The sequence below is a fragment of the Streptomyces sp. NPDC085866 genome (genome assembly GCF_044541035.1).
Taxonomy (GTDB): Bacteria; Actinomycetota; Actinomycetes; order Streptomycetales; family Streptomycetaceae; genus Streptomyces.
Window position 1 is genome coordinate 55,879 of record NZ_JBITSQ010000007.1, and the last position, 56,409, is coordinate 112,287.

Below are 56,409 nucleotides of genomic sequence, written 5' to 3' on the forward strand. Positions count from 1 at the left end.
GAGCATGGCGCCAGCGATGAAGGCCAGCAGCACGGGCAGGGCGGACAGGGTGTCCCCGTCGACCGCCGGCACGTACCAGACGTCGCTGAAGAACCACAGCGCGACGATGTGCAGCACATACATGGTCAGCGCAGTCATGCCGACCGCGGCAACGGGTGCGGCCAGGCGTGTGAGGCGCGGCATCCGTTCGGCGACGGTCAGGCACGCGGCGACCACGGCGAGGGCGACTCCGGTGTTGCCGACGATGGAGAAGGTCGTCTGGCTGTGCGGTGCGGCCACCAGCAGCCAGGCGAGCGGGGTGTGCCCCTCGGGCTCGCCGACGGTGTCGGACCACCAGGCGGACGCTGCCGAGCCGCCGTCCGTGGCGGAGGCGACGGCGGACAGGGCACCGGGGACCAGGCGCAGGGCGAGCCAGGAGCCGCCGTAACCCAGCAGAGCCAGTGCCCCGCCCACGAGTGCGAGCCGGCATCTGATGCCCGGGCGAGTGAGGTCCAGCCGGGCTGCTGCCATGCCCGCGACCAGGAACGGGATCCAGGTGAGCGCCGGATACGCGCCCGTGAACAGGAGTTCGATGATGCCGTCCGTGCCGGTGATCCGGGCCAAGGGGTCATGGGCGGTGACAGTGTCCGCCCAGTTCCCGGCCTCGATGGACGTTCTGATCACGTACAGCACCTGGGGAAGGACCAGCGCACTCGCGGCAGCGATGAGGGCGAGCGTCCCTGCCCGCAGTCGGTGCAGCGGGAGCACGGTCAGGAAGAGCAGCCCGTAGACGTTGAGGATCACGTCGACGTCGGTGTCCAGGGCCGCCAGCGCGTAGCCGAGCGCCAGCAGGACGACGGCGCGGATCACGATCCTGGCCACTGCCTGACGGCCCGCATGCCCGGTTCGGGGGTGCGGGCGGCCCGTGATGATGACGAGCGAGAAACCGGCGAGCAGCGCGAAGAGGGCGGAGGAACGGCCACGCGCTGTCTCCAGCAGGAATCCCACCGGGCCGCCGACCGCCACATCGGGCCCGACGTGCACGGAGTACATGCCGAAGACCGCGAGTCCCCGAGCCAGGTCGATACCGATCAGCCGCCCCGTCGAGGGCCTGTCGGCGAGGACTCGGAATCGGTCGAGCCCCAGCGGCGGTGCCACGTCCGCCGGCTCGGCCGAGAGTGCTTTCGGCGCCATGCCTGATGGGTTCCCGGTGAGCCGCCCGAACCACCCCGGCGGCCTTCCGAAGCCACCCCGTCGCCCGGCCGAAACCACCCGGCCGGTCGGCCTGGGCGCCCCCGTCCGACCGGCTGGGACCATGCCGCCAACCGGCGGGTATTCCGTGCCGGTCGCTGGAGGTGGCCACCCGCGGGGGTACGCATCGAACGGGGACATGCGACGAGCGGAGCGCAGGTGATCCGGGTACTGGTGGTCGATGACGAAGCCTTGATCCGTACGGGTTTCACCCACATTCTCAACACCACGAACGACATCGAGGTCGTCGCGGCGGTACCCGGTGGCGAGGCCGTCCGCACGGTGCGGGAGCTGCAGCCCGACGTCGTTCTGCTCGACATCCGGATGCCGGACGTGGACGGGCTCACCATTCTGGCCGAGCTGGGCCGCATGCCGCAGGCTCCGGTGGTCGCCATGCTCACCACGTTCGACGCCGACGAGTACGTGGCGACGGCGCTGCGCTCGGGCGCCGCCGGATTCCTGCTCAAGGACACCGACCCCGAGGAGCTGCCCCGCCTTGTGCGCACGCTGGCGGAGGGCGGGACCGTCCTGTCGTCCCAGGTCACCCGCAGGATCGTGGACGGCTACCTCGACCACGGCGGGCGCGAGCCCGCCGCCGTCCGCCTCGCCGGCCGGCTGACCGAGCGCGAGCGTGCCGTGCTCGTCCTCATGGCCGAAGGACTGGCCAACACCGACATCGGCGAGAGGTTGCATCTGAGCACCGGCACGGTCAAAGGCCATGTCACCAACGTGCTCGGCAAACTGGAGGTCAGCAGCCGCGTCCAGGCGGTCCTGATCGCCGAGCGCGCGGGCCTGCTCACCGCAGAGCGGGACGGGGGCGCTCGGTGAGGCCCCGACGGCCGCCGGATCTGCTGCTCGACATCGCCCTCGTCGGGTTCGCGCTGGCCGACACATGGGTCAACGTCGGTGTCGGGGATCCACCGGCAACTGCCTGCGCGCTGGTCGGCGCTCTCGCCCTCGCTCTGCGTCGCCGCCTGCCCTTGACGACCTTCGTCCTCGCGCTCCCCACCGCCCTGGTCACCGACGCGGTGGTCGCCCCCATGGCCGCGCTGTACTCACTGTCCTCGCTCAGCCGCCGCCGTCTCCTGCTGGCCGGCTGTGCGCTGACGTACGCGGTCATCGACTTCCTGCCCTGGCCGTGGTCGTCCATGGACGCCGCGGAGCTGGGCCAGACGAACAACCTGTTCCACCTCAGCTACACACTGGCCACCGCCGCGGCTCCCGTCTTCCTCGGCCAACTCGTCCAGGCCCGACGCGAACTCTCCCTGCGGCTCACCGACATCTCCGAGGCCCGCGAGCAGGAACGGCTGCTGACCGCCCAGAGCGTTCTGGCGAAAGAACGCGCCCAGCTCGCCAGGGAGATGCACGACGTGGTCTCCCACCAGGTCAGCCTCATCGCCGTACAGGCCGGAGCGCTCCAGGTGGGCAGCCAGGACGCCGAAACGAGAGAGGCCGCTGCCACGATCCGCCGTCTCAGCGTGCAGACCCTGGACGAGCTGCGGCACATGGTCAGTGTCCTGAGGGCCTCCGGCAGCCGTCCCACGGAGCTCACCCCCCAGCCCTCCCTCGCCGATCTGCAGCGCCTGGTCGACGCCAGCGGCATCGAAGCGAAGCTGGAAACCGACCTTCCCGAGGAGCTTCCGCCCCCGGTGCAGCGCGCCGTCTACCGCACCGTCCAGGAAGCATTGACCAACGTCCGCAAACACGCCCCCGGCGCGACGGCAACCGTCCGTGTCCGCCACAGGGACGGCGCCCTCCACACCACCGTCACCAACACCGCCCCCACCCGACGCGCGTTCGCCCTGCCGAGCGCCCACCACGGCCTGGTCGGCCTGGCCCAACGAGCCGAGCTCCTCGGCGGCACCGTCACATCCGGCCCCACGGCCCAAGGCGGCTATGAGCTCTGCCTCGAACTTCCCGTCGAGTGGAACGGGTGAACGCTCCTGCCCACACGGAAGTCCCTGGCGGCGGGGCGTGACGACGACGGCTGTGCTCTTGAGTCACCCGAGAAGGATCCGTCCCCGATGCGTCGGGCCAGCGCGCCGGTGCGACGGGGGGCTGCGCAGCGCGTACAGAAGACGGGGTCCCCGCGCCGGAACATCGTCCGGACGATCTTCGAGACCACGTCGAGCGACATGCCACGGGTGACCGATGCCGGGTTCGGCCGGGTGGCGGGGCCGCGTCAGCCGGTCGGCGGGGTGCTTCCGGACACCTGACGGATGGTGCAGCTGGGGGGCTTTCGCCGACGCTGGAGCACACGAGGCAGGCCGTGGGGTCGGCAGTGTCATCCGCTGCCGGGCCGGCTGCTCCGCCTCGTGCTCGCCTTCGGAAGGGCGGCTGAACGGTGTCGATCTGGCAGCGCTCCGGCAGCCCTGGTCATGCCGAAGGCCCCGTCGGTCCCGAGTCACCGGTGGGTGCCCCTAGGGGCTGGGTGACGGAGGTGGCTCGGGGCCGCTTCACTGCCCTGTTCGCTCTGCCGGCAGGGCTGTCACCCAACTGATCAAGCAACCGTCGCCTGGTCTCACACCATCGGAGTCGTGCCGGGCCAGAAGGAGGTCGGTCATATGACGATCCACCTGACGTTTCTGTGCGTGCCCGGTGGTGACGCCACCCGGGATCCACTCCTCGGCGACACTCCCCTGAGTGAGCGCAGCCTGCGCATGGCAGCCGCAGCGGGACCAGCTCTCCCGCCCCACCGGCTGGCCGTCCGGGCGCCCTCGATCCGTTGCTCGCAGATCGCTGACGCCCTCGGCCTGGTCGCAGTCTCCGAGCCTGCGCTGCGCGATCTCGACCTCGGCAGGTGGTGCGGTCGCACCGTCGACGACATTGCCGCAGCCGAGCCCGACGGGTTCACCTCCTGGCTCACGGACCCGGATGCCGCGCCACACGGTGGGGAGTCCGTACGCCAGCTCTGCCGCCGGACGGCGGACTGGCTGAGCACCGTGGCGCCCGAGACCGGCCACACAGTGGCCATCACCGAAGCAGCCGTGATCCGGGCCGCGCTCATTCATGCTCTGGCCGCACCGGCAAGGGCCTTCTGGCATCTCGCTGTGCCACCCCTGTCCGCGGTCTCTCTCACCCGGCAAGGCGGCTGCTGGGACATCCGGCTCGCCTCCGGCACTCCCCGGGAGGGCCAGCGATGGCTCCTCTCGCGATCCAGCGGCGCAGGCACGTCCGCGGCGGCCCACCTGGGCGGCTGGAAGCGATCGAACTCCTCCCGGGAAACGATCTTCGCAGCGGCGAGAAGGCTCTGACCAGCGCATTCCCATCGACTCCCGTGATCAAGAGCCGGTCGGCCGCTCAGTGAGCCGCCACGCGAGAGGCCCGCGGCCGGTGGGTCGACGCTCACGCCGGAGGCGGGGGCCGTCCGTTCCGGGGCTCAGGGCGTCATGGGAGCGCGGCGCAAGGCGGGCGTCGGTCTCGCCGCCGACGGCGGGCAGGACGGAGCCGATCCGCAGGCACACCGTGTCGATCAGCAGGAGCGGGGCGCTGGGGAGGCGTCGCCGGGACAGGGGTCGGGGAGTTCGGTTCGGGGCTCACGGTCTATGGCCGTCGGGGCGAGACGTCCCCGGCGGCCACGGCCAGGCACGTCGACCGCCGGGCAGTCGCAGTCGTCTACGACAGCGCAGTCACAGTCGTCTACGGCAGCCGCGCCGCCGAGGGCACGACGCAGTTCAGCCAGGCTCGGAGCCCCTTCGACGTGGCCGTCCGGCCTGCGGTAGAGGCGGCAGGACAGAGACGCGGTAGTACCCGGCACGGCGAAGGGGTCCACCCCGTCGACCAGCACAGTCGGTGATCCGGTCATCCCCAGGCGCGAAGCCTGCTCCTGATCGTCGACCTCGATCCGTTCCACCTCCGCGTCGCGGCCGTCGAGCGCCTGGTTGAGCCGTTCGGCGACCAGCGGCGCATGGGGGCAGTCCGGCACGGTCAGCACGGTGATCCGCATGGAATGTCCTCCCAGCTCATGGCCTTCCGGCGGGCAGACGGCCATGACCGTCCGCTGCTACGCGCAGAGCGGACTCCTGCCCGAGCAGCCGCGCGCCCGGTCGGCCAGTTGGTCCACTGTTCGGAATATCCCCGGCCGCGGCGCTCAGCCTCGATGCGTAACGCTGGGGGCGGGAACATCGCGCATGTGGCGGAGCGGGGAGAAGAACACGAACCAGCCGGCCGCCCACGCACCGACGAGGGCCAGCCAGAGTGCGGGCCGTACCCCGATCAACGTGCCAAGTACCCCGCCGAGGATGCCGCCGAGCGGCAGCGTGCCCCACACGACCCAGCGTACGGCCGCGTTCATCCGACCCATCAGCTCCGGTGGCGTCACCGATTGCCGGTAGCTGAGCTGCGCGACGTTGTACACCATCGCGGAGAAGTCCGCGATGCCCCAGCCCAGCGCAAACAGCAGCACCCCCCAGCCTCGCCAGGCAGCCGCCGCGATGACCTGCGGCGCGCTGAACACCAGCATCGACACCCAGATGATCCGCCCCGAGCCGATCTTCTTGGCGAGCCGGCCGGCGAACACTCCCCCGGCGATCCCGCCGACGGCCGAGCCCGCCATGATCAGGCCGGTCAGCGCGGGACGCACATGCAGCACCCGGACGAGGAAGACCATCGCCAGCGCCGAAGTCATGCCGGAGAACAGATTCGCGGTGCCCGTGCACGCCACGACCCTCCGCAATATCTTGTGCCCGACGACGAATCTCAATCCCTCGGCGATCCGGCTCCGCAGCGTCTCGCCCTCGCGCCGCGCGGGCGGCGGCTCCTCGCGCGTCCTGATCGCGGATATCGAGAAGACCGAGACCGCGTAGGAGATCGCGTCGGCCGTCATCGCCCCCGCGGCGCCGAACGCGGCGACCAGTCCGCCGCCCAGGCCGGGCCCCCCGAGCTGCGCGAACGCCTGGGTGGTCCCCAGCTTGCCGTTGGCGTCCAGCTGGAGATCGGCGCGGATCAGCGACGGCACATAGCTCTGGTACGAGACGTCGAAGAACACCGTGCACACGCCGGCTGCGACAGCGACGACGTAGAGCTGCGCCATCGTCACGGTGCCGAGGGCGGCCGCGAGCGGTACCGAGCCGATGATCAGAAGGCGGAGGATGTTGCAGGCGATCATGATGGAACGTTTGGAGCCGCGGTCCACGAGCACGCCCGCGGGCAGCGCGATCAGCGCGAACGCTGCCGTGGTGGCGGCGGTCAGCAGTCCGACCTGGAACGTGCTCGCCTTCAGCGCGACGACCGCGAGCAGCGGCAGAGCGACCTGGGTGACCGCCGAACCCATCTCGCTCACCGACTGGCCGCTCCACAGCAGCATGAAGTCCCGCTGCCGCCACAGACTCGGACCGTCGACCACCGGCTCGACATCCTGCAGATCCTTCGTCACTTCTGTCACAGCGTCAACTTAGAGGCGATCTCGTGACTGCGGCCAGGGGGCTGGGCGAGAGTCGCGGACCGGCGGCCACGAGACAACCTTCAACGCTCTTTCGCGTAAGAACACTCGGTCGGGGAGGCGAGGATTACGCGGAGTGTCCCGGCCCGGTGATCACCGGCCAACAGCTTTGCTCCACTGCGCACGACAGACGCGGCGGCGAGGCGCCCCGCCGCCGTGGCAGCATGGTCTGCTTCAGCCGAGCACCCCGGGAGGCATGTCCCATGTCCGACCTCGACAGCCAGGTTCCCTACTGGGATGCCGCAGCGGCCACGAAGACGTTCACTCACCCTCTGCATCTGCCCTGGCTCGACGGGATCAGCAGAAACGCCGCGATCCTCGACTACGGATGCGGATACGGCCGCATCATGAAGGAGCTCGAACTCGGCGGCTTCGGCAACCTCACGGGCGTCGACGCCTCACCAGGAATGATCGACCGGGCACGCCGCCTGCACCCCGCCCTGCGTTTTGCCGCCCTGGATGCACCACCGGCCTCGCCCTACCCGGACGCAGGCTTCGACGTCGTTCTGCTCTTCGCCGTGCTGACCTGTATCCCCGGCGATGAAGCCCAACACCGGTTGATCGCCGAGTTGAACCGCGTCCTCAAGCCCGGCGGGATCCTCTACGTCAGCGACCTTCTGCTGCAGGACGACGAACGCAACCGCAACCGCTACAGCCGCCACGCTGATCGCTACGCCGGCTACGGCGTGTTCGAGACCGGTGACGGTGCGGTCTGCCGCCACCATCCCCGCGAGTGGTTCTCCACCCTGCTTGCCGGATTCCAGCCCATCGACACCCGGACCATCACGGTGTCCACCATGAACGGTCACGAGTCCACCGGGATCCAGATCCTCGCGCGCAAACCCACGTCGCCATGAGCCAGTCCGTCAGCGCGGGAGTCCACGGGCGGCCCCGTGAGCACACCTGTGCCGTGATCGGTCGAGGTCTGCCGCATCGTCAGAAGTGAACGGTACCGCCCGGTGTCGGCGGACGGACTCAGGCTGCGGCATTCCCGTGCGGGCTGGACGCGAAGGCCAGAATGTGCGGGACTGCCTCGCGGAGACTGACGAAGTGGCGATGCACGCCTTCCACCGCAACATCGGCGTTCACACCCCACACCGTCATCCCTGCGCGCAACCCGGACCGCACTCCGGACGGGGCGTCCTCGATGACCAGGCAGTCTCCCGGCTCGGCGCCGAGCTGTGCTGCGGCCTGCAGATACGGGACAGGAGAGGGCTTGCCCTCCTCGACACCGGCCGCGTCCACGATCAGGCCCGGCACCGGCAAGCCCGTCCGCAGGAAACGGCCGCGCACCCGGTGCTCGTAGTTCGAGGTCACCAGCGCCCAGGACCCCGGTGGCAGGCCGTGCAGCAACTCCGACGCGCCGTCGAAAGCCGTGTAGATGCCGGACCGGACGTCCTCGTCCTCCAGCTCGTGCAGCGTGGCCAGGCACTCGCGCGGATCTCGGTCCGCTGCGACCTGGGCGAACGTCTCCAATGGCCGCGTCCGGAGAGCCACTTGGTAGACCTCGTCCGCATCCAGTCCGTACCGCTCTGCCCAAGTTCCCCAGACCCGGCGCTGGTTGCTCACCGCGTCGATCAACGTGCCGTCGACGTCGAACAGGACGTACTTCGTGCGGGCGGGCTGCACAAGTTCACTGATCACCCGTAGATCATGCCAGGCACCGAAACAGCCGACAGCGGGACCGAACGTGTCCAGGCTGGTGGGCTGCGGCATGCACACAAGGGCGGGGTGCGACACTGCCGCCGTCAGTCGACTCTGTGGCGAGATGGACACCGGAAGTCGCGCCGGCCGGTGGGCCGACGCACTGGCTGCCGATGCGCCGTGGGGCGATGTACGGACTCTGTCGCGCAGGATCCTCGTCGCCCGGCTGGGCGCATGGCGTCAGCCACTGCCACGCCGAGTGTTGTCTCAGCATGTCTCTGACTGAGCAGGTCCATCGATACCTCACCGAGCACGACCAAGCGCGGATCCGAGGGATTGTCACCTGATCGGTCACCTCGCCAAAACGCGAGTGCCCGGGGCGCAGCTCTCCCTCAGCTCGTCGAGTGCGGCGGCCGACAGCTTTCGGGCGGAGCCGCGTCGGCTGTGGTCGAGTAGCGCGGATGCGGTGAGCAGCCACTGCGGGAGGGGGGCGACACCGACGAACTCGGCAATGCGGGTCAGCTCCGCGGCGGGGTCGTCGAGGAGGTCCTCGTAGGCAAGGGTGGTGCGCTGGTCGGCGGGAAGGCGGCTGAGGAACTCCGTTCCTTCGGTGACGAGTTCGGACCACAGGGTGCCGAACGTCCGCAGGGGGATGTCCCGGTCGCTTACGAGAGCTGGATCGAAGCGCTCGCCGAGCAGCGGCGACAGGTCTGCCGGAAGCGAGCGCACGTGCTCGTCCTTCAGATCGGCGAGACTTTCGACGCCTGCTCGTGTCTTGATCTCACGGAGCAGGGAGATCGTGCGGAATCCGGGATGACGGCTCATGGACAGGGCGCAGTCCGGTCCGTCTCTGAACATGTGCACGAACCTCGCGTCCGGGAACGTGGCCCGTAGCCCTGCTGCCCAGCCCGTCGAGTAACCGGAGCGCTCCACGACGGCGGTTCGTCCGAACCGTGCGCAGAGCAGTCCGAACAGAGCCCGATGGTGCTCGGCTGCGGTGCCCTCGGGCCACTGGACCACCGCTGCGTCGAGTTCGTCGAGGAGCCCGTCCGGGTCGTCGGTGAGGTGAGGCAGCACCATCAGGGAGATCGCAGGAATACCTGTGGTCTCTGCCGCGTACTTCCCTGGGCGGCGTGTGTAGAGGAATTCCGGGAGCGGCAGCCCGCTGCGGATCATCCGGTCGAAGTGCGGGGCGGGCCGGAAGAGCGACTGCCAGAACTCCTCACCGGTCAGCCTCCCTTCGGGGAAGGCGGCATCGCCGACAGAGGCCATGAACTCGTTGAGGCTCAGTACGTCCGGGTGGCTGTTGAGGATGCGTGACAGTGCGGTCGAGCCGCTGCGCCCCGTACCGATGACGAAGGTCAAGGAATGCATAGTCAGCCTCCGCGGCCTCGCGACACTCAGGACCAAGCCCCAGCTACCGCACGACTATCCCATGGGGCGAGGCGCAGGCCCTGTACGGTCCTGCACATCGGCCGCGTTCCAGTAAGCAGGGCGCACAAAAGATCTGGCATCTTCGACCACGACGACCGGCCGGCCCTCGTACACCCCAACGCCAGGGGCCACCGCGACGCCGCGGACCACGTCGTATCGGCGATCCTGAACGCCGTGACCTCGCACTGACCCGCGCGGTCGCCAGGAAACCCGAGAATCCGAGCTGAGCGCGCGAGTCCGATTCTCGCCACCTGCATGGCCGTCGCCAAAGCCGGTTGAGATGCTGCCCTGGGTTGGGCAAGGGTCTGTGGTCATGGAGTTCTTCTGCTACCACCGTGACCGGGCCGGTTCCGTGACGTTGCGCGACGAGTTGCTGGAAGAGCACTGGTCCTACATGGACCGGTACGCGGAAGGGATGATCGCTCGCGGCCCGACCTTCGCCGACGACGACACGCCCACCGGTAGCGTGCACATCGTCGACCTGCCCGACCCCGCCGCTGCCCGTGCGTTCGCCTTCGACGAGCCCAACTACCAGGCGGGCGTGTACCGGGACGTGCTCCTGCGTCGGTGGCGCAACATGCTGGGGCGCACCATGTGGGATTTCCCCGGCGGCCGGACCGGTGACCATCGGTACCTGGTGCTCGGTCTCGGCACGGGGCAGACCGTTGACCTCGCCGTGCCGCCCAACCGGGACGAGCTGATCGCGTTCGGGCCGCTGCTGTCCGACGACGCCACCACCTGGCTGGGTACGGCGGCGCTGGTCCGGTCCCCAGACCCCGAAACGGCACGTGCCGTCCTGGCTGCGGACCGGTACGCGGACATAGAGGTCCACGACTGGGAGTTCGGCGGACGACGGTGACGAAGCAGCACGCCTGCCGTTGCCGCGAGGCTTCCCCGTCGGCAGCACGTCGTGCAGCTGGTATCGACCTGTCGACTCACTGTGAGGCGACCGCTCTGGCTGGGGGGGGGGGCAGGCCGCGCCGAGTGGTGCGGGAATTCCGGGCGCGGCCTGTCAGTGTCACCGGTGGGAGTTGAGCCGGGCCGCCTGGCGCGTCAGGTGGTCGCGTTCGGCGAGGTTGGGTGCCTTCTGGGCCGCCTCGGCGTACAGGCGTGCCGCCGTCGCCAGGTCGCCGTCGCGCTCGTGGAGGTAGGCCGCCACCGCCGCGTAGCGGGGCAGTGAGGCGTCCAGCGCCGCGAGCGCTGCCAGGCCGGCTCGCGGTCCGTCGGCCTCGCCGACGGCGACGGCGCGGTTGAGCCGGACGACCGGGCTGTCGGTCAGGCGGGTGAGTTCGTCGTACCACTCGACGATCTGCACCCAGTCCGTCTCCCCGGCGGTGGGCGCGTCGGCGTGGAGGGCGGCGATGGCGGCCTGGGCCTGGTACTCGCCCAGCCGGTCGCGGGCGAGGGCCGCCTGCAGGATCTCGATGCCTTCGGCGATCGTGGCGGTGTCCCAGCGGGTGCGGTCCTGCTCGGCCAGCGGTACCAGGCTGCCGTCGGGCGCGGTCCGGGCGGCGCGTCGGGCGTGGTGAAGCAACATGAGGGCCAGCAGCCCGGCCACCTCGGGGTGGTCGATCGCGGCTGCGAGCTGCCGGGTGAGCCGGATGGCCTCGGCGGCGAGGTCGACGTCGCCGGAGTAGCCCTCGTTGAAGACCAGGTAGAGGACGCGCAGCACGGTGGCGACGTCGCCGGGCTGGTCGAACCGTACGCCGGAGACGGTGCGTTTGGCCCGGCTGATGCGCTGCGCCATGGTCGCCTCGGGCACCAGGTAGGCCTGGGCGATCTGGCGGGTGGTGAGCCCGCCGACGGCGCGCAGCGTGAGCGCGACCGCGGACGCCGGAGTCAGCGACGGGTGTGCGCACAGGAAGTAGAGCCGGAGCGTGTCGTCCACCGCGGGCCCGGGCTCGGGTGCCGGCTCCTCGTCGACGAGGTCCTCACGCCGGCGACGGGCGGCGTCCGACCGGGTCGCGTCGAGAAACTTGCGCCAGGCAACGGTGACCAGCCAGCCCTTCGGGTCCCTCGGCGGGGCGGCCGGCCAGACGCGGAGCGCCTCGACCAGCGCGTCCTGTACGGCGTCCTCGGCCGCCGCGAAGTCGGCTCCGCGGCGGACGAGGATTCCGAGCACGCTCGGCGTGAGGCTCCTCAGCAGGGCCTCGTTCATCGATGAGGTCACTCCGTGATGGTGGGCGGCGCGGCCAGGAACGGGCGCACCTCGAGCCACTCGTGGATCGGCTTCCCGCCCGCCCCGGGGGCGGCCGACAGCTCCCCGGCCAGCTCGACGGCGCGCTCGTAGCTGTCGACGTCGATCACCATCCAGCCGGCGATCAGGTCCTTGGTCTCGGCGAACGGGCCGTCGGTGACCGGCGGGCGCCCCTCACCGTCGTACCGGACCCATGTGCCCTCAGGGGCGAGCGCCTGACCGTCGACGAACTCGCCGGTCTTCTCGAGCCGGGCCGCGAAGTCCTGCATGTACTGCACGTGCGCCGAGATCTCCTCCGGCGTCCACCGGTCCATGGGTACGTCGTTGACCGCAGTCGGGGCGCCTCGGTAGTGCTTGAGCAGCAAGTACTTGGCCATCGTGTTTCTCCTCGGTGCGCGTGCGACCCATTGTGGTCGCGTTCACCACGGGGACGGAGCCGGTCACGGGTTCTCGACATCGCCGTCCGGATTCTTTTTGGGATCTCGTGGATGAGCCTCGGTGAGCCGTCTCGCGTTGTCCGTCCGGGTCGGCTTCGTCCGCTTTCAGGGGCAGCGTCTGCCTGCCGGTTCGAGCAGCAGTTGCGGATCTCGAGGTCCGTGAGTGTTCACGAGAAACAGCAGCGCGGGCGGGGCTCAGCATGCCGCAGGGTTGCCCTGGTGGGTGAAGGCGGCCCACAGGTGGATCTCCTGCAGGTCGACGCGGGCGGCCTCGCGGTGCAGTGGGTCGCCCAGGCCGGGCGGGGGCCGGCGGTCCGGGTCGAGCATCCACAGCTGGGCGGCGCGCAGCGCGTCGACGGGAGCGAGGTCCTGGCCGGTCAGGAAGTGGTGGAAGGCTGCCATCATCAGGGCGGTCGCGCTGTCGTCGACGGCCCAGCGGGAGCCGACCACGTCGGCCGCACCCTGGGCGACCAGGGCGGTGGAGAGGGTCAGTGCCTCGTCGTGGTCTCCCGTGCTCAGGTCGGTCTCGCAGGCGCTGAGCACGACCAGCGGGCCGTCCGGGCCGGGCGCCGCAGCCGCGGCGTGGTCCAGGATCCGGGCGACGGTCAGCTCGCCGTCGGCCAGCGACAGCGCCGATCGCGTAGGACTCGGACCGGCCACGCCGTGGCAGGACACGTGCACGACCGCAGCCGGCTGACCGCCGCCCGGCAGCACGGCCAGCAGGTCCTCGCAGCTCCCCGGCGCATCCGGCACGCCCTCGGCCGCCACGAACTCGCCGTAGCGCCGGGCGTCCGGGTAGCAGGCCGAGCGCAGCGCCTCCGTCTCGATCTCGGCCCACACCAGGCTGAGCCGCGGGTCGGTGACCAGCACCCGGCGCCCGGTGGCGGGCAGCCGGTCGCGGGCGGCGGCCCGCAGGAACTGCGCCCCGGACGGGGCGTAGCTGAACACCGCGTCCTGGCAGGCGTACCGGTAACCCCCCAGCGGTACGTGCTTGCGCGCCGCATGCCAGGGGACGACGCCGAGGGGGCCGCAGGCGATCAGCACGATCCGCGGCGGCCGGCCGAGGGGTTCCAGGGAATCGAGGACCGGCCCTACGGCAGCGGGCCAGGCCCAGTCGCACAGCTCGCTCAGCGCCGCCTGCCATTCCGTCTCGGCGGCATCCCGCGACCCACGCGACGCGTCCGGGTCGGCCGCCTTGCGGGATCGGTCGGCGGCTGCGGCGAGGTAGCGCTCCAGCTGGTGGCTGCCGGGTGAGAGCAGCAGCGGCAGGTCGAGCACGGCGGGCTCGGCGCCGCCGGGGCGCAGGATCAACGCGTGTCCCGGGATGTGGGGGCGGAAACCCTCGCCGGGGACCAGGTAGACCAGCGCGTCGGCTCCTGAGGCGGCCAGCGCGGCGGTCAGTGCGGCGGCGTCCGGAGTGCCGAGCAACTCCCGCGCGCCGGTGCCGTTTCCCGCCCCCAGTGCGGCGAGCGCCTTGCGCCGCAGGCTGCTCGGCAGCTCAGCGCCGGCGGCCGGAGCCGCCACCGCGGCCGCTCTCCTCGGCCGGAGCGGATCCCCTTCAGCCGGACGCCCCTCGCCCGCGTCCCCCTCCACCCGATCCCCCTCGCGCGGACCCGGCTGGAGTGGATGCCGCGGTGCCTGCGCCCGCCACCGCTCGGCCAGGTCGGAGTGGCCCCGGTCCGCCAGCAGCCGGGGCACGCCGTGTGCGGCCGCGGCCGTCTGGAGCACGAGGGCCCGACCCAGCTCCAACGCCTCGACGGCCTCGGCGGGGCGGCGGTCCTCGGCGCACCGCAGGGCCAGCCACAGCACGTGGCCGGTCGCGGCCCGGGCCACCGACAGGGCGTGCTCGGCCCCGAGTTGAAGGAGGACATCGGCGGCCATCAGCTCCAGCGCCTCGCGGCGGGTGTCCAGGCTCGCCTTCCGGTCCTCGCTCGCGCGCGGGCCGCCGGTCACCGCGCTCATCCAGTGAGCCCTGGAAAGCTCCGTCAGAACCTCTACGTTCAGCGGCGGGCCGTGGCCTTCGGCGGCCAGGGCACGGACCCGGCTCAGCTCGGCGATGCACGGGTCGAGCAGGCTGAGGTCACTGCGGTGGGTGGTCGCGCGGAGCATGGCCTGGCCGAGGGCGAGCCGCATCTGGGCCTCGTCCCAGGGCGAGGTCCGCGATTCCTCGATCACCCGGTGGACCTCCGCGATGGCGCGGTCGATGACCTCGGGGCGGGGTTCGACCCTGGCCAGCTCGGTCATCAGCTGGGCCCGCGTAGTGGGGAAGTACGGTGCGAACAGCGGTGGGACCGTGGCCGGATCGGTCTCCACCGCCTCCCGCAGATACCGGGCGGCGGCGCGGAGGTCGGCCTGGTCTCCGGTGCGGGCGGCACGTTCGCCGTGGGCCAGGCCCAGCGTGCCGGTGATGACGAAGCGTGTGCCCGCGTCGGGCGCAGGGGATGCGTACCGGTCGCTCAGCGTATGGATCAGGTCCTCTGTCGCACGGGCCAGCGCTGCCTGGTCCCGGCTGCGGCGGGCCAGTTGGAAGCCGGCGAGGAGGCTGAACAGGGCCTGGACCTCGTCGTGTTCATCGGTGGCGGACAGCCCCCTGGACATCGACAGGGCGGCGGCGCCGTCCTGGAGGCTGCCTCCGAGCCTGGCGGCGGTGGCGACGCGATGGGCCAGGAGGGCGGACAGGTACCGCCGGGCGGCCGCGGCGTTCGCCCCGTCCGCCGCAAGGGCGTCGATCCACTCCCGTAGCCATGCCACGCTCCGCTCCACGCGCGCGATCTCGCCGTTCGACACCCACAGGTTGTCGATCGAGGTGGACAGGATCATTTCCAGGCTCAGCTCTCGCCGCCAGGCCGAACGCGCCGCGGGGTCGGGGTCCGGCCGCATCGCGGCCGCGTCCACCTCGCCGAAGTCCAGCGCCTCGGGCTTCCGGAGGTTTCCCGCCACCAGCAGGGCCGCGTGGAACTTGGCAACGCGGATCCGCTCGGGTGCGTCCGCCGGCAAGGCGAGCAACACCTCCCTGGCCGCCTGCGCGGCGCCGTGGACGCGTTCGACGAGCGACCGGGGATCCTGCCCGCCCGATCTGAGCGCGACGAGCAGCTCGCGCAGCGGCGTGAACTCGGGCTGGTCGAGGCCCAGATCCGCCAGTTCCCGGCCGGCGTCCGCCATGGAGACCCGGGGATTGTTCACGGTGACGCACAGCCACTCCAGCAGGTGCGCGAAACGCACCGCGTCCCGGCGGGCCCAGTCCACCACCCCCTGGAGAGCGTCGGCCAGCGCCTCCTCCACGGGCTCCCCGCGGTGCACCGCACCGGTCGGCTCCGCCGCTGCCTCATCATCGTTGCCCTCCTGGGGCGGGGACGGCGCACTCCCCCCGGGCGGGCCGGGGAGCAAGGACAGCATCGTCGCGACGCTCTCCATGACGGCCAGCATGCTCTCCCGCGTCGTCAGGTCCCCGGCGACGATGCGGGCGAGAACGTTCAGGGCCTCGGTCAACTGCTCTCGCAGGGATTCGGCCAGGGCGGGCGGCCCCGAGCCGTCGCGCGCCTCCGGCGGAATGCCCGGCGGGATGAGCAGCTCAGCCAGGTTGCCCCGGGCCATCATGGCGAGCCGGTCGTTCAGCGGCCTGGCACGGTCGGTCCACCGGAGATGACTCAGGGCGGCCGCCCGCTCCCGCGGATCGACGTGCGGCCGGCCCTTGAGCCGCGCCTTCATCAGCAGTCCGAGCCAGGGCACAACGCCCGCACGGGCCGGGTCCTCCGTCGGTAACAGCCTCTCGACGGTGGCCAGATGCTCGGTGACGAGCCGCAACACGGCCAGCTGCGGATTCTTCCGCGCGTGGGGCCACACCTCGTGCGCCTGGCGAACGGCGACGGCGGCCCAGGCCCGGAGCCCCGCGACGTCTCCCTCACCGTGGTCCCGCTGCTTCTCGTCGGCCATGCATCCCCCCGGTGACCGATGGTCCCAGCCCACTCCCCCGCGACGGTCCGCGGCCGGCAGGGTGGTAGCTGATCGAGGACAGGTTAGTGCCCCGGTGGCCTGCCTGGTGTCGGGAAACGGTCACGCGCCGTACGGGAAGGTGGGCGGGCCTGGCAGGGTGTCCTTCATGAACTCCCGGCCCGTGCGTCCCGAACAGGTCCGCCACCACGACAACGGCACGTGGCTGGTCCAGTTCACCAGCCGGGTGCTCGTGGTCTGCCCGAGGTGCGGTGGCCGGGCGCTCGTCGTGCCCCTGCCCGGTCTCGCATCGCCGAAGTACTTCAGTGAACTGCTCTTCCAGCCCCGCCGTCTGAGCTGCGCCGGCTGCGGCGCGGTGGCGGAATGGACTGCCGAGCAGCGGGGTGCCGGCCTGGTCGGCGCAGTGGTCGGCGGCACCGAGGACCCTTTCTTCCGGCGGCCGCTCTGGCTTCAGACCCACTGCGCGGGACGGATCCTGTGGGCCTACGACGTGGAGCACGTCGACGCCCTCGCCGCCTATGTGGGTGCCCTGCTGCGCGAGCGTCGCGCCTCCCCCACCATGGCGATGTTCGCCCGGCTGCCTGTCTGGATGAAGTCCGCTCGCCACCGTGACCAGGTGCTGGCCGGCCTGTCGGCTCTCCGGGCCCTCGCCGAGCGCTCGGCCCCGGCCGACCGCTCCGACGCGGCCCACGAACACGGCGACCGCCCGCGCCACCACGGCAGCATCCTCTTCCGCGGCGGCGCCTACTAGGAACGTAGCGTCGATCATGCGTCGACTCGGATGAGTGTCGCTGCGGGCGCGAGATCAAGGGGAGCAGCGGCCGAGCCCGTCCACGGCAGGAGGCGTGTGTGAAGGTGAGCCGGTCAGCGCGGTGAGCACGTGGCGGTCCGGCCTCTTGGAACCGGGGCCGCCACCCGATCGGGCGGTCTTCACCAGGCTGGGTCGTGGGTGATCGGGTCGATGACGCAGCCCTCGTCGGACGGTTTCATCGGTGAGGAGCGGGAGCGGCTCCTCTGGATTTCCTGGATCGCTCGTCCGAGCCGGGCCGCGTGCGGATCGTCACTGTGCAGCAGATGGGTGACCATTTCCGCGCGCACGTTGCGTGCGGAGGACACCAGCTCGGCGACTACGGGATCGGTTTCGTCCATGGCACCTCCGGGGCTGTTCGGCTGGGCGGTTTCGGCGCGTCGATGTGCCGGAGGGGCAACCTCGTCTCGTCCGGCCCTCAGGCGGGGCGTTTACCCGACGGGCGGTTTCCGACAGAAGGTAACACTATGTGTTGTTGATCACACACCCTGCGTCACCATCCAGGAGGAGTGATGGGCAACACCCCGTACGCCACGCATCGCCGGACCGACCGCCCTGCCGGCCCGCACCCGGCACCCAGCGGCGGCCGTGTGCTGGTCACCGACCTCGACGGAACCCTCTTGGGAGGTGATGACGGCGCGCGCCGAAGACTGCGTCACCTCCTGTGCCTGCACCCGTGCATCACCGTGGTCTTCGCCACCGGCCGCTCGCTCCACTCCGTACGCTCGAAGCTGGAGAGCGATCCGCTCATCCCGGCGCCACGATGGATCGTCGCCGATGTCGGGGCCAGCGTCATCGACGCCGCCGACCTGAGCCACGTACACGCTCTGGAGGCTCGGCTGCGTGCCGGATGGCCCGGCGCCGACCGTGTGCTGTCTGCCTTGGGGAGATTCGACGGACTGGTCCACCAGGACGGAGTCGTCCAGGAGGGACGATGCTCCTTCTACCTGGCGCCCGAGCACCTGACCGCAGACCTCGAGGCGGCGGTGGCAGAGCTGGGCTGTTCGTGGACGTACTCCGCAGGGCGCTACTTCGATGTCCTGCCCGCCAACGCGAGCAAAGGAGCAGCCGTACGGGAACTCGCCCGCATGCTCGGCCGGCCCGTCTCCACGCTGCTGGTCGCGGGCGACTCGCTGAACGACCTCTCGCTGTTCGGCCTCGGTGCCCACGGCGTGATCACGGGGAACGCCGAACCCGGGCTGGGCACCCGCGTGCCACTCGACGCACGCGTGCAGCGCCCGGCACTCGACGGTGCGGCGGCCATCCTGTCGGCCATGGAACGCCTCGGCTGGATCGACCGGCCCGCGCGGGTGGTGGTCGGCTACCACCGGCCGCCCATGCAATGGTGCGACGGCAGATGGCAGGCCCCGGCCAGCCCCAACGGCATCCTTCCCACGCTCACCTCCGCCCTGGACCCCCGCTGCTGCGGCCAGGACGCCGTGTGGGCGGCCGCCCTCGTCACGGACCAGGACACCGCCCCGGCCCCCAGCCCGAACACCCGCTACACACACTGCGCGTGTCCGGCACCGCCGACCCCGCTCCCACTGGCTCTGCTTCCCGTGAGGTCCGACACCTGGGCGGGCTACTTCCACGGCGCATGCAAGGAGACGCTGTGGCCGGCCCTGGTTTCCGAACCCCAGCTGATCCGTCACGACGCACGTCACTGGGCTGACTTCGAGGAGGTCAACGCCGCCTTCACCGAGCACATCGACGCCCACGCCGCGCACGGGGCAACCGTCTGGCTGCACGACTACAACCTGTGGCTCGTCCCCGGCCTGCTCAAACCGCGCCGCCCCGACGTGAACATCGGCATCTTCCACCACACCCCGTTCCCCGCCCCGGACATCTTCGGCCGACTGCCCACGGCCGATCAATTGCGCGCCTCGCTGGCGCATCTGGACTGGGCCGGCTTCCACACCGCCGCCTGTGCCGACAACTTCGAACGGCTGCTTGAGGACTCCCCGTGCCCGCCACGTACCGGGGTGCATCCGCTCGGCATCGACCGCCAGGCTGTGGAAGCCCACGCCCGCACACGATCGGCGCGGTGTCCTCCGCGAAGCGGTGGGCAACTGGTGCTCTCCGTCGAGCGACTGGACTACGCCAAGGCGCCCGTGCTCAAGATTCGCGCCTTGGCGGCTCTGCTGGATCAGGTGCCGGCGCTTCACGGTCACGTGCGCTTCCGGCTGATCTGTCCACCTCCCGAGCCGGGCATCCAGGCCTACGAGAGGACCCGGATCGAACTGGAGGAGGCGATCAGCGGTCTCAACTCCCGTTGGGGCTCTCCTGCCTGGCAACCAGTCGAATACGTGCCCCGGTCACTGCCCTTTCCGCAGATCGTGGACAACTATCTTGCGGCGGACGTGTTCTGGGTGACGTCCCTGGCCGACGGAATGAACCTCACGGCGCAGGAATACGTCGCATGCCAGGCAGCGGCCGGGCGCAACGGCGTCCTCGTGCTGTCCCGACGGGCCGGCGCCGCCGAACATCTGGGCAGGGCCGCCCTTCTCACCGACCCGGGCACACTGCAGAACCTGGTCGACACCCTGCGCCAGGCCCTCACGATGAGCCCCGCGCAGCGTCGCCTCCATACCGACCGCCTCGCCGCCTGCCTGACCACCCCGACCCCTGCCGACTGGACACGCACCATCCTGAGAGCAATCCCCGGAAACGGATGAGTACTGCACGTGAACTCGTGCGACGCCGCTGATGTGCTTCGAGCGGTCCGAAGTGTCCGGCGGGGTCCGCGTGGATCGCGGCCGGTGCCCGTTCTAGCCTTGCCCGATGATGTACGCGGGGGACTTCCGGGTCGGTGACGTGCTGTCGGTCGCCTGTCCCTTCACGCCGGCCAGAGTCGAGCAAGGCGTCACGTGGGATCACGTCTCGGTGCGGTGGCCATGGTGGTGCATCGACACCGACAGCGATTTCCTTCACTGGAACGGGCTCGTCGCCCTGGGCGTGGACAAGGGCGGGCGCGTCGCGCCTGAGGTGGAGGCGGAGCTGTTTCGGACCGACCCGCCACCCGAGCGCCTGAAGGCGGGAGACGTCTGCCGCGTCGGAGTGCCGCCGACCGTTGTGCACGTGACGGCCGTCGACCACCACGACCCCCCACTGGAGACAGGCCGGCTGCCACGCCCCCGACTGACCGTCACTGTGCTGCGCCGCGGCCTGTCCTATCGGGAGTTTCCGGACGAGAGCCATCTCAACGGCTCGGGTTACACCCTTCACCCGGGGGACGGGATCCCGTTCTCCTTCGAGCTGTTGATGCGGCCGTACGCATTTCTCCGGCCGGGCGACGAGGTCGCCGACGCCGCAGGACGGGCATGGCGATTCGACGGGCCCTGGGACTGGACCGCCTTCGACGGAGCCGGGACCGGCACGGGTCCCGAGTGGCCGCTCATCCTGCTGACCCGCGCGGGGGCGCCGTGCTCCGTCCCGGACGCGGAGGCAGTGGCCGCAGGCACGACGACCGGTTCCCACCAGGAGACCGTCCGGCACTGGATGTCTCTCACCGAGGCTTCGCCCACGCCCTAGCCGGACGGCCTGGACCGGACGGGCCCAGGCTCGGTACGGCGAATCTTGTGACCGGTCGCATGATCGGTCCGCCGTTCTCGTCGGGGACGGGGTGATCCGACGAATCACGAGTGGGCTCGGCTGAGGCCGCACCCGCGGATCAGGGTCCCACGGCCGGCGGACGGCCGTCCGAGCCCGCAGCCGACGGCGGTACCTCGACGACGAAGAACAGGAAGGTGGTCTTGGTCGACAGGTCACGGAAGCCGTCGGGGAACAGCTCACGGGCGGCCGGGTCGGGCTGCGGCTCGCTGATGGCGGCGATGCGGAAACCGGCGGTGGTGAAGGCATCGGTCATCGCGTGCAACGGCTTGCGCCAGAACCTCATCGGGAAGGACTGCCCGTTGAAGCTCCAGTCGAAGGTATAGCTGGTGGTCGCAAAGTAGTCGGGCCGAGGTTCCTGGATCGTGTAGGCCACGAAAGGGTGGTCCACCGAAGCGATGAGTCGACCGCCGGGCCTGAGCACGCGCCGCAACTCGGCCAGCGTCGGCCCCCAGTCCTCCAGGTAGTGCAGCACCAGCGACGCGACCACGTCGTCGAACGCACCGTCGGCAAACGGCAGCGGGTCGCTCAGGTCGACCATGTGCAGGTCCGCGTCGTCACCGAGCCGCTGCCTCGCCAACGCCAGCATCCCGGCGCTGGCGTCGATGCCGGTGACGACCGCACCGCGGTCGCGCAGTGCGGCGGACAGGGGGCCTGAGCCGCAGCCCGCGTCCAGGATCCGACGGCCGGCCACGTCTCCGGCGAGGGCCAACATCGCGGGCCGCGCGTAGTACGCGTTCACGAGGTTGTTCTCGGTGCCCGCCGCGTACGCCTCGGCGAAGCTGTCGTAGTCGTTCGCCTGGGCCGGATCTGCGGGCTGGGTGAGACTTTCGGGCACGTCGGTCATCCGTTCCATCGTCCGAGCCTAGTGGGCACATGGATCCGCCGGTCATCCCTCCCACCACGGATCCATGCCGTCCTCGGCGACGAACTCATGGAAGTCCATGTTGCCGATCTCCAGGTTGCATGCCATCGATCCGACCATGCTGCATGGCAGCACGGCGGTCTGCCCCGGGGTGTCGTACAGGTCGACGACGGTCAGCGGTCGGCCGGGCTCGGCGAAGGTCCTGGCGTCGGCGAGCGCGACCAGTGTTGTGTGCTCCTCGGGTGGGATCAGCGCCGGGACCTGTGCCGGCAGAAGGTCCTCGAAGACCCGGTCGTCGACGACCAGCGCCTCGAACGGGTAGTTCTCCACGTCGATCTCGTCCGGGTCCAGATCCGCGCCGACCCAGCCGTCCTCGTCGGCCCCGCCCAACTCGTCGAGCAGGGCGCGCCAGCCGTCCTCGTCGTCGAAGGAGGTTCGGACCAACAGCGCTGCGGCGGTGGAGGGCAGCGCCGGGAAGGAGCGGCGCGGCGGTGCCGTCGGCGCGGGGAAGGCCGGCCGGCCACCGTCACCTTGGTACATGCCGTACTTGTCCACGTCGCGCACCAGGTCGTCGAACGCGAGCGTGCCGCCCAGCAGAGCGGCCAGGATCTCGCCGAGCCGGGCCGACGGGGCCCGGACACCGCGCCCGGGTATCGCTGCCAGGTCCACCAGCAACGGCCCATCCCCGCCGTACACCACCGGGACGTCCGCCAGGACGACGACCGGCGGCACGAGGCCGCCGCTCGGGACGAGCGCCGGTACGTTGCCGCCGTGCAGGTGGTCCCATCCGCGGTCTTCGACCAGCCGGAGCCGCACCCCACCGCCCCCGAGGGCGAGCACGCCGCCTTCTCGGTGGCCCCCTGTCTCGTTGAGCAATCCGCCCCACAGGGCCCTGTCATCCTCGTAGCACGTGCAGACCAACAGCGCTTCACCAGGCGCGGGCTCGGGAAGCCCGGGAAAGGACATGACTCTCCTTCGGAGGACCGGCGGGGACCAGGACACTAGCCCACAAGTCCCGGGCTGGAGGGCTTCATTCGACGGACAGTGCCGACTCAGGCCAGTGCTTCTGCCCGGCCGGTCGAGTGTTGCAAATGGCCCGTGGAGGGACCCTGTCTCCGAGCGTTGATCACTCCGCTGACACGCATGGTGGCATGCGGCAGGATACGGACGCATGAGTCTCTCCTCGCGGATCACCGCGCCGGGCCAGGTCTGGTCCGTGGCCGCGTCCGATCCGTCCGGTCCGCTGTACGTGACCAGCTACGGATCGAGTCCTCTGGAGACGGTCGTGACCATGCTCGACATGTCGGGCGTGGTGGCGTGGCGACGGACGTACGCCGGGGCGGGTAGTCCGCAATCGCGTATGTCCGCGGACGGCGTGCTCTGGGTCGCGTACCCGGAGCAGGAGGGCTGGCTCCTGGAGGGCGTCCTGCCGGACGGATCCGCTGGTCCGACCGTCCGCCCGGACTGCGGCCCCGATGAGGCGGTCGGCGCGTTCGTCCTGCTCGATGACGGGTTCTGTGTCGCCTGGGCCGGCGCCTCCCCTCTGCTTCGGGGGGCACGAAGCCGGCAGGCCTCGGTACCGCAGCCTCGGGTGGCCCGGTACACGCGGGACGGAACGTGCCTGTGGTCGACGCCGATGCTGCTCGGCGCGGTGTCGCATCCGGGCGTGGTGGAGGCGGGTCGGGACACCGGGTGGACGATACGTCCGCATCGCCCCTGGGCACCGAAGGAAGTCGGTGTCGATCACTGCGAGCCGCTGCTTGTGGCGGGCGACCGGGTCGCGGCCGGCTTCAACGACACACGGAGTGGGATCGGAAGGACGTTCTTCCTCGACCTGGACAGCGGCCGGATCGTCTCGGCCACGTCTCCCGCTCCCACGGGCCGCAAGGCGATCGCGGGTCCGGGAGAGTTCTTGATCGGGTCCCAGGGGTACGGGGCGTTCACGACGGGCCGCTACGACCGAGATGGTGGCGAAACAGCTCGGTGGGCGAGCCATGGGGCGATGCTCGTCAACGCGCAGGGCACCGTCTGTGGCCCCGAGCTGGAGAACGTCCTGCCGTCGAGATCACGGTTCCGGCGGCTCGCACCGGACAACACCCTCGTGGACGGGCCTCCGCTGACGGGCTGCTACACGTCGTATCCCGCGATGGACAGCGAGGGCACCACGGTGTTCTGGCGGGATGGCAAGCTCCTCGCCGTGGACGTGGACCTGACCGCGCACGAACTGTTCGCGATGGGTGACGACAACAAAGTCATCGGCCGCGCACTGCTGGTGGGCGAAGGCCGCGTCGTCGTGTCCCTGGGCAGTGAGGTGCTCACCTTCCACACCCCGCTGGGCCCCCCGGACAAGGGTCCCTGGCCATGCGGGGACGCGAATCCTCGGGGCAACCCTGTTCTGGTCTGACACCGACGGGTGTTGTGTCCGGGACGGTTCACCGGGTGGGTGGCGATCGAACCCCCACTCAGGTCCTCCCCCAGCGGGTGGGCCCTCCGCCGCACGGGGGAGACGGTCTGCCACAGCGGACGAAGCGCGGCTGCCATGTCCGCGGCCAGCATGTGCGTCATGACGACGAAATCCGCCCCTCTCCCCGCCCCCGCACCCGTCTGGGCCCGTCGTGCCGCGCATGCCATCGCCCTGTGCGCCGTCCCGTCAGGCCTGTGGCGCATCGCCATGGCATCCGGCATCCATGTCGGCTACAGCGACCAAGTCCTGCGGGACGTCTTCGACATCCCGGGTTGGGGTATCGCCTACGTCGTCGGCCTCTCCGTGCTCACCGAGCTGGCCGCCCTGTTTCCGCTGCTCCTCGTGAGCGACCGGTGGCGGCGGCTGCGGCCCCGGGTCCTCGCCACGCTGGCCTGGACCGCCTCGGTCGTCCTGGTCCTGGTGGCACTGTGGCAACTCGTCGTCGCCTTCACGGTCGAGAGCCGGACGTACATGTCGAGCGGTGCGGCACAGACCGTCTGGGGCTTCGGCTACGCCCCGCTGTTCGCCGTCCCGGCCCTCATGACCGCGGTGACCTGGTCATACACGCGTCGACACCGGGGACTTCGGCACGTCACGCGCGCCTGATCCGCGCAGAGTTGACCATGTGTCACCTCGGCGGTGGGTGCGGACCGGACGGGGCCCGACGGGAGGATCTGCCAGTCGGTTGCCGCGCTCCCCGCATCCAGGTCTGTGACCCTTGTCATGTACTGGCACGGAACGCCGTACCGCATCGGCCGCGTCTCCTCGCATGCATTTACTGAACACTTATTCAGGAAGGATCTCCATGCGAGTTCGTACCGCGATCGCCGCCGCCGGCATGCTCGTCGCCGGGCTGGCCCTCACGGCCTGTCAGGGAGACGACAGCAAGGCCGCCGACAGCCCGTCCAACGCCAGCACCACCACGGCCAAGAGCACGCCGGGCAAGTCCCAGGGCGACACCGCCAACTCCAGCACCGGCGGCAAGGACACGTCCGGCAGCGCGGGCGGCTCCGGCACCTCGGGCGGCAAGGGCACGTCGGGCAGCACGGGCGGCAAGGGCGGCACGATCGTCGCCTGCACCGCGAAGACGACCAGCGTGACCTTCGTGGCGGCCGCCAAGCACGCGACCGAGTCCGAGCCCGCGGCAGCCACGGTGAAGATCACCAACACGTCGGGCAAGGCGTGCACGATCGTCGGCGCCACGAGCCTGGTCGCCAAGGACGACCAGGGCAAGAGCGACCCGATCGAGACCGACAACTCCGCGGCCGGAACCGACGCCGTCGACCTGGCGCCGGGTGCCACGGCCACCGCCGACGTGCTCTACGCAGACCTGAACTTCGAGGGCAGCCAGTCGGCCCGCGAGGTGTGCGGGGTCCAGGCCTCGAAGGTGGAGATCGCTCTGCCCAAGGACGTCGGCCGCACGGTCAAGGTCGTCAGCGGCAGCGGCTCGGCAGCCACGTTCAACGTCTGCGGTCCCGACGTGAAGTTCGAGGCGTTCCACTCCTGATCGGGCAGGCCACGCGGGGGGGGCTCGGAAAGCCGAGCGGTCAAGGGAGTCGATCAGGCCATGGCTCAAGGACCGTACCGCGTCCCTTGACCGACTCCGCCGCCCATACCGCGATCGAACTGCTCACCACCCGCCACCAGGCCGACGGACCGACCGTGTCAACGGGGCGGGCCCGCGCCCGAGCCGCCGGACACTCTCGCCCCTCTCGGCACGGCCGTGGCGCCTACCCGACCGACGCGCGAGGAGCGGCTCCGGATCCCGGGCGCACAAGACCGCTTTCCGAGCCGTGAGCGCGAGAGCGTCGCTGCCGCGGAGGACAGCTGTCCGGCCGGAGGCCGGTGTTCTCTGCGATGGCGAGCCGTGACGGCGCCGTCTCCGGAAGGCGCCAGAGGGCCGGCGAGGCGAAGAGGGCGACGACGGCGGCCATGACGCCAGGAACGAGACGGCGTCCGGTGCTTTCGGACAGGGTCTGGGCGGGGTACGGGGCGAGACCGCCGAAGATCGTTGTGGCCACCGTTCCCACGGCCAGGTCGCCGAGTCGGCCGGCGACCGGGAACTGCTCCGGTGCGGTGGACGCACCCACGGCGCTGACGCCGCCCGCCACCAGGGCCAGGACCACCGCTCCGGTGAGAGCGAAGCCCGTGTCGGCGTGCATCATGAACGCGAACATCGTCACCGGCAGAACCGCCCGCGCCACCAGCCGCGCCGAACGGGCCCGGCTGCGCGAAGTCCTCGGCGCGGACGCACCCGAGACCCCCTGAACAACCCTGGAGGCACCCCTTTGCTCGCGTCCTGGTACGACCGCCAAGGCCCGGCGGGCGAAGTGCTGCACGTCGGCGAACTGCCCGATCCCGAGCCCGGCCCCGGCGAGGTCCGCGTCCGCGTGACCGTCTCCGGCGTCAATCCCGGCGACACGAAGAAGCGGCGCGGCTGGCTCGGCTCGACCATGCCGTACCCGCGCGTGATCCCGCACAGCGACGCCGCCGGGATCGTGGACGCCGTCGGCGAGGGTGTCGACGCCCGCCGGATCGGGCAGCGGGTGTGGGTGTACGGCGCCCAGTCCTACCGTCCGTTCGGAACCGCCGCCCAGTACACCGCCGTACCCGACCAGCAGGCCGTCCCCCTGCCCGACCACCTGAGCGACGAGCTCGGCGCGAGCCTCGGCATCCCAGGCATCACCGCGCACCGCGCCGTCTTCGCCGACGGCCCGGTCGACGGCCGTCTCGTCCTCGTCCACGGCGTGCTCGGTGGCGTCGGATCGCTCGCCGCGCAACTCGCCCGCTGGGGCGGCGCCACCGTCATCGGCACCGTACGCCGCGGCGGCGACCTGGGCCGCGTCGACCCGGCCGTCGTCTCCCACGCCGTCGCCCTGGACACGGGCGACCCGGCGACGGCGATCCGCTCGTACGCACCCGACGGAGTGCAGCGCATCATCGAGGTGTCGCTGTCCGCCAACGCCGACCTCGACAACGCCGTGGCCGCACTCGACGCCGCCATCGCCGCCTACGGCACGGGAGCCGATCGCACCGAGATCCCCTTCTGGCCGCTGCTGTTCAACAACGTCACCCTGCGCCTGCTGGGCAGCGACGACTTCCCCGCCACAGCCAAGCGACAGGCCTCCCGCGACCTCACGGCTGCGGCCGCCGTCGGCGCCCTCACCGTCGAGGTCGCCGACCGCTACCCGCTGAAGGACATCGGTGAGGCTCACGAGCGGGTCGACGCCGGTGCGCGTGGCCGCGTGCTCGTCGGCATCCCTGACTGATGACGGCGACGGGTGGACACTTCGAGGTCGGCCGACCGTGCGACCACGGATGGCCCTCGCGCGGTGCCCGTCGCTCGGGAACCTTCCTCGACCAAGGATCGTCTACAGTTACGTAGACCGTCTACTCTCCTGTAGTCATCCGCCGTCATCAAGGGGCTCACGCCGGCTGGGCTGCTCGGAAAGGGCTCGTCCTGCATGATCTCTTCGTTGCACCCGGCCGCGCATCGCCGCCGGCGGGCAGGCCACCGGTGCGTCCGGGGGCTACGGACGGGTGGCTGCCCGAGTCCTTCCTTCATCGCAAGTACGAGTTCGGCCGGAGGGCCGACGGAGGATCATGCGACCCAAGATCCTGGTTGTCGAGGACGATCACGCCCTGCGGGACGTGTTGCGGCGAGGCCTGCAGGAAGAGGATTTCGAGCCGGTCCTCGCCGCTGACGGCGCCACCGCCCTGCGACTGGCGACGGCCGACATCGCGGCGGCCGTACTCGATGTCGGCCTGCCCGACTCGGACGGGCGGGACGTGTGCCAGGCGATGCGCGCCAACGGCTTCCTCGCTCCCGTGATCTTCCTGACCGCCCGGCACCAGCTCACCGACCGCCTGTCCGGCTTCTCCGCCGGGGGCGACGACTACCTGCCCAAGCCCTTCCATCTCGCCGAGCTCGCCGCCAGGCTGCGTGCCGGGGTCAGACGGGCCGCCCCGCGGTCCTCCGCCACGACCGGTGATCTGGTCCTGGACGCGGTGGATCACAGTGCGATCGTGCACGGTAAGCGCGTCGACCTCTCCCCCACGGAGTTCCGGCTGCTGGCCACGCTCGTCGCCGCGGACGGGAGTCTCGTGCGCCGTCGCGACCTGGTGCGGGCCGGCTGGCCCGAAGGCGCACAGGTCAGCGACAACACCTTGGACCAGTACCTGAGCCGGTTGCGCCGCAAGCTGCGCGAGGCGAGCAGCCGACTGACGATCGACACGGCGCGCGGGGTCGGACACCGCCTGTCATGAACCGTGTCTTCCGCTGCTTTCGCCGCTTGGTTCCGCGCACCCTGCGAGGTCGGCTCTCCCTCCTCGCGCTGGCCACCGCCGCCCTGCTGATGACGGTCCTGACCGTGGCGTTCAACGCCGTGATGGACGAGCACCTGCAAAACCAGGCGGACGACGAACTGCGCACCCGAGCGGCAGCGGTGACCACGACGGTCGACACCAGCGGTCCACGGGTGCACGTCCTGGAAACCGTCAACGACCACCTTCTCGACGCGAACGTGTGGATCTACGTCGGCACCCGTCTGCTGGAGAAGCCACCGTCCACCACCGCCGGGAGCCCGCTGACCCAGGCCGCCGGCCGGCTGGCCGCACACCCGGAGCATGTGTGCGAGACGGTCGACGGTCGCCGGCCCGTCCGGATGTGCTCCCAGCCGATCCACGGCCGCAACGCCGTAGCCACTGTCGTCACCGCGCTGGACCTGGCTCCGTATCGCGGCTCGGCCGAGACCCTGCTGCTCGGGTCGCTCGTCCTGGACGCCGTGATGCTCGGATGCACGTACGCACTCACTCGCCTGTCCGTCGGCCGGGCACTGCGACCGGTGCGGACGATGACCGACCAGGCCACGCAGTGGAGCGCCGTGGGCTCCGACGACCGCTTCGGCACGGACGATCACCCTGCCGAACTCGCCCGCCTGGGGGGCTCGTTGGACGCGCTTCTTGATCGCATAAGCACGGTACTGCGCCACGAACAGCAGCTGACGGGAGAGCTGTCCCACGAACTGCGTACGCCGCTCACCCGTATCATCATGGAACTCGACTGGTGGCGGACCCGCCCGCGCACGGACGCCCAGACCCGCGCCACCCACGAGGTGATCGCCGAGGCCGCACAGTCCATGCGCACGATCTGCGACACACTCCTCGACGACGCCCGCGAGAACGCGCTGAACCCGGCGACAGCCCCCGCGACGACGGACGTCGGGCCCGTCCTGGACCGCCTGCTCCAGCACGTCGACCCACCGGATCGGCTGAAAGCCACGGTGGAGACGGGCATACAAGGGGTGGAGGCGGGGGTTGCACCCGCTCTCCTCGAACGGATCCTCAGCCCACTGCTCGCCAACGCCGTCCGCTACGCACGCTCCAGCGTGATCGTGTCCGCGCGGCGCCTGCCCGGTTCCGTGCGGATCGATGTCGTCGACGACGGCCCCGGTGTGCCTGAGACATTCGTGGGCGAGTTGTTCCAGCCGGGCCGACGCGCCGACGCAGGCGACGGACACGACGGCGCGGGCCTCGGGCTGCCGCTCGCGCGACGCCTGGCCCGCGCAGTCGGTGGTGAGGTCTCCTACGACCCCGGACACGCGCCCGGTGCCAGATTCACGGTCAGCCTCCCTGCGGGGTGACGGCTCCCGGTCCTCGCCCGCCGCCCTAGGCGACCGGCTTGGTGAGCAAGTCGCCCGCGGCGGCGCCCAGAACGCGGACAGGTTGCAGGTCAGGCCGCGTATCGGGAGGCCCGCTCCGGGTCGGTGACGTCCTTTCGGGTCACGGCCAGGTACACGACCAGGCCGAGGATGACCGCCAGGAACAGCGCGCTGGTGATCACGGTGCCCAGGCCCAGACCGCCGTCTCCGGTCGGCTGGGAGAGGTAGTCGCCGATCGACGCGCCGAGCGGCCTGGTGAGGATGTACGCGATCCAGAAGCTCCAAACCGCGTCGAGGCCGAGCGCGAAGTGCGCGACGGCGACTGCGGCGATGGCCAGGGCGAACAGGACGGCTGACAGCCAGTAACCGAGATCCATGCGCTCGGAGACCAGGTCACCGGCCGCGGTGCCCAGGGCGAAGGTGAACAGGACGGCGAGCCAGTAGAACGACTCGCGGCCGGTGCTGTCGATGCTGTGGATGGACAGCGTCCGCTCCCGCCGGTACCAGACGACGAAGACGACCGCCAGAACAAGGGCGAACACCGTGGTGCTCAGCTCCAACGGCACACCCATGTTGTCGGTGAGGTTGTCGCTGATCAGGGTGCCGACGACGCTGATCAGGGCTACGGCGAGCCAGTACACGCCCGCCCGGTACGCGCTCGTGCGGAACTGCACCACAAGCACCACGGCCAGCAGGGCGCTCATCAGCACCGACACGCCCGTCAGGCCGAGGCCCGCCTTCTCGTTCAGCAGATCGGCCGCCGTCTCGCCGACCGTCGTGCACAGCACCTTGATGAACCAGAAGTAGACGGTGACCTCGGGCACTTTGTTCCAGCGCAGCCGGTGCTGTGCAGTGGCGGCGGGCCCGTCGGCCGTGGGAACGGCGGAAGTCTCAGATGTTTCGTAGGTCATGGACAGCGACCGTGCCACCGGACGCCTGAACGCATCCTGAGTGCCGTACCGGCCTGCCCTTCGCGTACTGGCGTACCCCGCGCGGCTCACCGGACACCGAAACCGGATCGCGGGTCCGAACGCGCTCCCCCAATGCCTCCCAAGCCTCGTGTCGCACCCCCACACGCACTCGTTGACCTGCAAGAACACCAGGACCCGGTCACATGTGGGAGACGACATGAAAACAGATCGCCCCTGGGGCAAAGCAGTCGTCATCGGCGGCAGCTACGCAGGCCTGGTCACCGCACGCGTACTGGCCGACTACTTCACCGAGGTCGTCCTCGTGGAACGGGACGCCGTCGACGAGGACACCGGCACCCACCCCGGCGCCCCCCAGGGCTACCACGCTCACGCCATGCTGGCCAAGGGCGGCGAAATCCTGGAACGGCTCTTCCCCGGGCTGCGCAAAGAACTCCAGGACGCCGGCGCACCGGTCTTCGACTACGGGGAAGGCATCGACTTCCTGCTGCCGGTCGGACTCGCACCCCGCAAACGCACCGGCGTCCGGATCCAGACCTTCACCCGCGACGAACTCGAGCGCCGGCTGCGGCGCAAGGTACTCGCACTCCCCGAGGTCAGGCTCATGCCGTCCACTCCGTGCACCGGCCTGACCCGTGACCCCTCCGGTCGGGTCAGCGGAGTGACCTGCCGCCCCCTCGGCGGCGACCCTGCCGACATCCCCGCCGACCTCGTCGTCGACGCCTCCGGACGCACCAGCGCACTGACCGACTGGCTGGACGGGATGGGAATCTCCGTACCGCCGAAGCGGACCGTGAAGGCCAAGGTCACCTACACGTCGATGAACTTCGACCGGCCCGAGGAGAGCCACCCCGGCCACCCGGACTTCTACCTCGCCTACCAGATGCTGTTCGCCCCCCGCGTACCCCGGGCCGGAGCCCTGCTCGCCGTCGAACGCAACCGGTGGACCTGCTCCCTGTTCGCCTTCCAGGACCAGCCGCCCACCGACGACAAGGGCTACCTCGCCTTCGCCGAGAGCCTGGACAACCCCCGGCTGGCCGAGCAGATCGGCCGGCGCACCGTCCAGGAGCCCACCTACCGCTACACCAACGTCGACAACCAGTGGCGGCTCTACCACACCGTCAAGGACTGGCCCGACAGGCTCATCGCCCTCGGCGACGCCGTCTGCGTCTTCAACCCCGTCTACGGCCAGGGCCTGACCGTCGCCGCCATGGAAGCGGAACAGCTGCACAGGATGCTCGCCCGGCACAGCCACTCCCGCCGGCTGGACGGCCTCGCCGGAGACTTCCAGAAGAAGCTGGGCCGCCTGCTGATCGGCCCCTGGACACTTGCCACCAACTCCGACCTCATGTGGAACCCCGACCGCCAGCCCCTCGCCGCCCGCTTCGCCCACTGGTACAACACACGCCTCTTCCACACCGCGGTCAAAGACGCGGCCGTATGGGCGAAGTTCGTCCGGGTGGTGAACATGGTCGCCTCCCCCGCCCTGCTCTTCCACCCCGCCGTGGCACTGAAGGTCCTCACCACAACCACCACACTCCACCCGCGCCGGAGGCACCCTGCTCCAGGAACGCACCGCACATGACTCGATCCAGCGTTACTCAATGGACGTGGGCCTTGATCAGGGACTTCGTGGAGCCGCTCGATGGCTCCGACTCCTTGAGTGCGCCTCTGAACGAGGTCATGAGGTTCCGCCGCCGGGTGCCTCAGCCGCGCGCGGCCACGTACAGGGTCTGGGTGCTGCGGCCGAGCGGGCCCTTCTCGTCGTGCAGGGCAGACTCCGCGAGGCCGATGCCCGCGCCGTCCACCATCGTCCGGGCGTCCAGGCAGACCCACTCGCCCTCGGGGTGGCGGTGCAGGCTGACGGTGAGGTCGGCGTTGATGAAGACGTAACGGCGGAAGTCCAGCTCGGAGCTGACGCCGTTGCCCGAGTCGGCTGCCGTCAGCACCCGGCTGAGCGGGGTGATCTCCTCGCCCGCGACCAGGGGGACCCGCATGCGCATCCACGCCGTGGCGGGGCCGGACTCGAGGAACGAACCGGCGGCGAAGCGCACTTCCATGGCGGTGTGATAGCCCTGCTCCCACGGGACCGGGAAGAACGCCTTCGACGGCACGACCTCAGGCCCGGGCACCTGCCGTCCCGGCGACACCTCCGGTACCGAGTCCGGCGCCGTCTTCATCAGCAGGGCCGTCGCCCGCATCACTTCCTGGCCGCCGTCGGGTGTCAGAGCGACCTCCACGAGCTCGACGCTGCGCCCGGCGCGCAGCACGCGCGTGGTCACGGTCAGCGGCCGTATCGGGACAGGCCGCATGATCTCGTACGTGAGCCGGGCGACCCGCATGTCCGGCCGGCCGGCCGGTCGTTGCTCGACGGCCAGACCGAGCAGTGCGGCCGGCGGACCGGCGTGCTGGGAGTCGGCGTCCCAGGGCCCGCGTGTGTACGCGGTGGGGAGGAACCGGTCGGGGGCCTCCCGCTCGTAGAAGGCCTCGGCCTGCGACGTCGGCATATCGGTCCTTTCATGTCGCGCGTTCTACCCGTCGCCATACTACTAAGCGCTTGCTCATATGGACGGAAGGACCGCTCACAGCATTGCCGAGCTGCTCGCAGGGGGACGAGGTGTGCGCGGTCTGCCGCGCGACTCGGTTCCTTCGAAACCAGAAGTGGTCCGCGGCCAGGATTGTCTTCGAGCTGTCCGAGGCCCGAACGCCGAACGACCGAAGGAGCATGAGCAGGCACCTGGCCGAGGGCGCTTAGCCGAGCCCCGACAGCAGCACCCCAGGCATCGCCGCGAGAGCCGCGAGGCTCACGACCACCAGGCCCAACAGAAGGACAGGGACCACGATCAGCAGAGTGAGCACGGCGTCGCCCCGCGAGAAGGCACCGTCCTTGGTGCCGGGGACGGCGGTGACCGTTCTGGTCTGCGGGGGCTGCGCGTTGCGTGATGCGGAGCCGGTGGCGTACTCGTACACCCCGCCGTCCAAATCCGTGTACTCGTACACCCACATGTGCCACATCCGGCCGCTGGTGGAATGGCGCAGGTCGGACTTGACGTAGCGGGCCTCCACCTGAATGCCCCGGGCGATGGATGCCCAGGCGGGGCGCGCGAGGGAGACGATGTGAGCCGCCAGGTCGGCGGACCCCCACCAGGCGAAGAACCCGAAGCAGCTCAGAACGGCGGCCAGGTACCGCCCAGTCGCCACGATGGCCAGGAAGTTCAGCACGACAGCGACCAGTAGCACGCGAAGACCCAATTCCCCGCGCGTGTATCGCTTCCGCGGGGGCGACGTGCGACGCTCGGTCGTGACAGGCGGGGTCGCGCCGGTCTCCGGGAGGACGGCGCGGTGCGCGAGCAGGGCTCGTACGAATGTCTGGGCGGCGCGGGCGCCGCACACCAGCTCGTAACCTCCGGGCCGGCCACGGGTATGGTCGGCGACCTCGACATACAGCCGGAGCCGCCGTGCGCCGACCGTCTCCGTGGTGGCGTCGACGACGGCCCGGTAGGGGATGCGGGTGACGGTGCCACGCTCCTCCCACACGACGCCCTCCCCCGTCAGCCGGGCCACGACGTCCGGCGACCGCACGATCAGCGTCGGCGGTCCGCTCCCTTCCGCGATGGCCCCCGCCTCCTCCCCCTCACGGCACGGCGTGGTGCGCCGGGCCGATGATGCACCGCAGGCGCGGGTGCGTCGATGCCAGGAACAGGCAGGGCCGAACGCGGTCTTCCTGCCGGGGTTCGGAAGCTTTCCCCGGTCCGGGGCGTGCGACCGCGCCTGCCGAGCCTCCGTGCTGATCCATCGCCCCCGACAGGAGCCAGCAGAAGGGACCTGACGCTGAAGTACTTCGCGCTGCTGCTCACTCGGCAAGTCGGCCAGGCCGACCGCGGCCGGCCTGGCAGCTGCCGTGCCCTCGGAGCGGGAGTGGTTATTCCTGGGCGAGTTGGTCCAGGAACTGGCCGACCAGGTGCAGGCCGGTGCGCAGGGTCTGGGTGTCGTCGGCGAAGCCGATGCGCACGGTGTGTTCGATGCCGAACGCGGCGCCGGGGGTGAACATGACGCCGGTCTGCTCCAGCAGGCGGGTGCAGAAGTCGTAGGAGCCGATCGGGGCGTCGTAGCGCAGGAGTGCGGTGGTGCCGGAGGCGGGCCGGACGTAGCTGATGTCGTAGCGACTGGTGATCCACTCGTCGAGGACGGCGAGGTTGGTGCGGGTGATCCGGTGGGAGCGGGCCAGGATCGCGTCCTTGTTCTCCAGGGCGACGCAGGCCAGCAGGTCGTCTATGCGTCCGACGCTGATCGTGGTGTAGTCCCGGTGTGTGGCGACGTCGGCGAGCAGTCCGGTGGGGCCGACGATCCAGCCGAGGCGCAGGCCGGCCAGGGAGTAGGGCTTGGACATGCTGCCGGTGGAGATGCCGCGTTCGTACAGGTCGGCGATCGAGGTGGTGAATCCGTCGCCGGCCTGGTCCACGCCCCGGTAGACCTCGTCGCACAGCACCCACGCCCCGGCGCGGTCGGCGATTTCGGCGATGCGGGTCAGGCCGGCCTCGTCGATGAGGGCGCCGGTCGGGTTGTTGGGGTTGTTGACGGCGATGAGCTTGGTGGCCGGGGTGACCAGGCGGTCGAGTTCGTCGAGATCGGGCAGCCAGCCGTTCTCCTCGCGCAGCGGCAGGTGGTCGACGCGGGCGCCGTAGCTGTCCGGAATGGAGTAGTGCTGCTGGTAGGTGGGGACCACGGCCACGACGTGGTCACCCGGCTCGACGAGGGTGGCGTGCACAAGGGCGTTGGCGCCGATCGCCCCGTGGCTGATCAGCACGTTGCCCGGGCCCTGGGCCGTGTACAGCCCGGCGACCAGGCCGCGCAGACGCGGGCTCCCCGGGATCGGCCCATAGGTGAGCGGGGTGGTGTCCAGCTCGGCAAGTACGTCCTCGCGCCGGCCGGACAGTGCCAGCAGTTCGCCGGTGGTGAGCGAACGGACGCAGGTCTCGGCCAGGTTGTACCGGCAGGTCTCCTCGTAGTCGCTCATCCAGCGCTCGACCTCGAACTCGCGGATCTTCATCAGGACCGTCCCTCGGTGGTCTCGTTGTCGTACTCGTAGGCGGCCCAGGCAACAGCCGCGTCCTCGATGCCCAGCCCCACGGACCGGAAATACACCGGGCGCTGTCCGCTGGGACGTCGGGCCTTGTCGGCGACCAGGCCGGCCAGGTCACCGCGCACCGCCGTGGGGTCCCAGCCGGACGTGGCGGCCTGCACCAGCTCGGTGGCCACGTCGAGAGTGGTGCGCGCGTCCAGGTACACCTCGAGCTCCGGTACCGCCGCGGGCGGGATCTCGCGCGCTCCGGGAGCGTTGGTCGAGATCGAGGTGACGACGACGCCGGGGGCCAGGGTCCGGGGGTCCACCACGTCGTCGGCCGCCGAGGTGCACAGCATCACCAGGTCCGCGCCCGCCAGGGCCTCCTGGATGCCGTCGACGGCCTCGACGCCGTCGTCCACGCACTCGGGCCGCAGCGGTGAGTACGCGCGAACGGTCATGCCGGGACGGACATGGCGCAGGTAGCGGGCGTGCGCGCGGCCGACGCGGCCGTACCCGATGACGGCCGCGCTGCGGGCGTCCGGCGGAAGCAGGTGGTCGGCGGCGAGCACGGTCGTGGCCGCGGTGCGCTCCACGGTCAGACCCGAGGCGTCGAGCAGCGCGACCGGCTGCCCGGAGGCCAGGCTCACCAGCATCGTCCAGGCGGTGACCACGGCAGGACCGGCCGCCTGCGGCAGGTACGGAGAGACCTTGACCGCGTAGACCCCGGCGCCGGGCAACACGGCCGGATAGTGGATGACGTCACCGCCGTCGGGCAGGTCGACGACGAACTGGCCGGGGCCGGCCACCTCACTGTGGGAAGGATCCCCGAATGCCTCGCGGAGTGCGGCCAGCACGGCCCGCTCGGAGACATGGGGAGTGGTGATCACTCGCATGATGAGCAATATATTGCTCACCCAGCGATCCGGGCAAGCTTTTTGTGCACTATAGTGCTCACCATGAACAGTGAGGTCGCCGCCGGGAGCAGCACCACGCAGGAGTTCGTCGCCCGTATCGGCGGGCGTATCCGGGCGCTGCGCAAACAGCGCGGCTGGAGCGTGCAGCAACTGGCCGACGTCGGCGGTCTGAGCCGGAGGATGCTCACCGATATCGAGTTGGGTCAGGCCAACCCGAGCCTCGCCACCGTCGACCGCGTCGCACGCGCCCTGGACACCGACTTCGCCGCCCTGGCCCTGCCGGCGCGTGACGCGGCGGACGAGCGGGTCGAGGGAACGCTCGTGTGGCAGGACGCCGACGGCAGCCACGCGCTGCTCCTCGCGGCGACACAGGACCCGCGGGCCGAACTGTGGCGCTGGACCCTGGCCCCCGGGGGTCACTACGACGCCGAACCCGACCGCCCCGGCGCACAGGAGATCCACCATGTCCTCGCCGGCCGCCTGACCCTGACACCGGAGACCGGACCCCAGGTGGTGACGCCCGGGCAGAGTGCCGTCATCGCCAGCGACCAGGAGTACGCCTACCGCAACGACGGCACCGAACCGGTCGTCTTCATGCGGGTCGTCACCGGCGCCTGATCCCTACGGCACACTTCAGGACTCCGGTGTGGCCGTCATCAGAGTGTCGAGCACCGAGGCCACGTAGCGCTCGCCCTCCTCGCCGGCCGGAAGCGTCTCCGGCACCGCGTGCGCCAGCTGCGCGTGGCCGAGGTAGCCGGTGTACGCCAGCAGTGCGCGGCGGCGCGCCTCGTCCGGACGGAAGCCCAACTCGATGAAGAGCTCCGCCAGGTAGCCGACCCGACGCTCCGTCACCCGGCGCAGCACGGCAGCGACTCGCGGATGCCCGGCCGAGGCCGGCAGCGAGACCTCCAGCGGGTCTTCGGCCGCGAGTTCGGACGCCTCCACGAAGAGCCTGCGCAGCCGCACGGCCGGATCCGGCTCGGACTTCAGCCCGGCGATGACGCTCTCCGTGGACTTCTGCTCCCAGCGGTCGAGCGCAGCCTCGATCAGCGCCTCACGGTTGGCGAAGTGCCAGTAGAAACTGCCCTTGGTGGTGCCGAGGCGTACCGCGAGCGGCTCGATGGCGACCGCCGCAAGACCGCCTTCACCCATCGCCGAAAGGGCCGCGTCCGCCCAGTCCTGCGCGGTAAGTCGCTTCCGCCCGCCCGTGCGGGGCCCCTCCGCATGCCGCTGCACCATGTCCATACGCTACCGTATGGTCGACAACATACGGCAGCGTATGGAGGCCCGCTATGCGCAGGTTCCGCACGATCCGCAATGTCCATGAGCGCACCATCGAGGCACCCGCCCAGACGGTCGGAACCCTCCTCGAGCGGCTTTCCTCGCCCCACGACCCGGTCTGGCCGGCGCCGGCCTGGCCCCCGATGCGCTTCGACCGCCCCCTGGGCGTCGGTGCCGACGGCGGCCACGGCTTCGTCCGTTACCGCGTCTCCGCGTACGAGCCCGGCCGCCGCGCCCGCTTCGACTTCAACCCGCCCATGAGCGGCCACCATGAGTTCGTCGTCGAGTCGCTGGGGCCGGACCGCTGCCGCGTGCGCCACACCCTGGAGCTGCAGCGCCGCGGCCCGATGGTGCTGGGCTGGGCTCTGGCGGTGCGCTGGATGCACGACACGGTGATCGAAGAGCTCTTCGACAACATCGAGCGGGCCGTCACCGGGACGGTGCCCAACCCCGTCCGCTGGTCGCCGTGGGTCCGGCTGCTCCACCGACTGACGTGGGAAAGGGCAACCGGCGGCCCGCTCCCGACCGACGCCCGCCTGGTCCGTGCCGTCTTCGAGCAGACCGACTACTCCGACGCCTGGCGCATGGCGATGCGTCCCGGCATGCCGCGGGACCCCGAGCCCTGGCGGGCTGTCCTGCGCGGCGCCTCCTTCCCGGTGGTGGGCCGCGAGGGCGGCGAAGTGCTCCTGGGCGAGGACGCCGGACACCTCGACTTCCGCGCCTCGATCCACGTCGACGACCGTCAGGTCACGCTCAGTACGGTCGTGAGGATCCACAACTGGCGCGGCCGGCTGTACTGGGCGGTGGTCAAACGCGTCCACCCCTTCATGGCCCGCCTGATGCTCCGCCGCATCCACCGCCGACTCGCCCTGACGGCTCCGAGCGCTGCCGAACGCGCGCCGCTGGGACCCGCTTCTCCTGTGCCGCAAGGGAGTTGAGCCCGTACAGACATCCCCCTCCCCGACGGAGGTGGCCAGGAGACCGGGTGCGGGTGGCCGAGGTAGGGGGACTCGGGAAGAAGATCGGTGTGCGGGCCGATGTGGTCGTCCGTGATTTTGCCGCCGAAGACCATGGCCAGCCGCGCGGAGGTGACGTCGTCGGTGAGCTTGCGGCCGTTGGGACAGGCGACCGGCTTGCTGCGGTCGTATCGGAGCATGTCCGGCAGGCGGTACGCAGCGTCTTCTCGGCTTCCTCCGCGCTGTAGCCGCCGGTGTGGGCCAGTACGGCACTCCACGGCTCCAGGTAGGTGTCCCAGTCGTCGGCGGGCTCACCCTCGTAGTACTTCTCCTTGACTTCCTCGGCGTTGAAGTACGCGGTCAGGGAGGGGTGGGTCCCCCGGTCGACGGAGACGAGCCGGCCGTCCTGCCGCAGACTGTCCCGTGCCCACACCCCGATCGGCCCGCCGCCGAGTTCCTCGGGATCACTGCGCGGCCGCGGCGGAGAAGCGGTAGCCACCGCTCTCCACGATGTCGGGCCACGCACCGAAGGCGACCTCGGCATCGGAGATGACGGCCTGGCCGTCAGGTGCGTGAGTCCGGGCCCCGGCGTCGACCGCCCGCTGGACGGTGACCGACTGGCGGCTGTCCGAGGGCGCCGAGAAGACGAAGCTGTACTCTCGTTCGGTTTGCGTGATGAGTACGGCGGGGCCATCAGGGTGGTCCCAGGCCGTGTCGGGCGGCCGGGATGAGCCCGGTTGGCCATGCTGGGCGGGGTGTGCATCCCCTTCCGGCGACAAGGAGCACGGTATGCCGACGGACTCGGTCGAACGTTTCCTGGCGGCCCTGGACCCGGAGCACCGGGAGACCATCGGCGCCAAGCCGCGGCAGGAGCAGGAGCAGCTCGCGGCGGCCTGGGAACGGGAACTGGAATCGGATGACGAGCTCGACACCCTCGACGAACTCTCCCCTCCGGCCGCGGAAGCCGAGGCCGCGCGCCGCGTACTGGAACGCGAAACCGACTGACTTCGGTCGGACGGTTCGTCCGGGTCCCATCTGTACATGAGCTTCTCGCCCGGTCAGGGCCCCATGTGCACATAAGGGGCCCACAGCCATGGGCTGCGTGGATAGCGCTCGCGCAGGTCGCGGGTCACTCGGTGTATCGCCTCGGCCGGTGGTACTCCCTCCGTCAGGAGGCCGTACAAGGTCGTGGTGAACTCGGTGGCGTCGCCGTCGGCGACCTCCCACAGGGTGGCGATCACATGGGTGAAGCCCGCCAGCTGGAACGATGAGGCCACATGCTGGGCTTCGTCGGCGAGGTGGTAGGAGCCGGCAGCGGATCCGCACGAGGCGAGGAAGACCAGCTCGGCGTCGAGGGAGAGCGCCGTGATGTCCGGCAGCGACAGTGAACCGTCCTGCAGCACGAGCTTGTTGGCGGTCCTGCCGAGAATGTCCGCCTGCGTGTGGCAGGCGAAGTGGGCCCAGGAGTGCTGCGTGAGCTCGCGGAGCACGGCCTGCTTCGTAGCGGCGCCGCCGGTCAGGACTGTGGTCCGGGGAAACAGCTCGGCCAGTGCCTGCGCGTCCGCGGCGGCGTGCCGCAAGGGTGCCGCTCCGGGCGCGTCCGGGGTGGCGACCACCAGCAGGCGCGGATCGCGGCCGACGCGGGAGCGGCTGGGTCTGTCGTGTTCGGCGGTCTTCGGGCGCAGTGCGTTGAGAGTTGTCGTGTACGACGACATGACGTGGTCGGCGATTCCCTCCGGGGCATCGCCGGTGTACCTCCCGGCCGCGTGCAGGGGCAGGAAGCTCAGGATGCCGGTCGGGCACCACCACAGCTGTGGCAGGTGGTCGACGCCGCGTTCGAGACCCAGGTGCCGGACGACTGGTTCGGCGATCGCCTCCCACAGCCAGGCGAGTGTGTCGAGGACGACGGTGCCTGCCTCCCAGCGGCGCTCAGCGGGCTCGTGCGGGTCGTGCAGGGCGCGGACCGCCGAGCTGAAGGCCATGAAACGGTCCGACGCGGACCTCAGGTCGGCCCGGGGCAACGGCACACTGTTCGCCGTGCCCTCGGCGAGGACGATGGCGTCGCTGCGCAGGGTCGCGAGGTTGACGACCACCACCGGGCCGGCCGCGGTCAGTGCGCCGAGGTCAGGTACTCCCGGCCGCAGAAAGCTCTCGAATCCGGGCAGAGCACGGATGTTGTCGCGTACGCGTTCCCAGGAGCGGACCGTCAGCCGGTGCTCGTCCCTGGTGGGACCGGGGTGGTGGGTCGAGGCCTCGTCGGTGCTCGCGCCGAGGGAGGTCATGGCCTGGCTGAGCCGGCTGAACTCATCGGCCAGTTGCGGTGCTTGGCTTCGGAGGTCCGTCAGGTCGCGACGTGTCTCGGTGAGCTGTCCGAGCAGGATGCCCCGTCCGCGTTCGAGCAGGTCGAGTGCCCTCTCGGGATCGCCCAGCTGCAGGGCGCAGGCCGCGGCCTGGGAGGCGAGGAGGAACTCGTCGGCGAGCAGCAGCTCGCGGTCGGACCGTGCGAGCCGGTGCCCGACCAGAAGCGGCAGGAGGTCCACCGCGGATTCGTAGTGTGCGGCCGCGCCTTGCCAGTCGCCGACACTCGCGGCCAGGCCACCAGCCGCCCTGGCGGCATCGATGCGATCTGGAAGGGAGAAGTGGGGAGTTCGGTAGACCTGGCGCCTCAGTTCGAGCACGTCCGCGGCAGAGTGTCCTGTCCCGCCGTCGCGTCGCGCCAGGACGTGGGACAACACCAGCCGTGCTCGCACATGCCGTACGTCGTCCGGGCTCGTGACGGCCATGGCTTCGCGCGTCGCGGCTTCGGCCTCGTCCAGCAGCGCCGCGTCCGCGTCGTACCGGTGGACGTCGAGCAGAGCGTTGGCCAGGTTGGTGCCCCAGAGCGGCCGGTCCGGGTGGTCGGCAGGACCTGTCCGGATCGCCTCACGCAGCAGTTCGACGGCTTCCCGGGCGTCCTGCGCCGACGCACGGTCCCGCGCGCGGCCCAGTAGCACCACGGCCAGGTAGGACAGCGCGACGGAGCGCGCCGGACCGCCCGGGACGCGCAGTGCCAGGGACTTCCGGCAGAGGTCGACGATCGCGTCGAGTTCGTGCTCGTACGCGGCGAGGGGTTGGGCGAAGAGGTCCGTGAAGATGCGGGGACTGCTCTCTCGGGCCCTGCGGGCCATGTCCATGAAGGGGGCGGACTGCCGGGTGTGGTGCAGCCTGGCTTCCGCCAGTCTCGCCATGGCCTCCGGCGTCGTACGCCAGGCTTCGGGGCCCGATGCCGCCTCTTCGAGTACGTCGATGGCCTCAAGCAGCGCCGAGCTGTCCCGTGAGACCTCGTAGAGGGAGACCAGGCAGACGCCCAACTCCAGCAGGGACTGGGCCCGGCGGAAGGAGCCTTCCCGGGCGAAGCGTACGGCGGCGCGGCATACGGGAACGAGCTCGTCGAGGAGCCTTCTGTCCTGCGTGCTGGCGTAGGCGGCGGAGAGGGCACCCGCACATCTGCCGAGGAGCAGACCGCGCTCGTCCTCGTCCAGCGTGGGGTCTTCCAGGTGGCTTCGGGCCAGCCTGAGGGACTCGTCCAGCGCCGCTTCCTCCCGGGTGAGTTGGAATTCCACACGGTAGGAGTCGATGAGGTCGGACTTCGCGCCGCGCACCTCGGGGTGGTCGGCGGGGAGTTCGGCGACGACCGATGCGAGGAGACGTCTGCCCTGCGTCACGGCCTGCCGGTCCTTGCCCAGTTCGCCCCGCAGAGTCAGCGAGCGGCCCAGCTCGACGCGCACGGCGACGTGTTGATGGTGTCGAGCATCGACGTGCTCCGCCGCCGTCCGCAGCACGGTCACCGCGTTGTCGGCGTCGGAGAGGTCGCCGGTGGCTGTGGCCGACTCCTGGTGGGACAGCCCGGCGTTCATCAGCTGCGCCACGTAGGCCGGATCGGCCGGATCCAACGCTCGTGCGGCCGCATGGTTCAGGCGCGCCGACTCTCGCATGGCCTCCACGTCGCGCAGCAGGAGCGCCTTCACCCGCAGCACATTGCCGAGACAGGACAGCGTTCCGGCTTCCTCCGGGGCCGCCTGATGGGCACGGCGCGCCCACAGTTCGGCCGCCGCGATGTCGTGTCGCGCACCTTCACCGGCTCCGGCACCGATGTCCTCTCTCCGCCCTTCGTGCGCACGCGTCTTGAGGGCGTTGGCGAGACCGACCATCCGGCCCACGGCGTCCGGCCCCGACCCGTCCGAACGGGAGAGCGCAGCCTCCAGAACCTCCACCGCCTCGTCCAGCGCGGCGACCTCGCCCGTGGCAGCGTGCGTCATCCGTAGACACATGCCGAGGTCCGCCTGGTATGCGCGACGCTGACCGTCGCTCACTCCCGGGTGCGCGATGAGCCTGCGCAGCACGAGGGCTCGTACACGGAGCAGGGCGGGCTCGCCCTGGGCGAGATGCAGCGGTACGACGGTGGTGAGGATGTCGAGGACGCGACGCGAGCGGGGGTCGGCCGGATCGTGTTCCTCGGACACGCGCTCGATGTAGGCGGCGGCCTGTTGGAGCCACTCGGCGGACGGGGTGCGCAGGTGGCCCCCGATGAGAGCCGCGGCCAGTCGGAGCCGCACCTGTACCCGTGTCTCCTGGTCCGTGGCCTTCTCCTGGACACGGTCCCATGCCACCGCGGCCATGGAGAGCAGCCGCGGATCGCAGCCCGTGGGGCCGGCCGCGCCGTGGCGGTAGGCGTTGAGCAGGTTTCCCCCCAACGGGCCGAGCAGCGGTACGGCCTGTTCGTCGGGGACCGACGCGAGGGAGTCGATCGTGCGCGAGGCCCAGCCGACGGCCTCCTCCAGAGAGCCGGGATCACCGTCTCTCGCGTACCGCTGCAGAAGGATTTCCACCAGGTTGATCTGCAGCATCTCCGGCAGAGCGTCGATCTCCCGCAGCATGCCGATGGCGCGTCGGAGCAGACCGATCGCCTCGCTCAACTGCGCCGGATCGCCGGTGGTTCGGTGGGCGGCGGCGCGGTCGGCTGCCTCGCTGCCGAGCTGCAGGGCTTCTTCGATCCGTCGCGGTGCGGCGGACTCCCGCGCCAGTACCGCGCCGATCGCGTCCGGCACCGCATCCGGCATCCGCGCCCACAGGGGCCGAAAGAGCTCCAGGGCGTGGTGGAAGTCCGTTCCGTCGTAGGTCTGTTGGGCCAGGCAGCGGAACCAGTGGTACCAGCCCAGGGCGTGGGCGGCCTCGTCGCTCCAGGACGTGCCCAAGGACTCGGCGAGGAGTCCGGCCGCCGTGTCGGCCTCGGGTCCGAGCACCTCCGTCGGATCGGCGGTGGACGCGAAACGTCCGAGCCGTGACTGCAGAGTGGTGAGTGGTGAGTTTCTCATCTGCTCCATCGCTCCCCCGCGGTGGCTGTTCGGCGTGTGGCGCCCGTACCATCATGCAGCGACGCTGACGCGTCTTCTCCAGAAGCGACAAGGGGCAGCATGGAACCTCGGGGGGATGTCGCGGCATGGTGTGAGGCCCTCCCTCTCCTGCGCCGTCTCGCCGCGGCGCAGGGCCGCGCGGACGAAGTCACGGAGCTGGTGCACCGTATGCGGACGGATACCGACGTGTTGGCACAACTCGACGAGCTGGGACGGGAGTTCGGGATCCCGGCCGTCGGCGCCAGGTCGGTCGTCGGGGTGCCCGGGGTGGCTCCCGGGGTGCCGGTCGACGGACTGTTCGTCTGTCCCGCAGGGCGGTGCGACCGGGACTGGGTACGGGCGCCGGGTGTGGCGACGCCCGAATGCCACCTGTTCGAGGAGCCGTTGGCGCGGGCGACGCCGGAGCGGCGCGCTCGGTGAACTCCTTCCTCAACGAGCTCGCCAAGCAACTGGCCGGCAAGTGGGTCTCCCTCCTCGTCGTGCCAGGCGCTCTCTTCGTCTCCTGCGTTGCGGTGGGCCGACGGATGCATTCCGGGTCGTGGCCCGGCGACGAACACTTCGTGACGGCAGTCCAGCAGGGCAGGGCCTCGGGTGGCCAACTCGCCGCCGCCGCTCTGGGCGCCGTACTGCTGTCGGCCTGGGCGGGGCTGCTGGCGCAGGGCGCTGGGAGGGCCGTTCACTGGCTGTGGCTCGGCCAGTGGCCCGGACGTACGGGCGAGGCACTGACCGGTCGACGCCGTCGCCGCTGGGGTCGCGCCCAGGAGCGCTATGAACAGGCTTACCGCCAGGGTCAGTCGGACGAGGTCCTGGCCCAGTTGGCGTACCGACGCAATCGCATCGCGCTGGCCCCTCCGACGAGGCCGACTCACATGGGTGACAGCATCGCGGCGCTGAGCACCCGCGTCCGGATCGAGTACGGTCTCGACCTCGAACACGGCTGGCCACGGCTGTGGTTGGTGCTGCCCGAGGAAGCCCGGGCGGTACTGGACGAGCGCAGGGATGCGTTCAACAGGTCGGCCACGGTCGCTGGTTGGGGAGTTCTCTACACCCTCGCCGGAGCCGTCTGGTGGCCCCTCGGTCTTGCAGGACTGGGAACGCTCCTCACGGCCGTCGTCCGGGGCCGGTCGGCCGTCGACAACCTGTCTCAGCTGATGGAGTCGGCCGTCGACCTCCATGGAGCGAGCCTCGCCACCTCGCTCGGCATCCCCGCCCCGGACGGCCGCGTCACACCGGAGATCGGGCGCGAGGTGACTCGGGTGGTGCGTAAGGGGGCGTGACGGGCGGCCGACGACAACCCCGACCGCCGGGAGAAGCGCGGCGCGAACACGGGCCGACGACGCCCTCCGCATCGGGCCCCTGATGCACGTACGCGCGTACTGTGGGTACTCGCGAGGTTGTCCTCCTCGCCATCGACGTCGGCGGCGACAGTCCAGGGCGGAGAACCAGTTCTGGGACGTGATTACGATGGGTTGCTCACACCAGGACCACACGGAGCGCACCGCAGTGGGCGCCCACCTGACCTGCGAAGATCTCCACATCAAGATCAGCTGTTTGCGTTGGGAGATCCACCAGCTGCAAGAAGCCGTCGTGTCACACGCTGTGATCGACCAGGCGATCGGCGTGGTCATGACCGTCGGCGGGCTCCGTCCCGACCAGGGCATCGAAGTCCTCATCCCCCCGCCAGTCGGCGGCCGAGCCGCGGTCCCATGGCACGGCAAGCTCACGATGGCCTGAGCAGCAGGAGGGCGGTATCAGGTGCGTACCGTGGGAGTGGAGGAGGAACTCCTCCTGGTCGACCCCGACAGCGGGGAGCCGAGGGCGGTGTCGGCCGCCGTAGTTGCCCGTGCCGCCGAGGACGATCCCGGACAGGACGTCTTCGAGAAGGAGCTGTTCGGGCAGATGCTGGAGTTCGCCACGCAGCCGCAGTCGGAGATGGTGGACCTCGGCGCCGAGATCGTGCGCTGCCGCAAGGAGGCGGCACGGCACGCCGGCGAGATCGGATGCGCGGTCGCCGCACTCGCCACCTCCCCGTTGCCGGTCAGCCCGTCGATCACTGTGAACGAGCGCTACCAGTGGATGGCCGAGCGGTACGGGATCGCCAGCCGGGGCCAACTGGCCTGCGGCTGTCATGTGCATGTGTCGGTGGAGTCCGACGAGGAGGGCGTCGCCGTTCTCGACCGGATCCGGCCCTGGCTGCCCGTGCTCTGTGCGATCAGCGCCAACTCTCCGTACTGGCAGGGTCTCGACACCGGCTACGACAGCTACCGCAGCCGGGTCTGGGGGCGCTGGCCGTCGGCCGGGCCGGCCGAGCTGTTCGGGTCCGCAGAGCGGTACCACCGGCTGGTGGCGGACATGGTGGCCACCGGAGTCATCCTGGACGAGGCGATGGCGTACTTCGACGCCCGTCTGTGCGCGCACTTTCCGACGGTGGAGATCCGGGTGGCGGACGTGTGCCTGTGCGCGGACACCGCCGTGCTCGTCGCCACGCTGGTCCGGGCCTTGGTGGAGACCGCCGCGCGCGACTGGCGGGCGGGCAGGGCACCGCTCGACCACAGCGTCAGCCTGCTGCGGCTGGCCGCCTGGCAGGCCGCCCGGTCGGGCCTGGGGCAGGATCTCCTCGACCCCACGACCATGCGGCCCCGACCCGCCGCGGACGTGGTGCGCTCGTTGCTGGAACACACCGGGGATGCGCTGATCGAGAGCGGCGACGCGGCCCGCGTCGAAAGGGCCGTCACCGAGCTGCTGAGCCGGGGGAACGGCGCCCGCGAACAGCGGGTGCTCATGGAGCGCACAGGCAGCCTTCAGGGTGTCGTCACCGAGTGCGTCCAGCGCACCCTGGCGTGAGGGACTCGGTGAGAGGATCAGTACGCCGAAGCCCTCGACGTCGGGACGCTCCGGCATGCCTGCCTCCCGGAGCGGGCACTGGCGCTCCCACCGCTTCCCCACGCGGCCGTTCTGCGGATCCTCTCGTCAGATCTCCTCTTCCATACGGATGGCAGCCCTGAGGTCCTCGTGCGCCTTGCCCGGCGCGCCCTCCTGCACTTCGAGCAGGGCCGCGGCGATGGCGTCCAGCTTGCGCTGGATGGCGCGCTCGGCCCGTAGCTCCGAGTTCTTCAGCAGGGCGAGCAGGAGCAGCGTCACGGCCGTCATGGAGTCCCCGACGAGCACCTGCCACTCCGTGCCCATCCCGACGGCATGGACGATCACCATCCATGCGACCAGCGCCAGGCACAGCAGGAAGAACAGAGGGGAGCTGGTGAACAACGACGCGCCCTCCGCGAACCGTTCGAACCACCGGCGCCGGTCGCCGCCCCGGTCAGCGGGATGCGGGAAGGTCATTGACTCTCACCTCTCCCCGGGCTCGCCCGTCGCCGTCCGCGCGGACGTCCGCGACCAGTCGCAGGTCGGCGACGGGGTCGTCGTACACGTCCGTGTGGTCGTCGACGCGGAGGACTGCGGTTGGGTGAATGGTCGCCACCAGCCCGCCTTGTGGATACGACGTCTACGGCCTTCGCAGACCGTGAACTTGAAGTGCTCGCGGGGCCGACGAACGGACCGCCCTGCCGGCCCTCCTGGTCCCCGGGGTTGCTCGCCGAGGAGCAGGACGTATGCGTCCGTGTCGCCTTCACCGAACACGGTCTGGGTCGCCTCCCGGTGCAGCGGGCAGCCCCGGCACAGCGCGGCCGCCTTCCGTCTCGTTCCCCGGATCCGGCGCCGTCGTGGCGCCCCGGCGTCGGTGTCACGGCGGTCGCGGAAGTCGCCTCGTTGGCCGGGGCACCGTCACCGCGCGCACGCCTCCCGGGTACCCCAGACCGTGCGCCTCACCACGCGTGCACACCTCGCGCTCACGCATCGGCGAACACCGAAGTCACCGGGCACAACCTGGCCCCTTCCTCGACTACTACCGCACCGGGGTCCTGCCGCTGCTGCGCGGCTGATGGACGCACGGCGAGGTGGATATCGAGTAACAATGTGGGCATATGCCCCTTACAGGGCATCCTGCCCGTTCCCGGGTGCAGGGAGGAGGCGTGCGTGGGCGTGGACGCTGAAGAGCGGGCAACGAACCATCACGCGACGGGCTCAGGCCGGCGCGATCGGCTCGTCGTGGAGGTGCGGCCCGAGGCCCGGACGGACACGGTTGTACTGGTCATGACCGGAGAGGTGGACCACGACTCGGCAGGGCCCCTGAAGGAGGCCTTGGAAGAGGGAATCGGAGCACGGCGGATCATCGCCGACTGCTCGGGACTGCGGTTCTGCGACTCGACCGGGCTGAACGTCCTGCTCAAGGCCCGACTGCGCATGCTGAACCACGGAGGACGCCTGGATCTCGCCGGGCTGCACCCGCCGGTGGACCGCATGTTCGAGATCACCGGCGCTCACAACATCTTCCGGGTGTTCCAGGACGTCGAGACGGCACTCACGGACGGCGAGGCGGGCACGTGACGCGCGGCGGTCGGAGCCGACGGAGGGATCATGACGACGACAGGCGCCGACCACGAGCAGGTCAGACGACTCGTCCTGCGCGGCACAAGCGGGGCGGTGACCCGCTGCCGTGACTTCACCGCGGCGGCGTTGACCGACTGGGGCTGGCTGCCGGCCGCCACTCCGGAGGCACGCGAACAGGTCGAGGATGTTCTGCTGCTGGTGTCGGAGGTGGTCACCAACGCGTGTCTGCACGCCGGAGGCCCGGAGGAACTGGTCCTCCGGTACGCCGGCGAACGGCTGCGCATCGAGGTGTCCGACGCGAGCGCCGAGCATCCGCATGCTCAGACTCCGCGTTCGCCCGCGCTTCCCGGTGGACACGGCCTGATGATCTTCGACCGGCTGGCCCGCACGTGGGGATCCGAGGCGAAGCCGGATCACGCTCGCGGCAAGGTCGTATGGGTGGAGGTCACCCGCCGGCCCGAGCGGAAGTCTCTTCGGGCGCGGTCGGCTCGTCGTCGACCAAGCCCGCTCTGAGTTCACCGAGGATCCGCTTGAGCAGACGCGAGATGTGCATCTGCGACAGTCCGAGACGCTCACCGATCTCCGCCTGGGTGAGCTCCTCGCCGAAGCGCAACGACAGCACGAGGCGATCCCGTTCGTCCAGTCGCGCGATCAGCGGCTTCAGCGACTCGAGGTTCTCGACGAGTTCGTACGACGGCTCCGATGTGGCCAGATGGCGCGTCACGAGACGCAGCGCCTCGGCGTCGTCGTCCTCGACCGGCGCGTCCAGGGACCGGGCGGCATACCCGTTGGCAGCGCGTTCGCCCTCGGCCACACACTCCTCGGTGACATGCAGTTGAGCGGCGAGTTCGCCGCGGCTGGGTCGGTGCCCGAGGCGCTGCTCCAGACGGTCGGCGGACTTCGCCATCTCGATCCGCAGTTCCTGGAGCCGTCGGGGAACCCGCACGGCCCAGGTCGTATCACGGAAGAACCGCTTCATCTCGCCGACGATCGTCGGCAGGGCGAACGCCGAGAACTCGACGTCGCGGTCGACGTCGAACCGGTTGATCGCCTTGATCAGACCGATCGTCCCGACCTGGACGATGTCCTCCGCCGAGTCGGCATGGTCTCTGAACCGCCGGGCGGCGAACTTGACGAGACTGAGATTCAGTTCGACCAGGGTGTTGCGCACATAGGAGTACTCGGGGGTGCCCTCCTCGAGTTCACTCAGGCGGAGGAAGAGGGCCACGGAGAGCGACTGCGCGTCATCCGTCGAGACCAGGGTCGGCCGCGTGATCTCGGGCAGTCCGGCAAGGGCCTCGCGGCGCATGACGGCGCCCGTGTCGTGGGCAGAGGTTGCGGAAGTCTGGACGGTGGACATGAGGTTCCTTCGACGGTGGCGGTGGGCCTGCGCCTCGGTGAACGCGGCGGGGTCCGTCGTTCGAGCGTCCTGTACTCATTCTTCCCCTATCAGGTGGTTTGATGCGGCATGTGCCGGAAAGGCGCAGCGCGTGGCCAGGACCACGGAGCAGCCGACCGGCGACCGCTCGTTGCGCTACGAACTCCCGGCGGAACCTGGAGTGGTCGCCCAATGCCGTGCCCTCACGCAGCGGGCGCTGCTCAAGTGGTTCGGATCCGCCGGCCGACCCGGCCGGAAAGCCGCCGACGACGCCGTGCTGCTGGTGTCGGAGGTGGCCACGAACGCCTGCACGCACGGGGGCGGTCCGTCCGCGCTGCACCTCACCGCAACCGATCGGGCACTGTGGGTGCAGATCAGCGACACCAGCCCGGCGGCTCCTCGTCCGCGCGGCCGGCACAGCGCCTCTCGCACCTCGGGGCACGGGCTGTATCTCGTCCAGCGGCTCGCGGCGCGCTGGGGGTGCGTACCCGGCTCTCACGGCGGCAAGACGGTCTGGTTCGAGGTGGACATCGTCCCGGAAGCTGGAGCGCCGGACCGGTCCTAGAGTGGAAACACGGTGCGTGGCCACCCCGGAGTCAGGCCTGTTTGCCCACGTGTCGCGCGCTCGTACGAGGTGCTCCATGGCGAAGCGCAGAGCAGCACGCCTCGGCGCGGCCCCGGCCGCCGTCGGCTCGGATGACGACGGCCTGCTTCGACTGCTCGCCGGGCTCACCGCGGTACGGGACGGAGATCTCTCCGTCCAGCTCCCCGAGGATGCCGCCGGAACCCTCGGCGACATCGCCATGGTCTACAACGACATGGTCGACCGGCTCTCCCTGCTCACTTCCGAGGTCACTCGGGTCGCCGGACAAGTGGGGGACGAGGGGGTGCTCGGCAGCCGCGTGCACGAACCGCGGACGAGCGGGGCCTGGCATGAGCTCACCACCGGCGTCAACGCGATGGCGGACAACCTCACTCTGCAGGTGCGTTCCATCGCCCATGTGGCGACCGCCGTCGCCCGCGGCGATCTCACGCAGAAGATCCGGGTGGACGCACGCGGCGAGATCCTGGAGCTCAAGGAGACGATCAACACCATGGTCGACCGGCTGTCGTCGTTCGCGGAGGAAGTCACCCGCGTGGCGCGTGAGGTCGGTACGGACGGCAAGCTGGGCGGTCAGGCCAGGGTCCGCGGGGTGTCCGGGACCTGGAAGGACCTCACCGACAACGTCAACTTCATGGCCGACAACCTGACCAACCAGGTTCGTAACATCGCCCAGGTCACCACCTCCGTCGCACAGGGCGACCTGACCAGCCGCATCGACGTCGCCGCACGCGGCGAGATCCTCGAACTCAAGACCACGATCAACACCATGGTGGACCGGCTGTCGTCGTTCGCCGCCGAGGTGACGCGCGTGGCACGCGAAGTGGGAACGGAGGGGAAGCTCGGCGGCCAGGCCACGGTCCACGGGGTGTCCGGGACCTGGAAGGACCTCACCGACAACGTCAACGAACTCGCCGGCAACCTGACCCGGCAGGTCCGGGCCATCGCGGAAGTCACGAGTGCCGTGGCCGAGGGGGATCTCACCCGATCCATCACCGTCGACGCCCCCGGTGAGGTGGGCGAACTGCGCGACAACATCAACGCCATGGTCGAGTCGCTGCGCGCGACGACCCGGGCCAACCAGGAGCAGGACTGGCTGCAGACGAATCTGGCCCGGATCACCGGGCTGCTCCAGGGCACCCGCAGCGTGCCCGAGATAGCCCAGCTGATCATGACGGAAGTACCGCCGCTGGTCTCGGCCCAGTACGGCGCCTTCTTCGTCGTCGAAGAGGGCGAGCACGGCCCCGAGCTGGTCATGGCGGCCGGGTACGGGCTCGCCGAGCCGCCCGAGTCGGGCACGCCACGCCGGTTCCGCTTCGGCCAGGGCCTCGTGGGCCAGGCCGCCCGCGACAGACGGGCCCTCCTCGTCGACACGGTGCCGCCGGGGTACGCCACCATCTCCTCCGCCGTCGGGTCGGCGGAGCCCACGGCACTCGTCGTGCTGCCCATCGTGGTCGAGGACCTGGTGCTCGGCGCCGTCGAGCTCGCCGCCCTCCACAGCTTCACCGCCCTGCACCGCGACTTCCTCGACCGGTTCGTCGTGAGCGCCGGAGCCGTGCTCAGCTCGCTGGTGGCCAATCTGCGCACCGACGCGCTGCTCGCCCAGTCGAGGAATCTCGCCGACGAACTCCGTTCCAAGACGAAGGAGTTGCAGGCCCGGCAGCAGGAGCTCCAGCGGTCCAACGCGGAACTGCAGGAGCAGGCCGCCCTCCTCGCCGAACGCAACAAGGACATCGAGTCGAAGAACCGGGTCATCGAGCAGGCCCGGCAGGAACTGGAGGAACGCGCCCAGCAGTTGTCCCGTACCTCAAGGTACAAGTCCGAGTTCCTGGCCAACATGAGTCATGAACTGCGGACACCGCTGAACAGCCTGCTCACCCTGGCCCGTCTCCTCGCCCAGAACCCCGCGGGCAACCTGACGAAGAAGCAGGTCAACTACGCGGAGGTCATTCACTCGGCCGGTTCCGATCTGCTCCAGCTGATCAACGACATCCTGGATCTGTCCAAGGTGGAAGCGGGCAAGATGGACGTCCGGCACGAGCCCTTCCTCGTGTCGCATCTTCTGGAGCACCTGACGGCGGCGTTCGGTCCCGTGGCGAGCGAACGTGGGCTCGACTTCACCGTCTCGGTGGCGCGGGAGGTACCCGAGTCCCTCACCACCGACGAGGCGCGGCTGCGTCAGGTACTGGGCAACCTGCTCTCCAATGCACTGAAGTTCACCGACGAAGGAAGCGTCACGCTGAGCGTCGAACCTGCCGACGCCGCCGAGACGCCCACCGATCTGTGCGGTGCCGCACCGGTACTCGCCTTCCGCGTCACCGACACCGGAATCGGCATTGCCCCCGAACGCCTCCGGCACATCTTCGAGGCCTTCCAGCAGGGCGACGGCACCACTGCGCGCCGCTACGGCGGCACCGGACTCGGTCTCTCCATCAGCCGGGAGGTCGCCACGCTCATCGGCGGCGCCATCGGGGTCGAGAGCGCACCGGGGCGCGGCAGCCGCTTCACGTTGTACCTCCCCGTGCGCACGGAGCCAACCGCGCCGGCGGCGCCTGCCACGGGTGAGGACGCTCAGCCGCTGGAGCACATGCTCCCGGAGCCTTCCGCTCCCGGAGCCCTTGCGGCAGAGTCCGGTGCGGCCGTGCTGGTCGTGGACGACGACCAGCGCAACGTCTTCGCTCTCACAGAGGTCCTGAAGACCCATGGGCTGCGCGTCGTGACCGCCGACGGCGGACGCCGGGCCATAGAACTGCTGACCGAAAGCGACGACATCGAGCTCGTGCTGATGGACGTCATGATGGCCGGGATGGACGGGTACGAGGCGATCGAGAAGATCCGCAGGCTCCCGGGCCGCGCGAACCTCCCGATCATCGTGGTCACCGCGAAGGCGATGCCCGGCGATCGTGCCGGCGCTCTGGCGGCCGGCGCCGACGGCTACCTGGCCAAGCCGATCGACGAGACGGAGCTGCTCACCATGATCCATCAGCGACTGGCGAAGTGACGGCTACCGGGCCAGGCCGGTCCCCGCTTTCCAAGCCCGCCAGCGAGGCGGGTCGCGTCCCCGCTCCGGTTCGCGGTCACTGCACCCCGACGGCGACGATGCATGTGTCGTCGTCGGTGTCCCCCATGGCCAGGCCGAGCAGTCCGTCGACCAGCGGCCCCAGCTGCCCGCCGGTCGCAAGTTCGTCCACCGCGGCGACGAGGCGGGCGAGCCCCTGGCCCAGCCCGTCGTGCCGCCGCTCGATCAGGCCGTCCGTGTACAGCAGCAGCGTGTCCCCCGGCCGCAGCGCGATGTGACGCTCCGCATAGCGGAACGACGGGACCGCGCCGAGCAGGATGTCCTCAGGGGTCTCCAACAGCCGCGCGCGACCGTCCCGGAGCAGCAGGAGGGGGAGGTGCCCGGCGCTCGACCAGACGAGGTCCCGCGCGTCCGGGTCGTACAGGGCGCACACCGCTGTCGCGCTGGTCCCGTCGCCGGTGCGCAGCGTGACCTCGTTGAGCCACCCCATCAGCTGCCCGGGCGGCCCGCCGGTGAAGGCGAGCGCCCGTTGGGCGTTGCGCAGCGCGACCATGCCGGTGACGGAGTCGATTCCGTGCCCGGCGATGTCACCGACGGCCACCAGCAGCTTGCCGTCCGGCAGCGGCACCACGTCGTACCAGTCGCCGCCGACCTGGTACTCCTTCGTCGCCGGACGGTATCGAGCGGCGACCACCAGGCCCCCGGGCAGTTCCTGGGGGGCGGGGGCCTCGGGAACGATGGCCTGCTGGAGCTGGAGAGCGAGTCGGTGCCGTAGCTCCGCCTGGTCGCGGACCACGGTCAGGCTGTCGAACGTCGCGCTGAGCGCGAGTTCCGTGCGATGGATCACCGACTCGTCCTGGTACACCCCGACGAAACCGGTGACCGTCTTCCCGTCGAGCAGCGGCTCCGCCGCCACCCGTACATGCCGCACCGATCCGTCCGGGCGCACGATCCGCAGCACGGACTGAGCCCCCGTCCTGGCGTCCACGAGCGAGCGCAGCAGTTCCGTGAGGGCGCCGTCGTCCCCTCGGTGGATCCGTCCGCGCAGCGCCAGTAGGGGCACCGGGGCGTCGTCCCGTCCCATCCCGAAGATGTCGTAGGCCTGCTCGGACCACACGGTCTCGCCGCTGGTCAGGCTGTCCCTGAAGGTGGCGACGCTCTGCAGCCGGGAAACGGCACGACCGGTCGCGAGGGCGGAGTCGGTCACGGTGTTCCACAGGAGTACGTACCGAGCGTCTCCGGCCGGCAGGACCCGGACATCGAGCAGCGGTGCGGGCGCCCCGTGCGGCTCCGCGCGGGCGATCGCCGGCAGCCGGACGGCCTTCTGCGGACGGCGGCTCTGCCGGGCCCGCCGGACCAGCCGGCCGAGGGACTGGTGGGTCAGCGGGAAGACTCGCGACAGGTGCCTGTCGCCTGGCGAGAGCGCTCCCCCGAGGGCGACGACGGCCTCCCCGTTGACGTGTTCGACCATCACGGCCCCGGTGGCGTCGCTCGTCTGCAGCAATGCCGCCGGCTGGGTGAGAGCGTCGAGAAGGTCGACCATCACAGGCACGGCCGGCATGGGGCTGTCCGGGTGGTCCAGGATGGTTATCGCCATGCCCATCAAGTCGGTGACAGCGCGCCGGAGCGAGGCGTCGAACGGTGTGGGACCAGGCCAGCCGACCAGGGCCAGGCCGACCGTCTCCCCCTGACGCCTCAGGGGCAGCAGGGCCCTGGCGGCATCCGCCCGTACTCCGGGCATCGGGCAGCCTTCGGCCGGACCGCTCTCCAGCCACAGGGGAAGGCCGCCATCAAGGGCGGTGCGAAACGGCTCGGGGCAGGCCGGCGGGATCCAGCGCCAGGCCGCGGCCTCCGAGGCCCCGACCCCGGCGTGCCCGGCAAGGCTCAGGCTGCCGGACCCGGCCGACCGCCACAGCCACAGGCTGTCCGCCCCGAGCGGGCCGAGGGCGCCCTCGAGCAGCGTCCGGGCCGCGTCCCCGACGCCGTCCGTCGCCTCGGCGGCCGCGGCGGTGCGGCGCTGGTGGCGAGCCTGGAGCGGCGGGACCGGACTCGGGACGACAGGCCGGTCGCCCGGCGCCGCGACCGAGTTCACGACGTCCGCGGCGAGATCCGCGGGCGACAGTCCGGTCGCCCGGGCCAGTACGTCGAGGTGCGCGGCCGCGTCTGCGAGGGAGACCCCGAGCTGGGCGGCGAGAACGCCCGTGGCCAGATCGATCAGATGGCGGCGCGCGTAGTCGGCCCGGAGCCGCTCGATCTCCGCGGCCAGGCCGGTGAATCCGGAATCGGCCCAGTCGGCGGATGCCCCGGCGGGCCCCCCAGAAATGGTCAAGGCAACCTCCGTTCCGCCGTCACGCGGGCGTCCCGGAACATGCAATCGTACGTCTCCGGATTTTACCCGCCCGTCCTGCCACCGAGGCCCTCCGCTGCCCCGCATGAACGGCGCGCACCGGGGCAGTCGCCGATGAGAGGCAGACGCCGGGGCCTCGGCCGCCGGTGTCGGATCCTCGCCGGAGCGGAGGGCGGGAACTCCGCCCGGTCACCGTCGCGTCCCTGGAACGACGCGGGACGCGAAGACCGCACGGCAGGCTGGAGGGCAGCGCCGGTGACGCGCACGGACGGGCAGCCCGATCGGGGCTCCACGGCCCGGGACGTGCGCACTCGGGTCACCGTCCTGGTCGCTCTCGCAGC

The 56,409-nt window shown here is 70.5% G+C and carries 51 protein-coding genes and 1 pseudogene (2 of these 52 cut by a window edge); 28 read left to right on the forward strand and 24 right to left on the reverse strand.

The window, feature by feature from the left end; all coding sequences use genetic code 11:
* Positions 1-1,173, reverse strand: partial view of a DUF418 domain-containing protein gene (locus ACIF83_RS18750; protein ID WP_399728100.1) — the 5' portion only. The gene continues 90 nt to the left of window position 1, outside the view; only the first 1,173 of its 1,263 coding nucleotides appear in the window; it begins with the start codon at positions 1,171-1,173; its stop codon lies off the left edge, out of view.
* A 216-nt stretch (positions 1,174-1,389) separates the two neighbouring features.
* On the opposite strand from ACIF83_RS18750, the gene ACIF83_RS18755 reads away from it, so the two are divergent.
* The 3 genes from ACIF83_RS18755 to ACIF83_RS18765 all read left to right on the forward strand — a co-directional run bounded on the left by ACIF83_RS18755 (position 1,390) and on the right by ACIF83_RS18765 (position 4,484).
* Positions 1,390-2,058 carry a response regulator gene (locus ACIF83_RS18755; RefSeq protein ID WP_393479449.1) on the forward strand — a complete coding sequence of 223 codons (669 nt, stop codon included), beginning with the start codon at positions 1,390-1,392 and terminating at the stop codon, positions 2,056-2,058.
* Positions 2,055-3,167 (forward strand): sensor histidine kinase, encoded by a 1,113-nt coding sequence (locus ACIF83_RS18760; RefSeq protein ID WP_393479448.1) that lies wholly within the window; start codon positions 2,055-2,057, stop codon positions 3,165-3,167. The genes ACIF83_RS18755 and ACIF83_RS18760 overlap by 4 nt, the downstream gene beginning before the upstream one ends.
* A 627-nt stretch (positions 3,168-3,794) precedes the next feature.
* Positions 3,795-4,484, forward strand: coding sequence for a histidine phosphatase family protein (locus ACIF83_RS18765; RefSeq protein WP_393479445.1), 690 nt, complete (start codon positions 3,795-3,797; stop codon positions 4,482-4,484).
* 218 nt (positions 4,485-4,702) lie between these two features.
* Here ACIF83_RS18765 and ACIF83_RS18770 read toward each other — a convergent pair whose 3' ends face one another.
* Positions 4,703-5,176 (reverse strand): hypothetical protein, encoded by a 474-nt coding sequence (locus ACIF83_RS18770; RefSeq protein WP_399728104.1) that lies wholly within the window; start codon positions 5,174-5,176, stop codon positions 4,703-4,705.
* A 144-nt stretch (positions 5,177-5,320) separates the two neighbouring features.
* Positions 5,321-6,613: an MFS transporter gene (locus ACIF83_RS18775; protein ID WP_399728107.1), complete on the reverse strand. Its 1,293-nt coding sequence runs from the start codon at positions 6,611-6,613 to the stop codon at positions 5,321-5,323.
* A 260-nt stretch (positions 6,614-6,873) separates the two neighbouring features.
* Between ACIF83_RS18775 and ACIF83_RS18780 the strand changes: the two genes are divergently transcribed.
* Positions 6,874-7,527, forward strand: a complete 654-nt coding sequence (locus ACIF83_RS18780; protein WP_399728110.1) for a class I SAM-dependent methyltransferase — start codon at positions 6,874-6,876, stop codon at positions 7,525-7,527.
* Between the two features lie 118 nt (positions 7,528-7,645).
* Here the strand turns inward: ACIF83_RS18780 and ACIF83_RS18785 are convergent, their stop codons facing one another.
* Together ACIF83_RS18785 and ACIF83_RS18790 are read right to left on the reverse strand one after the other, a co-directional pair.
* Positions 7,646-8,314, reverse strand: coding sequence for an HAD family hydrolase (locus tag ACIF83_RS18785; RefSeq protein ID WP_399728113.1), 669 nt, complete (start codon positions 8,312-8,314; stop codon positions 7,646-7,648).
* Between the two features lie 351 nt (positions 8,315-8,665).
* On the reverse strand, positions 8,666-9,688 hold the full coding sequence (locus ACIF83_RS18790) for a sulfotransferase family protein (protein WP_399728116.1): 1,023 nt from the start codon (positions 9,686-9,688) through the stop codon (positions 8,666-8,668).
* A gap of 373 nt (positions 9,689-10,061) precedes the next feature.
* Between ACIF83_RS18790 and ACIF83_RS18795 the strand changes: the two genes are divergently transcribed.
* Entirely contained in the window at positions 10,062-10,607 is a 546-nt protein-coding gene (locus ACIF83_RS18795) for a YciI family protein (RefSeq protein WP_399728118.1), read from the forward strand.
* Positions 10,608-10,766: 159 nt separating this feature from the next.
* On the opposite strand, the gene ACIF83_RS18800 is transcribed toward ACIF83_RS18795, so the two are convergent.
* From ACIF83_RS18800 to ACIF83_RS18810, 3 genes are all read right to left on the reverse strand, one after another.
* On the reverse strand, positions 10,767-11,906 hold the full coding sequence (locus ACIF83_RS18800) for an RNA polymerase sigma factor (protein ID WP_399728797.1): 1,140 nt from the start codon (positions 11,904-11,906) through the stop codon (positions 10,767-10,769).
* 8 nt (positions 11,907-11,914) lie between these two features.
* Positions 11,915-12,322, reverse strand: coding sequence for a YciI family protein (locus ACIF83_RS18805; protein ID WP_399728120.1), 408 nt, complete (start codon positions 12,320-12,322; stop codon positions 11,915-11,917).
* A 255-nt stretch (positions 12,323-12,577) separates the two neighbouring features.
* Complete coding sequence (locus ACIF83_RS18810; RefSeq protein WP_399728123.1) at positions 12,578-16,315, reverse strand: CHAT domain-containing protein; 3,738 nt, start codon at positions 16,313-16,315, stop codon at positions 12,578-12,580.
* Positions 16,316-16,481: 166 nt separating this feature from the next.
* Between ACIF83_RS18810 and ACIF83_RS18815 the strand changes: the two genes are divergently transcribed.
* Positions 16,482-17,084, forward strand: coding sequence for a hypothetical protein (locus ACIF83_RS18815; RefSeq protein ID WP_393479425.1), 603 nt, complete (start codon positions 16,482-16,484; stop codon positions 17,082-17,084).
* Between the two features lie 179 nt (positions 17,085-17,263).
* Here the strand turns inward: ACIF83_RS18815 and ACIF83_RS18820 are convergent, their stop codons facing one another.
* Entirely contained in the window at positions 17,264-17,482 is a 219-nt protein-coding gene (locus ACIF83_RS18820; RefSeq protein WP_399728127.1) for a hypothetical protein, read from the reverse strand.
* A 171-nt stretch (positions 17,483-17,653) separates the two neighbouring features.
* Here ACIF83_RS18820 and ACIF83_RS18825 point away from each other — a divergent pair, with 171 nt between their 5' ends.
* Together ACIF83_RS18825 and ACIF83_RS18830 are read left to right on the forward strand one after the other, a co-directional pair.
* The gene (locus ACIF83_RS18825) at positions 17,654-19,816 is read left to right on the forward strand and encodes a trehalose-6-phosphate synthase (protein ID WP_399728130.1); all 2,163 of its coding nucleotides are present in this window, start codon (positions 17,654-17,656) and stop codon (positions 19,814-19,816) included.
* Between the two features lie 106 nt (positions 19,817-19,922).
* The gene (locus ACIF83_RS18830) at positions 19,923-20,672 is read left to right on the forward strand and encodes a hypothetical protein (RefSeq protein ID WP_399728133.1); all 750 of its coding nucleotides are present in this window, start codon (positions 19,923-19,925) and stop codon (positions 20,670-20,672) included.
* Between the two features lie 139 nt (positions 20,673-20,811).
* On the opposite strand, the gene ACIF83_RS18835 is transcribed toward ACIF83_RS18830, so the two are convergent.
* Both ACIF83_RS18835 and ACIF83_RS18840 read right to left on the reverse strand, forming a co-directional pair.
* Positions 20,812-21,606 (reverse strand): class I SAM-dependent methyltransferase, encoded by a 795-nt coding sequence (locus ACIF83_RS18835; RefSeq protein WP_399728136.1) that lies wholly within the window; start codon positions 21,604-21,606, stop codon positions 20,812-20,814.
* Between the two features lie 33 nt (positions 21,607-21,639).
* A complete protein-coding gene (locus ACIF83_RS18840) occupies positions 21,640-22,581 on the reverse strand; it encodes a DUF6924 domain-containing protein (protein ID WP_399728139.1) in 942 nt (313 codons plus the stop codon).
* A gap of 205 nt (positions 22,582-22,786) precedes the next feature.
* Between ACIF83_RS18840 and ACIF83_RS18845 the strand changes: the two genes are divergently transcribed.
* From ACIF83_RS18845 to ACIF83_RS18855, 3 genes are all read left to right on the forward strand, one after another.
* Positions 22,787-24,019, forward strand: a complete 1,233-nt coding sequence (locus ACIF83_RS18845; protein WP_399728142.1) for a hypothetical protein — start codon at positions 22,787-22,789, stop codon at positions 24,017-24,019.
* Positions 24,020-24,169: 150 nt separating this feature from the next.
* Entirely contained in the window at positions 24,170-24,685 is a 516-nt protein-coding gene (locus ACIF83_RS18850) for a hypothetical protein (RefSeq protein ID WP_399728800.1), read from the forward strand.
* Positions 24,686-24,884: 199 nt separating this feature from the next.
* Complete coding sequence (locus ACIF83_RS18855; protein WP_393479407.1) at positions 24,885-25,586, forward strand: DUF4232 domain-containing protein; 702 nt, start codon at positions 24,885-24,887, stop codon at positions 25,584-25,586.
* Between the two features lie 223 nt (positions 25,587-25,809).
* On the opposite strand, the gene ACIF83_RS18860 is transcribed toward ACIF83_RS18855, so the two are convergent.
* A complete protein-coding gene (locus ACIF83_RS18860) occupies positions 25,810-26,244 on the reverse strand; it encodes a hypothetical protein (RefSeq protein WP_399728145.1) in 435 nt (144 codons plus the stop codon).
* 123 nt (positions 26,245-26,367) lie between these two features.
* Here ACIF83_RS18860 and ACIF83_RS18865 point away from each other — a divergent pair, with 123 nt between their 5' ends.
* The 3 genes from ACIF83_RS18865 (at position 26,368) to ACIF83_RS18875 (ending at position 29,721) form a co-directional block, all read left to right on the forward strand.
* Complete coding sequence (locus ACIF83_RS18865; protein WP_399728148.1) at positions 26,368-27,348, forward strand: NADPH:quinone reductase; 981 nt, start codon at positions 26,368-26,370, stop codon at positions 27,346-27,348.
* A gap of 334 nt (positions 27,349-27,682) precedes the next feature.
* The gene (locus ACIF83_RS18870) at positions 27,683-28,345 is read left to right on the forward strand and encodes a response regulator transcription factor (protein WP_393479399.1); all 663 of its coding nucleotides are present in this window, start codon (positions 27,683-27,685) and stop codon (positions 28,343-28,345) included.
* Positions 28,342-29,721: a sensor histidine kinase gene (locus tag ACIF83_RS18875; protein ID WP_399728152.1), complete on the forward strand. Its 1,380-nt coding sequence runs from the start codon at positions 28,342-28,344 to the stop codon at positions 29,719-29,721. Before ACIF83_RS18870 ends, ACIF83_RS18875 begins: the two co-directional genes overlap by 4 nt.
* Positions 29,722-29,810: 89 nt before the next feature.
* On the opposite strand, the gene ACIF83_RS18880 is transcribed toward ACIF83_RS18875, so the two are convergent.
* Complete coding sequence (locus tag ACIF83_RS18880) at positions 29,811-30,650, reverse strand: hypothetical protein (protein WP_398140676.1); 840 nt, start codon at positions 30,648-30,650, stop codon at positions 29,811-29,813.
* Between the two features lie 217 nt (positions 30,651-30,867).
* Between ACIF83_RS18880 and ACIF83_RS18885 the strand changes: the two genes are divergently transcribed.
* Positions 30,868-32,253, forward strand: a complete 1,386-nt coding sequence (locus tag ACIF83_RS18885) for an FAD-dependent oxidoreductase (RefSeq protein WP_399728155.1) — start codon at positions 30,868-30,870, stop codon at positions 32,251-32,253.
* 121 nt (positions 32,254-32,374) lie between these two features.
* Here ACIF83_RS18885 and ACIF83_RS18890 read toward each other — a convergent pair whose 3' ends face one another.
* The 4 genes from ACIF83_RS18890 to ACIF83_RS18905 form a co-directional block, all read right to left on the reverse strand.
* A complete protein-coding gene (locus tag ACIF83_RS18890; protein ID WP_393479390.1) occupies positions 32,375-33,175 on the reverse strand; it encodes a thioesterase family protein in 801 nt (266 codons plus the stop codon).
* A 244-nt stretch (positions 33,176-33,419) separates the two neighbouring features.
* On the reverse strand, positions 33,420-34,250 hold the full coding sequence (locus ACIF83_RS18895; protein ID WP_399728158.1) for a hypothetical protein: 831 nt from the start codon (positions 34,248-34,250) through the stop codon (positions 33,420-33,422).
* Between the two features lie 340 nt (positions 34,251-34,590).
* Entirely contained in the window at positions 34,591-35,718 is a 1,128-nt protein-coding gene (locus ACIF83_RS18900; RefSeq protein WP_399728161.1) for an aminotransferase, read from the reverse strand.
* Positions 35,718-36,626, reverse strand: coding sequence for an ornithine cyclodeaminase family protein (locus ACIF83_RS18905; protein ID WP_399728164.1), 909 nt, complete (start codon positions 36,624-36,626; stop codon positions 35,718-35,720). The genes ACIF83_RS18900 and ACIF83_RS18905 overlap by 1 nt, the downstream gene beginning before the upstream one ends.
* Positions 36,627-36,689: 63 nt before the next feature.
* Between ACIF83_RS18905 and ACIF83_RS18910 the strand changes: the two genes are divergently transcribed.
* Positions 36,690-37,265 (forward strand): helix-turn-helix domain-containing protein, encoded by a 576-nt coding sequence (locus ACIF83_RS18910; protein ID WP_393479382.1) that lies wholly within the window; start codon positions 36,690-36,692, stop codon positions 37,263-37,265.
* Between the two features lie 15 nt (positions 37,266-37,280).
* Here ACIF83_RS18910 and ACIF83_RS18915 read toward each other — a convergent pair whose 3' ends face one another.
* Positions 37,281-37,886 (reverse strand): TetR/AcrR family transcriptional regulator, encoded by a 606-nt coding sequence (locus ACIF83_RS18915; protein ID WP_398140681.1) that lies wholly within the window; start codon positions 37,884-37,886, stop codon positions 37,281-37,283.
* 53 nt (positions 37,887-37,939) lie between these two features.
* On the opposite strand from ACIF83_RS18915, the gene ACIF83_RS18920 reads away from it, so the two are divergent.
* Both ACIF83_RS18920 and ACIF83_RS18925 read left to right on the forward strand, forming a co-directional pair.
* Positions 37,940-38,866, forward strand: a complete 927-nt coding sequence (locus ACIF83_RS18920) for a DUF2867 domain-containing protein (protein WP_399728167.1) — start codon at positions 37,940-37,942, stop codon at positions 38,864-38,866.
* 47 nt (positions 38,867-38,913) lie between these two features.
* Positions 38,914-39,132, forward strand: coding sequence for a hypothetical protein (locus ACIF83_RS18925; RefSeq protein ID WP_399728170.1), 219 nt, complete (start codon positions 38,914-38,916; stop codon positions 39,130-39,132).
* 216 nt (positions 39,133-39,348) lie between these two features.
* Here ACIF83_RS18925 and ACIF83_RS18930 read toward each other — a convergent pair whose 3' ends face one another.
* Complete coding sequence (locus ACIF83_RS18930; protein WP_399728173.1) at positions 39,349-39,663, reverse strand: hypothetical protein; 315 nt, start codon at positions 39,661-39,663, stop codon at positions 39,349-39,351.
* A 10-nt stretch (positions 39,664-39,673) separates the two neighbouring features.
* Here ACIF83_RS18930 and ACIF83_RS18935 point away from each other — a divergent pair, with 10 nt between their 5' ends.
* Positions 39,674-39,889: a hypothetical protein gene (locus ACIF83_RS18935; protein WP_393479372.1), complete on the forward strand. Its 216-nt coding sequence runs from the start codon at positions 39,674-39,676 to the stop codon at positions 39,887-39,889.
* A gap of 53 nt (positions 39,890-39,942) precedes the next feature.
* Here ACIF83_RS18935 and ACIF83_RS18940 read toward each other — a convergent pair whose 3' ends face one another.
* Positions 39,943-44,238: a CHAT domain-containing protein gene (locus ACIF83_RS18940; protein ID WP_399728176.1), complete on the reverse strand. Its 4,296-nt coding sequence runs from the start codon at positions 44,236-44,238 to the stop codon at positions 39,943-39,945.
* A gap of 99 nt (positions 44,239-44,337) precedes the next feature.
* On the opposite strand from ACIF83_RS18940, the gene ACIF83_RS18945 reads away from it, so the two are divergent.
* The 4 genes from ACIF83_RS18945 (at position 44,338) to ACIF83_RS18960 (ending at position 47,121) form a co-directional block, all read left to right on the forward strand.
* Positions 44,338-44,697 carry a hypothetical protein gene (locus ACIF83_RS18945; protein ID WP_393479368.1) on the forward strand — a complete coding sequence of 120 codons (360 nt, stop codon included), beginning with the start codon at positions 44,338-44,340 and terminating at the stop codon, positions 44,695-44,697.
* On the forward strand, positions 44,694-45,554 hold the full coding sequence (locus tag ACIF83_RS18950; protein ID WP_399728179.1) for a hypothetical protein: 861 nt from the start codon (positions 44,694-44,696) through the stop codon (positions 45,552-45,554). Before ACIF83_RS18945 ends, ACIF83_RS18950 begins: the two co-directional genes overlap by 4 nt.
* Before the next feature lie 310 nt (positions 45,555-45,864).
* Positions 45,865-46,011: a hypothetical protein gene (locus tag ACIF83_RS18955; RefSeq protein WP_398140685.1), complete on the forward strand. Its 147-nt coding sequence runs from the start codon at positions 45,865-45,867 to the stop codon at positions 46,009-46,011.
* 21 nt (positions 46,012-46,032) lie between these two features.
* On the forward strand, positions 46,033-47,121 hold the full coding sequence (locus ACIF83_RS18960) for a glutamate--cysteine ligase (RefSeq protein WP_398140686.1): 1,089 nt from the start codon (positions 46,033-46,035) through the stop codon (positions 47,119-47,121).
* Positions 47,122-47,247: 126 nt separating this feature from the next.
* On the opposite strand, the gene ACIF83_RS18965 is transcribed toward ACIF83_RS18960, so the two are convergent.
* Positions 47,248-47,616 (reverse strand): low affinity iron permease family protein, encoded by a 369-nt coding sequence (locus ACIF83_RS18965; RefSeq protein ID WP_393479360.1) that lies wholly within the window; start codon positions 47,614-47,616, stop codon positions 47,248-47,250.
* Positions 47,617-47,739: 123 nt separating this feature from the next.
* Positions 47,740-47,985 (reverse strand): annotated as a pseudogene (locus ACIF83_RS18970) (uracil-DNA glycosylase family protein); the annotation flags it as partial.
* A 402-nt stretch (positions 47,986-48,387) separates the two neighbouring features.
* Between ACIF83_RS18970 and ACIF83_RS18975 the strand changes: the two are divergent.
* Both ACIF83_RS18975 and ACIF83_RS18980 read left to right on the forward strand, forming a co-directional pair.
* Positions 48,388-48,720 (forward strand): STAS domain-containing protein, encoded by a 333-nt coding sequence (locus ACIF83_RS18975; RefSeq protein WP_399728803.1) that lies wholly within the window; start codon positions 48,388-48,390, stop codon positions 48,718-48,720.
* A 30-nt stretch (positions 48,721-48,750) separates the two neighbouring features.
* Positions 48,751-49,236, forward strand: a complete 486-nt coding sequence (locus ACIF83_RS18980; RefSeq protein ID WP_398140687.1) for an ATP-binding protein — start codon at positions 48,751-48,753, stop codon at positions 49,234-49,236.
* Here ACIF83_RS18980 and ACIF83_RS18985 read toward each other — a convergent pair.
* Positions 49,169-50,083 (reverse strand): SigB/SigF/SigG family RNA polymerase sigma factor, encoded by a 915-nt coding sequence (locus ACIF83_RS18985; RefSeq protein WP_398140688.1) that lies wholly within the window; start codon positions 50,081-50,083, stop codon positions 49,169-49,171. The genes ACIF83_RS18980 and ACIF83_RS18985 overlap by 68 nt on opposite strands.
* A gap of 130 nt (positions 50,084-50,213) precedes the next feature.
* Here ACIF83_RS18985 and ACIF83_RS18990 point away from each other — a divergent pair, with 130 nt between their 5' ends.
* Positions 50,214-50,666 carry an ATP-binding protein gene (locus tag ACIF83_RS18990; protein WP_398140689.1) on the forward strand — a complete coding sequence of 151 codons (453 nt, stop codon included), beginning with the start codon at positions 50,214-50,216 and terminating at the stop codon, positions 50,664-50,666.
* A 76-nt stretch (positions 50,667-50,742) separates the two neighbouring features.
* A complete protein-coding gene (locus ACIF83_RS18995) occupies positions 50,743-53,703 on the forward strand; it encodes a HAMP domain-containing protein (protein WP_399728186.1) in 2,961 nt (986 codons plus the stop codon).
* A 76-nt stretch (positions 53,704-53,779) separates the two neighbouring features.
* Here the strand turns inward: ACIF83_RS18995 and ACIF83_RS19000 are convergent, their stop codons facing one another.
* Positions 53,780-56,050, reverse strand: a complete 2,271-nt coding sequence (locus ACIF83_RS19000) for a SpoIIE family protein phosphatase (protein WP_399728189.1) — start codon at positions 56,048-56,050, stop codon at positions 53,780-53,782.
* A 273-nt stretch (positions 56,051-56,323) separates the two neighbouring features.
* Between ACIF83_RS19000 and ACIF83_RS19005 the strand changes: the two genes are divergently transcribed.
* Positions 56,324-56,409, forward strand: partial view of a cation diffusion facilitator family transporter gene (locus ACIF83_RS19005; RefSeq protein ID WP_393479346.1) — the 5' end (the start) only. 940 nt of this gene lie beyond the right edge of the window; only the first 86 of its 1,026 coding nucleotides appear in the window; its start codon is at positions 56,324-56,326; its stop codon lies beyond the right edge, outside the window.

Bases quoted from the DNA above. Each gene is read 5' to 3' on its own strand.
- ACIF83_RS18885 (WP_399728155.1), top strand. From the start codon at position 30,868: ATGAAAACAGATCGCCCCTGGGGCAAAGCAGTCGTCATCGGCGGCAGC.
- ACIF83_RS18855 (WP_393479407.1), top strand. From the start codon at position 24,885: ATGCGAGTTCGTACCGCGATCGCCGCCGCCGGCATGCTCGTCGCCGGG.
- ACIF83_RS18830 (WP_399728133.1), top strand. From the start codon at position 19,923: ATGATGTACGCGGGGGACTTCCGGGTCGGTGACGTGCTGTCGGTCGCC.
- ACIF83_RS18820 (WP_399728127.1), bottom strand. From the start codon at position 17,482: ATGGACGAAACCGATCCCGTAGTCGCCGAGCTGGTGTCCTCCGCACGC.
- ACIF83_RS18900 (WP_399728161.1), bottom strand. From the start codon at position 35,718: ATGAAGATCCGCGAGTTCGAGGTCGAGCGCTGGATGAGCGACTACGAG.
- ACIF83_RS18995 (WP_399728186.1), top strand. From the start codon at position 50,743: ATGGCGAAGCGCAGAGCAGCACGCCTCGGCGCGGCCCCGGCCGCCGTC.
- ACIF83_RS18860 (WP_399728145.1), bottom strand. From the start codon at position 26,244: ATGATGCACGCCGACACGGGCTTCGCTCTCACCGGAGCGGTGGTCCTG.
- ACIF83_RS18945 (WP_393479368.1), top strand. From the start codon at position 44,338: ATGGAACCTCGGGGGGATGTCGCGGCATGGTGTGAGGCCCTCCCTCTC.
- ACIF83_RS18850 (WP_399728800.1), top strand. From the start codon at position 24,170: ATGTGCGTCATGACGACGAAATCCGCCCCTCTCCCCGCCCCCGCACCC.
- ACIF83_RS18880 (WP_398140676.1), bottom strand. From the start codon at position 30,650: ATGACCTACGAAACATCTGAGACTTCCGCCGTTCCCACGGCCGACGGG.
- ACIF83_RS18780 (WP_399728110.1), top strand. From the start codon at position 6,874: ATGTCCGACCTCGACAGCCAGGTTCCCTACTGGGATGCCGCAGCGGCC.
- ACIF83_RS18790 (WP_399728116.1), bottom strand. From the start codon at position 9,688: ATGCATTCCTTGACCTTCGTCATCGGTACGGGGCGCAGCGGCTCGACC.
- ACIF83_RS18825 (WP_399728130.1), top strand. From the start codon at position 17,654: ATGGGCAACACCCCGTACGCCACGCATCGCCGGACCGACCGCCCTGCC.
- ACIF83_RS18920 (WP_399728167.1), top strand. From the start codon at position 37,940: ATGCGCAGGTTCCGCACGATCCGCAATGTCCATGAGCGCACCATCGAG.
- ACIF83_RS18810 (WP_399728123.1), bottom strand. From the start codon at position 16,315: ATGGCCGACGAGAAGCAGCGGGACCACGGTGAGGGAGACGTCGCGGGG.
- ACIF83_RS18845 (WP_399728142.1), top strand. From the start codon at position 22,787: ATGAGTCTCTCCTCGCGGATCACCGCGCCGGGCCAGGTCTGGTCCGTG.
- ACIF83_RS18805 (WP_399728120.1), bottom strand. From the start codon at position 12,322: ATGGCCAAGTACTTGCTGCTCAAGCACTACCGAGGCGCCCCGACTGCG.
- ACIF83_RS18985 (WP_398140688.1), bottom strand. From the start codon at position 50,083: ATGTCCACCGTCCAGACTTCCGCAACCTCTGCCCACGACACGGGCGCC.
- ACIF83_RS18870 (WP_393479399.1), top strand. From the start codon at position 27,683: ATGCGACCCAAGATCCTGGTTGTCGAGGACGATCACGCCCTGCGGGAC.
- ACIF83_RS18815 (WP_393479425.1), top strand. From the start codon at position 16,482: ATGAACTCCCGGCCCGTGCGTCCCGAACAGGTCCGCCACCACGACAAC.
- ACIF83_RS18770 (WP_399728104.1), bottom strand. From the start codon at position 5,176: ATGCGGATCACCGTGCTGACCGTGCCGGACTGCCCCCATGCGCCGCTG.
- ACIF83_RS18980 (WP_398140687.1), top strand. From the start codon at position 48,751: ATGACGACGACAGGCGCCGACCACGAGCAGGTCAGACGACTCGTCCTG.
- ACIF83_RS18795 (WP_399728118.1), top strand. From the start codon at position 10,062: ATGGAGTTCTTCTGCTACCACCGTGACCGGGCCGGTTCCGTGACGTTG.
- ACIF83_RS18935 (WP_393479372.1), top strand. From the start codon at position 39,674: ATGCCGACGGACTCGGTCGAACGTTTCCTGGCGGCCCTGGACCCGGAG.
- ACIF83_RS18765 (WP_393479445.1), top strand. From the start codon at position 3,795: ATGACGATCCACCTGACGTTTCTGTGCGTGCCCGGTGGTGACGCCACC.
- ACIF83_RS18965 (WP_393479360.1), bottom strand. From the start codon at position 47,616: ATGACCTTCCCGCATCCCGCTGACCGGGGCGGCGACCGGCGCCGGTGG.
- ACIF83_RS18940 (WP_399728176.1), bottom strand. From the start codon at position 44,238: ATGAGAAACTCACCACTCACCACTCTGCAGTCACGGCTCGGACGTTTC.
- ACIF83_RS18835 (WP_399728136.1), bottom strand. From the start codon at position 21,606: ATGGAACGGATGACCGACGTGCCCGAAAGTCTCACCCAGCCCGCAGAT.
- ACIF83_RS18905 (WP_399728164.1), bottom strand. From the start codon at position 36,626: ATGCGAGTGATCACCACTCCCCATGTCTCCGAGCGGGCCGTGCTGGCC.
- ACIF83_RS18800 (WP_399728797.1), bottom strand. From the start codon at position 11,906: ATGAACGAGGCCCTGCTGAGGAGCCTCACGCCGAGCGTGCTCGGAATC.
- ACIF83_RS18910 (WP_393479382.1), top strand. From the start codon at position 36,690: ATGAACAGTGAGGTCGCCGCCGGGAGCAGCACCACGCAGGAGTTCGTC.
- ACIF83_RS18915 (WP_398140681.1), bottom strand. From the start codon at position 37,886: ATGGTGCAGCGGCATGCGGAGGGGCCCCGCACGGGCGGGCGGAAGCGA.
- ACIF83_RS18890 (WP_393479390.1), bottom strand. From the start codon at position 33,175: ATGCCGACGTCGCAGGCCGAGGCCTTCTACGAGCGGGAGGCCCCCGAC.
- ACIF83_RS18840 (WP_399728139.1), bottom strand. From the start codon at position 22,581: ATGTCCTTTCCCGGGCTTCCCGAGCCCGCGCCTGGTGAAGCGCTGTTG.
- ACIF83_RS18875 (WP_399728152.1), top strand. From the start codon at position 28,342: ATGAACCGTGTCTTCCGCTGCTTTCGCCGCTTGGTTCCGCGCACCCTG.